This window comes from uncultured Microbacterium sp. (assembly GCF_947488465.1).
Classification (GTDB): Bacteria; Actinomycetota; Actinomycetes; order Actinomycetales; family Microbacteriaceae; genus Microbacterium.
This window is the reverse complement of sequence record NZ_CANKZA010000005.1, coordinates 115,016-172,686: the sequence shown is the minus strand read 5'-3', so window position 1 is coordinate 172,686 and position 57,671 is coordinate 115,016. Positions and strand designations below refer to the sequence as shown.

Sequence of the window (57,671 nt, the reverse complement as noted above, 5' to 3'; positions counted from 1 at the left end):
CCTCGACGTCCCCGGTGCCGGCTTGGCGCACCTCCACGTCGAGGTTGAAGAGGAAGCCGACGGACTCTTCCTTGATCTGCGCCATCATCGACTGGAACATCTGGTAGCCCTCGCGCTGATACTCGATCAGCGGGTCGCGTTGGGCCATGGCGCGCAGGCCGATGCCGTCCTTCAGATAGTCCATCTCGTACAGGTGGTCGCGCCAGCGGCGGTCGAGCACCTGCAGGATGACGCGTCGCTCCAGCTCACGTGTGGCCGGAGCGCCGAGCGTCTCCTCGCGCGCCGCGTAGGCGATCTTCGCATCCGAGAGGATCTCGCGCTTGAGGCCTTCGGGGGTGACGCGTCCCTTGTTGCCGCTCTCGGCGACGACCTCATCGATCGTGACGCCGACCGGGTAGAGCGTCTTCAGCTCGGTCCACAGTGCGTCGAAGTCCCAGCTCTCGGTGTGACCGCTGCCGGTGTGGTCGTCGATGACGGCGCCCACGGCATCCTCGATGAAGTGCTCGACACGGCCCGACAGATCGTCGCCCTCGAGCACGTGTCGCCGGTCGCCGTAGATGGCTTCACGCTGGCGGTTGAGGACGTCATCGTACTTGAGGACGTTCTTGCGGATCTCGGCGTTGCGCGACTCGACCTGCCCCTGGGCACTGCGGATCGCGCGGGAGACCATGGTCGATTCGATCGCGACGTCGTCCGGGAAATTGGTGCGCGCGAGGATCGCTTCGGCCGCGCCGGACTGGAACAGGCGCATGAGATCGTCGGTCAGCGACAGGTAGAACCGGCTCTCGCCGGGGTCACCCTGGCGCCCCGAGCGACCGCGCAGCTGGTTGTCGATACGGCGGGACTCGTGCCGCTCGGTGCCGAGGACGTAGAGGCCACCGGCATCCACCACCTTCGTCGCCTCCTCGGCAACGACATCGCGCATGCTCGTGTAGACCTCATCCCACGCGGTCTCGTACTCCTCGGGCGTCTCGACCGGGTCGAGGCCGCGGGACTTCATCTCCTGCACCGCGAGGAACTCGGCGTTGCCGCCAAGCATGATGTCGGTACCGCGACCGGCCATGTTGGTCGCAACTGTGACGGCACCGAAGCGCCCGGCGCGTGCGACGATCTCAGCCTCACGCGCGTGGTTCTTCGCGTTCAGGACTTCGTGCTTGATGCCCTTCTTCGCCAGCAAGCGGGAAAGGTACTCGCTCTTTTCCACGCTGACAGTACCGACGAGCACGGGCTGTCCCGTCTCGTGGCGACGGGCGATGTCTTCGACGACCTGGGCGAACTTCGCCTGCTCGTTCTTGTAGACGAGGTCGGCTTGGTCTTTGCGGACCATCGGCTTGTTCGTCGGGATCGGCACCACACCGAGCTGGTAGGTCGACATGAATTCGGCCGCTTCGGTCTCGGCGGTACCGGTCATGCCCGCGAGCTTGTCGTACAGGCGGAAGTAGTTCTGGAGGGTGACGGTGGCGAGAGTCTGGTTCTCGGCCTTGACCGGCACCGCTTCCTTGGCCTCGATGGCCTGGTGGATGCCTTCGTTGTACCGGCGACCGACCAGGATGCGACCGGTGTGCTCATCGACGATCATGACCTCGTCGTTCATCACGACGTAGTCGGTGTCGCGCTTGAACAGGGCGAGTGCCTTGATCGAGTTGTTGAGGAAGGAGATGAGCGGCGTGTTCACCGACTCGTAGAGATTGTCGATCCCGAGGTAGTCCTCGACCTTTTCGATTCCGGGCTCGAGCACACCGATCGTGCGCTTCTTCTCATCGACCTCGTAGTCGACGCCCGGCTCGAGCGTCTTCGCGATCTTCGCGAACTCGACGAACCAGCGGTTGGCCTCGCCCGAGGACGGTCCGGAGATGATGAGCGGGGTGCGCGCCTCGTCGATGAGGATCGAGTCGACCTCGTCGACGATCGCGAAGAAGTGACCGCGCTGGACGAGGTCGTCACGGCGCCACGCCATGTTGTCGCGGAGGTAGTCGAAGCCGAACTCGTTGTTCGTGCCGTACGTGATGTCGGCGTTGTACTGCTCACGACGCACCTCGGGCGTCTGCCCCGACACGATCGTGCCGGTCGTCATTCCCAGGGCGCGGTACACACGACCCATCAGCTCGGACTGGTAGGACGCGAGGAAGTCGTTGACCGTGATGACGTGGACGCCCTTCCCGGCGATCGCGTTCAGATACACCGCGAAGGTCGCCGTCAGGGTCTTGCCTTCACCGGTCTTCATCTCGGCGATGTTGCCCAGGTGGAGGGCTGCTCCGCCCATGACCTGCACGTCGTAGGGGCGCTGACCGAGCGTGCGCTGAGCGGCTTCGCGCACGGCGGCGAACGCCTCGGGCATGAGCGCATCGAGAGTTTCACCGGCTTCGTAGCGCGCCCGCAGCTCGGCCGTCTCGCCGCGGAGCTCGTCATCGGTGAGCTTCGAGTATTCCTCTTCGAGGGCGCCGACCGCCTTCGCGACCTGCTGGAGGCGCCGGAGGATGCGGCCTTCTCCGGCGCGAAGCAGTTTCTCGAGGGGATTGGCCACGGAGGATCTCCATACGTTCGGGCTTTCCGGCGGGTCGCCGATACCGAGCACGGCATCGGGCGCCTTGCGGGCATACCCACTCATGTTATCGGTCCGTGACCTTGGAGCGCCCTGAGTCGCCGGGAGAAGTCGGTGGACGCTTCCGGGTACGACTCCGATGTCGTCGCTCGACCATAGGATCGTTACTATGGCCGGAATCTGGGGCACCCGTAAGAAAGAACGTGCGCAGCTTGCCGCGCAAGACGCCGAACTCGGCCGACAGGCCGACGCCGCCCTCGTCGCGACGGACGAGCGCCTGCGCAGTACGGCCGATGAGCTGATGTTCGCCGAGATCGAACTCGGGCGCGAGGCGACGGCCGATCTCCGGACGGCCCTGACCGCCGTCCGCCAGCATCTCGGTGAGGCCTTCCACCTCAACCAGCTCAATCACGATGAGATCCCCGACACCCCGGAAGAGCTGCGCACCCGGAACGCCCGGATCCTTCAGCTCTGCGAATGGGCGGGTGAGCTTCTCGACGATCGGACGGAAGCCCTCGCCGCACCGATCGAGCGCGCCCGGCGAGCGCCGGAGATCATCGCGGGCATCCGCAAGGACCTCGTCACGCTGCGTGACCGCCTGCCGGCAGCGGAAGCGACCGTCGCCCGGCTCGCCGGACGCTACTCGGCGGAGGCTCTCCGCAAGATCTCCGGAAACCCGACCGAAGCAACCCAATTGATCGACTTCGCGGCGCACGGCTCGGACATCTCCGAGGCGCGTCGACAGTCCGGCCAGCGCGAGCAGGCGAACCTGGCACTGGAGACGGCGATGGAGGCGGTACGGCGCGCGACGACCCTTCTGGATGCCGTCGACGCGTACGAGGTCGAGGCGCTCCGCGCGGCCTCCACCCTCGCCGCGATCGTCGACGACTCGCGGGAGGACATCGTCACGGCCCGCGATCTCCGACACGTCCCCGAGGTCGCCGCCGCGAGCGTTGCGCTCGAGAAGGCGCTCAGCACGCTCGCCCCCGCCGGGACGCCGACCGATCCGTTCCTGGAGCTCACCTCCCTGCGGGAAGCGAACGGCACTCTCGACGCCGCCGTCGCCAAGGCCCGCCAGCGGGCCGCGCATCCGGCGCCGCCAGAAGCCCATGTGCGTCATGCGATCGACGACGCCGACCGCCAACTCGGTGTCGCCCGCAGCGTCATCTCCGGCCATCGCGGGTGGATCGGCGCCGACGCGCGCACCCGCCTGGCTGAGGCGGAGCGCATCCGACACGACCTCTCCGCTGTCGCCGGCGGCGGCGCGATCGATGAGGATGACCGCGAGAAGGCACTGGCCGACGCGCGCCGCTGCGGCCAGCTGGCGTCGGAGGCACTGCAGCTCGCCCAGCGCGACATCGACTCCTCCCGCCCGAACGACGGCGGGTGGGGTCCGCAGGGCGGCGGGCGCCGCGGCAACGGTGGCGGCGACATGATGGGCGGCATCCTCGGTGGCCTCGTGATCGGCAGCCTGCTGGACGGCATGTTCGACTGACACATCCCCGAGCCGCTCAGGGTGATCCCCCAATCATCCTTGAGACGGATACGCCGGACGGTTTCCACCTCCTAGGTTCGAGGTAGTTCACTCGCACCACGGAGGTTGTCCCATGCTCGTCTGGCGTCGCTGGATCTTTCCGCTCTTTCTCCTTCTGGTCTGCGCGGCCATCGCCGCCGCGCTCGTCAAGCTGGCCTTCTTCCCCAACCGTGTCGATGCCGCTGCGCTGAATCCCGGCGGCGAAGTGACGACGCCCACCGTGACGGTCGAACGCGGCAGCATCGTCGACGAGCTCTCCGTCGATGCGACGATCGCGCGCGACGACGACGTGATCGTGCGCGCGCAGGTCGAGGGAACCATCACGGCGGTCGCCGTCGCGTCGGGGCAAACCGTCGCCGCGGGCCAGGTGCTCGTGACGGTGAAGCAGACGTATCCCGTGAAGAGCATCGACATCGTGGCGCCCGAGGCGGGCGAGATCACCTCGTTCGAGCTGGTCAAGGGCCAGCCGGTCTCCCTCGGTGGCGAGGTGGCGAAGCTCACTCCCGCCCGGTATCACCTCGTGGGGACCGTTGACCCCGTGTTGCTCTATCGACTCGTCGGTGCACCCACCGATGCCGAAGTGACGATCCAAGGCGGGCCCGCCCCGTTCACGTGCACGGGGCTCGCCGTGCAGGTGGGAGAGGACGGATCCACGAGCGTCGCGTGCGCCGTGCCGACCGACCAGCAGGTGTTCGCGGGCCTGAAGGCGACGCTCGCCGTGCAGGCGGGCGCGGCCGACGACGCTCTCGTCATCCCTACGACGGCGGTGCGAGGAGGAGCCGGCACCGGCGTCGTCTGGGTCGACGCGGAGGGCACGCCCGAAGAGCGCACAATCGCGCTCGGCGTCACCGACGGCACGCAGGTCCAGGTCACGGAGGGGCTCGTCGAGGGCGACACGATCCGGCAGTTCGCACCGGGATCGACCGCGGGCGACGAGCCGGTCTGCTACGACGATGGCGCGGGCGGCCAGTACTGCGAAGATCCCGGGATGAGCTGGTGAGCCTCGTCGAACTGCGCGGGGTCACGCGGCACGTGCTTCTGCCGGACGACTCCCGGCTCGACATCCTGCACGGCGTCGACCTCTCGGTCGCCGCCGGGGATCACGTCGCGATCGTCGGGCGCAGCGGCTCGGGGAAGTCGACTCTCCTCAACATCCTCGGCATGCTCGACCTGCCGTCATCGGGTGAGGTTTCGTTCCGGGAGCAACCGGTCTTCCGCGACACCGGAAAACGTCTGCGCCGCAGCGCGCTGGACCGGATGCGGGGGCGCGAAGTGGGCTTCGTCTTCCAGCAGTTCAATCTGCTCCCGGGGCGGACTGCCACGGACAATGTCGCGATGCCCCTCGGATACGCCCGCGGAAAGCAGTTCTGGCGCCGACGGGAACTCGCGCGAGAGATGCTCGACCGTGTGGGGCTCGGCCATCGCCTCGACTCCGTGCCCGAGCGCCTCTCCGGCGGTGAGCAGCAGAGGGTCGCGATCGCGCGGGCGCTCGTCCGCCGCCCGGCGCTGATCCTCGCCGACGAGCCGACGGGCGCCCTCGATGTCGGGACCGGTGCATCCATCATGGCTCTTCTGGATGACGTGGCCTCCGAAACCGAGGCGGCACTGGTGACCATCACCCACGACCTGCACGTCGCTGCCCGCGCACGCCGGCACTACCGGCTGGAAGCGGGGGTCCTCACGGGCGTCGACCTCGACGCGGCGTCGCGCGAGACCGCGCTCGGCGCACTCTCGCCGACACCGATGACGCGACGATCGGCGATCACCGCATGAGCGGGTTCGTCGGTGCACTCAATGAGGCCTGGGCAGAGCTCCGCCATCACAAGTTGCGCGTGCTCCTGAGCCTCATCGGCATCGCCGTGTCGGTCGCCGCGATCGCCGCCGTCCTCGCCCTCGGCGACTACATGCGGCAGCAGACGATCGAGCAATCCGATCGCTACGGCGGCCGGGAAGCGACGATCGCCATCAGTGCGTACCGCACAGACGGCGGCGCGATGGACTGGGAGGGCCTCGATGCGGATCTGCGCACCGCGGCCGACCGGTTCGATCTCGCGCACGTCACGCGCCGTGCCGACTCGATCTCCACACCCGTCTCGGTGCAGATGTCGGACTACCTGCGCCCCGTGCAGACTCGCCTCGCCGACCCTGATTACGCCGTGATCCACCGGACCACGCTCTCCGCGGGCCGCTGGTTCGACGCGGGCGATGCGGAGTGGATGGCTCCCCCGGTGGTCGTTTCCTACGCCCTCTGGCAAGCTCTCGGGTCGCCGAACCTGGGGACGTCGCCGTCGCTGGATATTGGTGGGATCCTGGCCGGCACCTACCGGATCGTCGGAGTGAACACGGCGGAGTACCTCGGAGACACGCAGAAATTCATCACGCTCCTGCCGGACACCTACTTCGCCCGTGCGGAAGTCCTGTCCGACAGCGACGCGCTCTCCTGGGAGGTCTGGGTCGGGCCCGATCGGGTGAACGAGATCGGACCCGAGCTGGCCGCTCAGTTGCGGGCGGCGGCGGGACCGGACGTCGAGGTCACCCTCAGCCGCGCGGACTGGGGATCCCGCCCCGAGAATCAGGCGCAGGTGCAGATCTTCGAACTGACCACAGGGGTCATCGCCGGTCTTGTTCTCCTGCTCGGCGGCTTAGGCCTCGTCAACATCCAGCTCGTCGCGATGCGTCAGCGCATCCGCGAGATCGGTGTGCGGCGAAGCTTCGGCGCGACCGGCGGGCGCATCTTCACGACGGTGCTCCTCGAGAACGTCGTGGCGACCGCTGTCGCGGGCGTCGTGGGGATCATCGTGGCGATCATCGTTCAGCGGGCGCTCTTCACGTTCGGGGTGCTCACCCCGCTCCAGGACAACCCGCCGTTCCCGATGCACGCCGCTCTGGTCGCCCTCGCGGCGGCCGTCGGGATCGGGGCGATCGCGGGATTCCTCCCCGCGCTCGTGGCCGTCCGCGTGAAGGTGATCGACGCGCTCCGGTTCTGACCTTTTCACGGGGCACGAACGAAAGGAAGGGCGGATGCCGCAGCATCCGCCCTTCTGTCATTCTCAGCCGGTTACGAAGCGAGTTCCTCCGTGCCGGGTGCCGCGGTGGTCGTGAGCCCGATGACGCCGTAGTCCCAGCCCTTACGGCGGTACACGACACTCGGGTGGTCCGAACGTGCGTCGATGAACAGGAAGAAGTCGTGTCCGACGAGCTCCATCCGGTCGACCGCTTCCTCGACGGTCATCCACTCGGCATCGAAGCTCTTGGTGCGGATGACGACGGGGGTGTACTCCTCGTCATCTTCACCGGAGGCGACGATGGGGACTTCCCCGGTCGCGACGGCGCGGAGCGCCTCGACGGATGCGGGCTCGACATCGATGCCCCGCAGCGATCCGCTCTCCTTGTCGAGCTTCGCGCCGCGCGGGTGGTTGCGGGCGTCCACCCGCTTGTCCTTTGCACGCCGGAGCTGCTCGGCGAGCTTATCGACCGCGAGGTCGAGGGCGACGAACTTGTCGCCGTCGGTCGCTTCCGCGCGCACGACGGGGCCCTTCCCGGTGACAGTGAGCTCGACCGTTTCTTCTTCGCGATTGCCGTTGTGATAGGCCCGATGGGTGACTTTCACGTCGAGCTTCTGCGCGCGCGGCGCGAGATTTTCGATGCGGGCGGACTTCTCTTCGGTCACGGTCCGGAAGCGATCTGTGATGCTCACTCCCACGCCGACGATGCTGGTTTCCATCCTTGACCTCCTTGTATCCGGGTCGCCCGGTCAAGGGCGGACCCTCGTTCGCCTTGTCCTGTCCACGCTATCCATCCGGACCGCTCCTGTCACGCACGAGTGCCGTGCGGAGCGTCGTGGCGATCGTCGCCGCGCCCAGAACCCGTGCGCCACCGCGCTCGAGTGCCCGCGCCGCTTCCCGCAGCGTCGCGCCGGTCGTCACGACGTCGTCGACGATAACGACGTCCAGGCCCGCGACCGCGTGCGCGCGCATCGTCCCGGCGACGTTGCGTTCACGATCTCCCCGTCCGAGTCCGCGCTGATCGGCGGGGGTGCCCCCGCTCGACAGCAGCCGCACCGGGCGCAACCCGCCGCGACGCGCGAGAAGCTCCGCGATCGGGTATCCGCGTCGACGCATCGCCGCCGCGGACGACGGCACCGGGACGACCACGGCCTCACCGATCTCCCCCGCGGCGGTCGCCAGCAGCGGGCCGAGCGTACCGGCGAGGGGTGTGCGACCGTCCTCCTTGAACGCACGGATCGTGCGGGCAGCGACGCCGTCGAACGGGACGGCGCTGACCACCGGCATCCGGTCGAGTCCTCGCTTCAGCCCGCGATAGGTCATCTGGCCGCGACACAGGTCGCACAGCGCCACATCTGGCACATCGCAGCCTGCGCACCAGGTCGGGAAGACGAGACCGAGTGCGTCGACGAACGCCCGATGTACGCGAGGAGAGAACACCATCTGCCGAGTGTGCGACAGACGCGCCCGGCGTGGCCGGCGGGAACCGGCATCCGTGGAGAACCTGCGCCTCTCCCCCGCTGGGGAGGAGAAGTCAGCGCGGCGACCCCTGCTGCGTCGCGAGCACCTGCACACCCGACGCGAGATGCTGCCAGTTCACGCCGCTCTGCACGTAGAGATCACCCGCGACGTCGCGCAATCGGGCTGCTCCCGACTGGTTTCCGCCGGCGACCGCGGTGACCCCGTCCGGCGTGCGGACGAACGAGCCGAAGCCGCCGAGGGGCTGGTCCCACAGGTAGGTGGCGCCGTCCAATGCGTAGAGGACAGAGACTGTTCCGGCATCCGACCACGCCACCTGCACGCCGGTCCCCGGGACAACCGCCATCGCCTCCGAAACGCCGAGCGCCGTCGGGACCCCGTTCCGATCACGAAGGATGCCGGCCACCCACAGGGCGTCGCGGGTGCCGTCGCGAACCACCGCCGCCACCCGGGTGCCGTCGCGCGATACCCGCATCGACATGATGCGCACCGCACCGGACCACGCGGCGGCGATCTCGTACACCGTGCCGTCGGGCGCGGCGGCCGAGACCGCGGTCGGCGCATCTGCCGGGACCGACCAGACGAAGCCGAGCGGGTCGATAGAAGGGGCGAGCACCCCCGGACGCTCATCCACCACGAGTTCGGTGCCGTCGCTGCGCACTTCGACGATCGCACCGTCGGCGGCCAGAACCGCCGCGGCGGTGCGCTCGGCATTGACGTCGATGTGGACGGCATCCATCGCCGTCAGCGCCGCGGAGAGCCCGTCGATCTCCTCGATCGCGGCGCCCGAGAGAAAGCCGAACGCATCGGCGGTCTGCACCAAGGGACGCGTGTCGACCCGGGTGGAGCGGGCGGGCGCCGGCACCGCAGCCACCATCTGGTCGTCGACGAACATGTCGACCCCGGTGATCCCGGCGGTCAGCAAACTCGCCTCGAGCTGGGCCTGCATGCGACTGAGCACCGTGGGCTCCAGCGACCGCGCCCCCTCTTCGAGAGAGACTTCGGCAACCCGCCCTGACCGCACCGGCACCGCAGGTTGCGCCAGCCGCGCTCCGTCGACGAACGACGTGGCGACGGCGCCGTCGAGCCACGGGCTGGGCGAGCCGCCGACGAGAGCCTGGGCGATACTGGTCGCGGCGTAGGTCTTCGGGAACCATCGCTCGTCGGGGACGAGATAGGTCCACGTGGGGTCGAAGAACATCAGCGCGTAGCTGCCGAAGACCGCGCGGAAGCGGTTCTGATCGAGCACGATCCCATCGGCGGCCTCCGTGATCCGCCACTGGCCGTCGGGCTGCATCGCCAACGTGAAGGCCAGCGGGATCTCGCCGTCGTCTCCGACGGTCGACAACGCACCGGTGTCATCGACCGTGGCGACGGGTGTCACCGAAAGGACGAACTCGTCCTCGGTCACCTCGGTGAGCGAGCGTTCCCCGGGCCGGTACACCGTGACGCCGGCCTGCGGCTTCCAGACCGTCCGGAAGTCCTCCGCGAGGAACTCCCGCGCGGTGTCCCAGTTGCCGCGGGGACCGGAGCCGGCGGCGATGAACCCCTCCACGATCTGCTGGGGGGTGGCGTTCGGGGCGGGTCCGTCCGGGATGAAGACGAAGTCGCCATCCGTCTCGGCATCGGTCACCGCCTGGCCCGCATTGACAGGCCCAGCCGTCGGTAGCCCCGCGCAGGCCGTCAACAGGACCGTGAGCAGGATGCCGAGGCCCACGAGGGTGGGGGTGGAACGTGTACGCATCATGACCGAGCTCCGTTTCCGGGCACCGTGGTGATGGGCTGGGTGAGGCCGAGGTCCTCGAGCGGGGCGTCATCGTCGCCCGGATCCAGCGGAACAGGCGACGATCCCTCGGCGAACTGGCCGTCGCGCGGCAGAGTGAGCACGAAGTTCGTTCCTCGCCCGGCCTCTGACCAGACGGCGAGCGTTCCGCCGTGCAGGCGGGCATCGCCGAGGGCGATCGACAGGCCGAGCCCGGTGCCACCGATCGTGCGCTTGCGCGAAGGATCGGCACGCCAGAATCGGTCGAACACACGCTCGGCATCGGCCGAGCTCATCCCGAGGCCGAAATCGCGCACGCCCAGCGCGACGGCGCGTTGATTGCTGTCGACGGTGACGACGATGGGCCTGCCCTCACCGTGTTCGATCGCGTTGCCGAGGAGGTTGCGCACGACGCGGCGCACGCGACGCGGGTCCATCTCGACGGGCGAATACCCGCCGGGGGCGACCAAGCGCACATCGGTGCCGTGCTGATCAGCCAGGTGCTGCATCGACGCGATGACGTCTTCGGCCAGGTGGGCAAGGCTCGTCGGCTCGTTCTCCAGCTGCACCGAGCCCGCGTCGTACCTGCTGATCTCGAGGAGGTCGGTCAGGAGAATCTCGAATCGCTGCACCTGGGCGTGCAGCAGCTCGGCGGCGCGCGCCATCGTCGGGTCGAAACTGTCGCGCTGGTCGTTGAGCATGTCGCTGGCCAGCCGGATCGTCGTCAGGGGAGTGCGAAGCTCGTGCGACACGTCGGACACGAACCGCTGCTGCACGAGCGACAACTCCGCGAGTTCCTTGATCTGCGATTCGATGCTGTCCGCCATCGCGTTGAACGACCGACCCAGCGTCGCGAACTCGTCCTCGCCGTGCACGGGCAGGCGCACACCGAGATCGCCGGCGGCAAGGATCGCGCTCGTCTCAGCGGCCTGCGCGATCGGCACGGTGACCGACCGCAGCACGAGCCAGGAGATCACCCCGATCAAGATGACCAGCCCGAACCCGACGAGCCACAGCGTGACCTGGACGAAGCGGAGCGTCTCCGCTTCCGAGGCCAGGTCGTAGGCGAAGTAGAACTCGTACGCGCCGACCTCGGGGAAGACCAGCTGCTGCCCGATGACGATTCCGGGGACCGCCCCGCCGTCGGCATCCGGGAGCGCGATGGACTGCCACCACTGCTGCTCGGCGTCACGCTGGACGGCCTCCCGGAGCCCCTCGGTGAGGAGTTCGGGCTCCATCCCCCCGCGCGTGAAGTCCTGCGGGGCGATCAGTGACGGGTCGGACGATACCCGGAACGCGGCGACCATATCGGTGCCGGCCTGGCGCGACGTGGCGGTCGTCGCGTTCTCCATGAGCACGCGGAGCGCATCGGAGTCGCCCTCCGGCTGGGCGACATCCAGCGATCGCTGTGCGGACTGCGTCGCCCGCTCCACCGACTGCTGCACTTGCTGGACGCGCGATTCGAACAGGTCGTTCTGGATCGCGAGGGCCATCGTCACGAAAGCGACGAGGATCGTCAGCGCCGTCAGCCCCAACGTCACCGCGAGCGTGCGGAATCTCAGCGACCGCTGCCAGGCCGACGCGATGCGCCGCGGCGCCGAGCGCCAGTCGCGCCAGAACCGCCAGTCGCCCGGCAACGTGACGCTGGTGGTCGTGGTGGCCATCGGTGGGCGGGCGTTCAGACGACCGCGCCCGCGCGGTAGCCGACGCCGCGGACCGTCGTGACGATCTTCGGATTGTCGGGGTCGATCTCGACCTTGGCACGCAGACGCTGGACGTGGACGTTCACCAGGCGGGTATCGGCCTTGTAGTGGTAGCCCCACACCTGCTCGAGCAGCATCTCACGCGAGAACACCTGCTGGGGTTTGGAGGCGAGCGCCACGAGCAGCTCGAACTCCAGCGGAGTGAGCGCGATCACCGTGTCGCCGCGCCGCACTTCGTGCGCGGCCACGTCGACGCTCACGTCGCCGATGCGCACGGTCTCCGTCTCGAGGGTGGATGCCGGCCGCAAACGCGTGCGGATGCGTGCGACGAGTTCCTTCGGGTTGAACGGTTTGACGATGTAGTCGTCGGCGCCCGACTCGAGCCCGCGGACGACGTCGGCCGTGTCCGTGCGAGCGGTCAGCATGATGATCGGGACGCCCGACTCGGCACGGATGCGTGTGCAGATCTCGATCCCATCCATCCCGGGAAGCATGAGGTCCAGGAGCACCAGTTCCGGACGCTCCGTGCGCCAGATCTCCAGCGCGGCAGCACCGTCGGCACAGAAGACGGGCTCGAATCCTTCGGTGCGCAACACGATGCCGATCATCTCTGCCAGAGCGGTGTCGTCGTCGACAACCAGAATCCGAGAAGTCATAGGCCTTCGTTCGTCTTTCGCCGGTGCGGCCGGTGCCAAGGGGCACCGCGCAATGTTGGTGCTCTCCCACAGTAGCGGACCGCCCTGGACACGGGCCGAGCACACCGCGCTCGACATTCCCCGACGCAATCCGCACATATCCCCCACCCGAACACGCTCGAGCGGCAGAATCAGCCTCAGGTCTTCCCTTCACGAAAGGACCTCTCATGAGCACGGATCCCATTCCCGACGCGCCGGTCACCCCGACCGCGCTCGATCACACCCCGGCGCCCGGCGGACCGTCCACCGGCCAGAAGCTCCTGGCCGAGGCCGCCGGTACCTTTCTCCTCGTCTTCGGGTCGATCAGCGCGGCACTGTTCGCCGCGGACTTCGGCGGGAGCGAGAACGGCACCTCACTCGGTATCGGCTTCGTCGGGGTCGCGCTCGCGTTCGGTCTGACCGTCGTCGCGGGCGCGTATGCCTGGGGCCCGATCTCGGGCGGCCACTTCAATCCTGCCGTGACCCTCGGGCTCGCCGCCGCCGGACGCTTCCCGTGGAAGGACTCGGTCGGCTACATCATCGCGCAGGTCGCCGGCGGCGCCGTCGGCACGAGCGTCATCGTCCTCATCGGTTTGTTCGGCCCCGAGGGGTGGCTGGCTGCCGCACAGAGCGGCGGATTCGCCAGCAACGGCTTCGGCGATCACTCCCCCGGCGGCTTCGGGCTGGGCGCGGCGATCACGACCGAGATCGTCTTCACCGCCATCTTCGTGCTCGTCATCCTCGGCGTGACACACGCCACGCGCGGCACCCCGGCGATGGCGGGACTCGTCATCGGCCTGACGCTGACCCTCATCCACCTCGCCACGATCCCGATCGACAACACGTCGGTCAACCCGGCGCGCTCGATCGCCACCGCGATCTACGGCGGCGGCGACGCGCTCGCTCAGCTCTGGGTCTTCCTGGTGTTCCCGATCGTCGGCGCGCTGATCGCCGGCTTCGCGCACCGCGCGCTGTTCGACCGCACGTCGACGGACTGACCCCGCGGCTCTCCGACGAAGGCCCGCTCCGAGATCCTGTGATCTCGAAGCGGGCCTTCTGTCTCAGCGGGCTCAGGCGTGCAGGTCGAAGCGGTCGAGCTCGGTGACCCGGCCCCACGCGGCGACGAAGTCCCGCACGAACTTCTCGTGCGCGTCATCGGATGCGTAGACCTCGGCGACGGCGCGCAGCTCCGAGTTCGAGCCGAACAGCAGATCGACGCGGGTACCGACGCCCACCTTCTCGCCGGAGCCATCCTTCGCACCGGCGAAGGCGTGCTTACCCGGGTCGAGCGGCGTCCATGTCGTCCCGAGATCCAGCAGGTTCACGAAGAAGTCGTTCGTGAGCACGCCGGGGCGATCGGTGAAGACGCCGTACGGCGAGCCGTCCCAGTTCGCGCCGAGGACCCGCAGTCCACCGACCAGCACCGTCATCTCCGGCGCTGTGAGGGTCAGGAGATTCGCCTTGTCGATGAGCAGATGCTCCGCGGGGAGTCCGGCGGCCGTCGCCTGCGGTCCCTGGTAGTTGCGGAACCCGTCGGCGGCCGGCTCGAGGTAGCCGAACGAATCGACGTCGGTCTGCTCCTGCGACGCGTCAGTCCGCCCCGGGTGGAAGACGACTTCGGCGGCGACACCGGCATCCGCCGCGGCCTTCTCGACCGCGGCGTTGCCCGCGAGGACGATGAGGTCGGCGAGCGAGACGGTGCGTCCGGTCGCGTCGAAGTCGGCCTTGATCCCGCCGAGGACGCCCAGCACCCTGTGGAGCTGGGTGGGATTGTTGACGGCCCAGTCCTTTTGCGGAGCGAGACGGATGCGGGCACCGTTCACGCCGCCGCGCTTGTCGCTGCCGCGGAACGTGGATGCCGCTGCCCACGCCGTGGAAACGAGCTCCGAGATCGACAGGCCGGAGTCGAGGACCTTCGCCTTGAGCGCTGCCGCATCCTCCGCGCCGATGAGCTCGTGATCGACGGCCGGTACGCGGTCCTGCCAGATGAGCTCTTCGGCGGGAACCTCGGGTCCGACGTAGCGCTCGATCGGACCCATGTCGCGGTGCGTCAACTTGAACCAGGCACGGGCGAACGCGTCGGCGAAGGCTTGCGGGTCGTCCTTGAACCGGCGCGAGATCTTGTCGTAGGCGGGGTCCATCCGCAACGCCACGTCGCTCGTGAGCATGCGCGGCTCGCGGCGGCCGGAGGAATGCGCCATGGGCACCATGTCGGCGCCGCCACCGTTGATCGGCCGCCACTGCTGCGCGCCCGCGGGGCTCGTGAACAGCTCCCACTCGTAGGCGTACAGAATGTGGAAGAACTCGTTGTCCCAGCGGGTGGGGTGATAGGTCCAGGTGACCTCGAGACCGGAGGTGATCTGGTCGTCGCCCTTGCCGGTGCCGTTGTTGTTCTTCCAGCCGAGGCCCTGCATCTCTACGCCCGCGGCCTCGGGGTTGTCCTCGAGGTTCGAGTCGGGCGCCGCGCCGTGCGTCTTGCCGAAGGTGTGCCCACCGGCGATCAGCGCGACGGTCTCCTCGTCGTTCATCGCCATCCGGGCGAACGTCTCACGGATGTCACGCGCCGAGCCGAGCGGATCCGGGTTGGCGTTCGGGCCCTCGGGGTTGACGTAAATGAGCCCCATCTGCACCGCCGCCAGCGGCTTCTCGAGGTCGCGCTCACCCGTGTAGCGCTCGTCACCGAGCCAGGTGGTCTCGGGACCCCAGTAGACGTCGTCGTCCGGCTCCCACACATCGGGGCGTCCGCCGGCATAGCCGAAGGTCGAGAAGCCCATGTTCTCGAGCGCGACGTTGCCGGCGAGGATCATGAGGTCGGCCCACGAGATCGACTGGCCGTACTTCTTCTTCACGGGCCAGAGCAGGCGCCGCGCCTTGTCGAGACCGACGTTGTCCGGCCAGCTGTTCAGCGGGGCGAAACGCTGCTGTCCAGCGCCACCACCTCCGCGTCCGTCCATGACGCGGTAGGTGCCGGCGGAGTGCCAGGCCATCCGGATCATCAGCGGACCATAGTTGCCGAAGTCGGCCGGCCACCAGTCCTGCGACGTGGTGAGCAGCTCGTTGATCTCGCTCTTGACAGCGGCGAGGTCGAGGGCCGCGAAGGCCGCGCGGTAGTCGAAGTCGCCACCGAGCGGATTCGCCTCGGCGGGGTTCTTCTTCAGGATTCGCAGGTTCAGCTGGTTGGGCCACCACACGTTGTTGGCCGAGCCCGAGGTCGGGTGCGGCTGCGCGTGGATCACCGGGCACGTGGCTGCTTCTTCGGCGTAGGCCTCGTCGGTGTCGGTGACGGTGATCGACTGGTCGATGTCCGTCGGGTTCTCGCCGATCGGAGCGACGCTGTCATCGCGTTCGGTCATGGTGTTCCTTCCTCGGGGATTCTGATGGGTCAAGACTCTGCGACCGCGCACGCGGGACAGACGCCCCAGAACGTGATTTCGGCGGACTGGAGGGTGAATCCGTGCGACTCGCCGGGCTGGAGGCACGGCGCGTGGCCAACGACGCAATCGACATCTTCGACGGCGCCGCAGACGCTGCACACGAGATGGTGGTGGTTGTCGTCGACGCGGAGTTCGAACAGCATCGACCGGCCCGCCGGCTCAATGCGGCGGACGAGTCCGGCCTCGGCGAAGTCGCCGAGCGCGTTGTACACGGATTGGATACTGGTACTCGGCAAGCCCTCCGCGATCGCGGCGAACACCGCATCCGCGCTGGCGTGCGGGCTGCGGCGCAGCGCGTCGTACACGGCCACCCGCGGCTCGGTCACCCGCAGCCCCGCGGCACGGAGCACATCGGCCGCCGGGGCGTGCACGTCGGGAGCTGTCATGCATCCACTCTAGCGCTAGTTTTGATTGATTTAAAGGAGCGGCCGCATCCCGCCGCCTCCCGGCGCCTCCTGGCGGTTGCCCTCGGGGTTTCGGGTCCCGTGTGGTCGCCGAGCAGCCTCCGCACCGACCACACCGGGCCCCGAAGATAGGGCGCCGCGGCAACAGGCGACCCCGAACCTGGATGCCGGTCAGCCCCGTGGATGGCGCTCGAGCGCGGCGCGCACGAGGTGTGGAGCTTGCGGACTGGATCCACGGATATGCCGGGACGTCAGCCGCACGACCTCCCACCCAGCAGCGGCGAGCGCCGCGTATTTGTCGAGGTCGCGGTTCCACTGCCGGTCGCTCGTACGGTGATGGCTCCCCTCGACCTCGACGGCGACGCGCTGCCGGCGATAGACGGCATCGCAGATCCCGATGAAGCGCCCGTCGGCAGCGCGCATTTCCACATCCAAGTCAGGTTCGGGAAGACCCGCGCGGGTCAGCACCAGGCGGCACTCGGTCTCCAGCGGCGACATGCTGCCGACACGGATCAACTCGAGCGCCGCCAAAAGCCGTTCCCGACCACGGCGCCAGGGAACGCCCGCGGCCTGCCGCAGCTCGTCGAGCGTCGCGCGCCGGCGCTCGGGATGCGGGCGACCCCGTTCATCCCGCGGGACACACACGAGCGCATCGCCGAGGACGACGAGCTGATCGCAGGACAGCCACGACCCGCAGAGGGCCCACGCCGTGACAGCGTCCGCGACGCGCAGCCCATCCACCTCACAGACCGACACCATCCGGGGCGATATCTTGACGCCGCGCACGCCGCGACCGCGCGGGGCATGCGCGGGCGGGTGCACGGCGACGGAGAGCGGCCGGCCGGTCCATTCGCTCCGCATCGGCAGACCGTGCGCGGCCAGCGCTGCGGCGCCGACGAAGAAGGATCCGGCCGGCGCGACGGACGCGTAGGCGTGGGCCGTACGCAGGAGCGCCCGGCGGATGCGGCCATCCAGCGCCAGCGGTTCTGCCGCGGCATCCCCGTCGCCTGCGGGCTCCTCCCGGCGGAGGCGTGCACCACGGAACGGCGCTTCGAGGTCAGCCGCGCGAAGGCGGCGCCGGGTGACATCCCGGGCGATCGCCTCGACGCACGTGAAGCTCTCGCCGAGACCTTCTGGCAGCGGACGTGCGCGGCTGGTCATCGCTCCACGGTGCAGGACAGCCACCGCGCGCGGACGCCATCACCCGCATATGTGGACAATCACCCTTCCCCTGGCAGCTGGGGAGGAAGACTGCTCACCCCAGTTTCGGGTTCCGTGTGGTCGGTGACGTCGAGCCCACGCGACCACACGGAACCCCGAACACCGGGTCCACCGACATCACGCGACCCCAAAGGCACTCGCGCGTGCCCGCGGCATCAGTAGCGGTAGTGATCCAGCTTGTAGGGGCCGTCGACCGGAACGCCGATGTAGGCCGCCTGCTCGTCGGTCAGCTCCGTGAGCTCGACGCCCAGCGCGGCCAGGTGCAGACGCGCGACCTTCTCGTCGAGCAGCTTCGGCAGCACGTACACGCCCACGGGATACTCCTCCGGCTTCGTGTACAGCTCGATCTGGGCGAGCACCTGGTTGGTGAAGGACGCGCTCATCACGAACGACGGATGGCCGGTCGCGTTGCCGAGGTTCAGCAGGCGCCCTTCCGACAGCACGAGGATGCTGCGGCCGCTCGGCAGCCGGTACTCGTGCACCTGAGGCTTGATCTCGATCTTCTCGACGCCCGGCACCGCCTCGAGGCCCGCCATGTCGATCTCGTCATCGAAGTGGCCGACGTTGCCGACGATCGCGAGGTGCTTGAGGCTCTGGAGGTGCTCGGTCGTGACGACCCGGGTGTTGCCCGTACCGGTGATCAGAATGTCGATGTCAGAGATGACCGACTCGAGCTTCGCGACCTGGAAACCGTCCATCGCGGCCTGCAGCGCGCAGATCGGGTCGACTTCGCCGATGATGACGCGCGCACCCTGGCCACGCAGGGCCTCGGCCGCACCCTTGCCCACGTCGCCGTAGCCGACGATGAAGGCGACTTTGCCACCGACGAGGACGTCCGTCGCGCGGTTGATCCCGTCGGGCAGTGAGTGGCGGATGCCGTACTTGTTGTCGAACTTCGACTTGGTGACCGAGTCGTTGACGTTGATCCCGGGGAACAGCAACTGTCCGGCCGCGTGAAGTTCGTACAGGCGGTGGACGCCGGTGGTGGTCTCCTCCGTGACGCCGATGAGACCCTCAGCCATCCGCGTGAAGCGCTGCGGGTCACGCGCGAGAGAGGCGCGCAGGGTCTGGAGCACGATCCGATACTCGGCGGAGTCACCCTCGGATGCCTCCGGAACAGTGCCGGCCTTCTCGAACTCCACACCCTTGTGCACGAGGAGGGTCGCGTCGCCGCCGTCGTCGAGGATGAGGTTCGGGCCGTCGAATCCCTCGGCCGACCAGTCGAAGATGCGGTCGGCGAGCGCCCAGTACTCCTCGAGCGTTTCGCCCTTGAAAGCGAACACCGGGATCCCTGCCGGACTTTCGACGGTCCCGTTCGGGCCGACGGCGACGGCGGCCGCGGCCTCATCCTGCGTGGAGAAGATGTTGCAGCTCGCCCAGCGCACCTGCGCGCCGAGCGCGACGAGGGTCTCGATCAACACGGCCGTCTGCACGGTCATGTGCAGCGATCCGGCAATGCGGGCGCCCGCGAGGGGCTGCGTGGGACCGAACTCTTCGCGGAGGGCCATGAGTCCGGGCATCTCGTTCTCGGCGAGGCGCAACTGGTGTCGGCCTGCCTCCGCGAGGGACAGATCGGCGACGACGAAGTCCGTAGCCTGGTCGAGACGCGGAGCGGAGACGGTGGGAGTGGCCATCCGACTATTCTCCCACCCGTGAGTGGCTCAGACGCGCAGCGTCTCGTGCCGGACGACGGTCCAGCCCTGGGGCATCGACATCCGGTCGGTGTGGATCGCGCAGAGATCGTGCGCGTGCGGGTCGTTCGCGCCGCCGAGCGGACCGACGACGGCCATCTTGTCGCCGTAGTCGTAGGTCAGCGTCGTCACGGCCTCGCGGGCACAGGTCACCTTGGAGCAAAGTCTCTCGCGCATTGCGCCCACGGTACCGGTGGCCTCGTTGCCCCGACGCATGCCGCGCCGCGGAACTAGGATGGCGTCATGGTGCGAGGGAACACGGCGACGCCGAAGCGACGGGTGCACCCCGTTCTCTCGGGGCTGGACTGTTCTCTCCCCACCGGAGCGGCGGGACGCTCGTGAGGCGGCGTGCGGCGCAGCCCGCGCGGCGCCCGACACGGCACGGCCGCCACGGGCGCGATGATCGCAGCCCCGTCGTGCGCCCCCCGCTCCCCCCGCTGGAGACGCGCGCCGAGCGCTTCGACCTCTCGGTCGGCACCGCCGCGGAGTTCCTCCGCAGCGCCTGGCCGGAGCTGCGCGACGTCCGCTTCGAAGTGGGAGCCATGCCGCCCGCTTCCGATGATTCCGGCATCCCCCGGTGGACCGTGCTGCCCGATGAGCGCCGCATCATCCTCTACCGATTGCCGATCGAACGCCTCAGCCACCTGCACCGCAACGACGAGTTGCACCGGCGCATGATGGTCGAAGGATGCGTGTTCCGCGCGGCGGCGGAGTATCTGGGCCGCGACCCGTGGGACCTGGGGCCCGACCGGTTCCATTTCTGAGGGCGCTCGCGCTCAGCGCGGGAACACCTCGATCGATGCCGCCTCGACATCACTGGCGGGGACCGGGTAGCCCGCCAGCTGGCCCGTACCCGCGTAACTGACGGCTGCGCGCAGGCCCGCGCCACCGGGAACGATCCGGTACACCGCGTTCTCCTCGATCGAAACGGTCACCGTACGTCCCGCCGGCACCGTCACCTCCTGCGTCGTGCCCTCACCGGCATCCGCGATGAGCTGCACCTGCTGATCGGCGTCGGAAGACGATGTCAGCGTCACGCGCGGTGACGGACCCGCCGGGGCGGCGACGAGCGCCGGGGTGGTGAGCGCGTCAGCGGCGGTGAACCACGCGAAGTCCGATCCCTCGCCGAACCCGGTGGTGCTCCATACCGCACCGGTCAGCGGGGCGACCGACGCGACGCGGACCGCATAGGTTCCGACCGCCAAGCCCGTCAGGTCGAGTTCGAGCGGCACGCCGGCCGTGAGATCTACCGACTGCGCGTCGCCCACCTGTCCGCCCGTACCCCACACGGTGACCGTCGCGGTGGCCGTGGCCGCCGGGGACAGCAACCGCAGGACAGCGGGGACTTCGCTCGCATCGGCCGCCCCCGGCGCCTGGGCGATCTCGACGCCCGGGATGACGAGATCCGGCTCGGGCGCCACCGACGGGGCGATCTGGTCGACCCCGCCGGGCAAGAGCACGCGAGTGATGCTGGCCTGCAACGAGGCACGCACGGGCGCTTCGGCGGCCGTCACCTGGATGACGGGGCTCGCTTCGCCGAGCGCCAACGCCGCAAGCGGGATCACCCGCTGCGCACCCGGTGCGATCCGAAGATCCTCGCCCGCGGTCGGGGTCTCGGCACCCTCGGCGCCGTACACCGTCAGGGTCACGCGCGCGGCGACGTCGCCGGGGTTGGCGAGAACGACGAGATCCGCGGCCCCGGTCGCGGCCGAGCCGCCGACGAGCCACGATTCCATCGATGCGCGCGTGCACGCGGAGGCCGCGTACCCGCGCAGGTCGCTCTCGGCGACGTGCGCGGAGCCGGCGGCAGCCACATCCGTGCGCACCCCGGCGACGGGTTCCGCGGTCACGGAGAGCGGTCCCACCCCGCCGCTGACGTTCACCGCACTCAGGGGGGTGGATGCCGGGATCACACCGTCCGATGCTCCGGACACGACGCTCTGCGCGGCGGCATCGGTCACCGTGGCGGCCGCGGCAGATTCACGGCCGGCGGCGAGCAGTGGCCCGCCGCAGGTGGCGACCGACGCTGCCGCGGGCGGTGCCGCGGTGATCGGCAGCGGCTCCCGGGAGAATTCCGGCCAGGGGGCGACGAGCACGCCGATCCCCGCGACGGCAACGGCGGCCGCGACGACGGCGCCGACGATCACCCGCGTCCGCGGGGTGCGCGCGAGCTGCGTGTTCGTCATCGGCGGCGTCCTCCGCCGATTCCCACGACGCGCGGCCACCGCCGGGCATCGGCGATCGATCGACGGGTGGGAACGGCCAGCAGCAGGGCGATCGCGATGATCCCGAGCTGAACGGCCGCTGTGCGCGCCGCCTCGGCCTGCGCCGTGGACGACACTGTGCGATCGGTGATCGGCGCGGCGACCCGCCAGAGCATGCCTTTCGTGGTTTCACCGACCTTCTCGAGGTCATCGCGCTGGTCGAGCGAGGTGACGGCCTGGATGCGGAGCTCTCGGGCGGCGTCGGAGTCCGGCGATCCGTCGGATCCGAGCATGACGAATGCGACGCCGTGCGCTGCCAGACGGGTGACCGCGTCGCCGCCGGGGTCGGAGATCAGAGCCGCAGCGAGCTGCGCCGCGTCGGCATCGCCGGCATCCGTCTCGGTACGGGCGGAGCGGAGTGTCGACTGCCCGCCGAGAGCGGAGGTCTCGCCCCACACGACGTCGACGACCGTGCCCGCCGGGGTGGGGGTCATCACGAACGTCGCCTGGTCCATGCCATCGCGCCCCTCGGCGGCGACATAGGCCGGCAGCGTGCTGGCCGTGCCTTCCGTGAGCGCGGCGGCACCGCGCAGCGGCGCGGTCACCGCGGGCGCCGCAACGACGACGAGAAGGAGGAGGAGGACCGCCGCGAGAGGCCCCCGCACGCGGGCGAACACGCGCCAGACGTCGAGTGTCGTCAGCGCCGCGCCCCACACGCCGATCCAATAGAGGCTGAGTGCGGCGCCGGGCCAGATCCCGACGACACCGGTCCCGTTCGCGCTCAGCACGACACCGATCGCGAGGGTTGCCGTCGTGAGGCCGGCGAGCGCGGCCAGAAGCAGCACGGATGCCGGGATCAGACGACCGGCGACCGGTGCGAGAAGTGCCAACAGGAGGAGGTGTGCCACCAGGAGCGCGACCCAGAGGGCGGAGGAGCCCGTGATGGCGGCCCAGCCGCCGGCATCCGTTCCGGGGAATCCGGCGGCAAGGAACAGGCGACGAACGAGATCGACACCGGCCTCCGGCGCGAGCGGGACGCCCGGGTCGGCCAGCAGCGACCACGGGTCGCCCGCACGGGCGCGCACCCAGATGAGCGGCGCGAACACGACCGCCGTGGGAATGACGAGCCAGATCACGCGGCCGAGTCCCACACCGCGGCGGAGGGTGGCGGTGAGCACGATCGCGATGATCCAGAGGAGGGCGAGGGCCGGCGCGAGCGAGGGGGCACAGGCGACGACGGCGACGAGGATCACCGAGGAGAGACCGGCCGCGCTCCAGGAGCGGTGGGCGATCGACGCGGTGAAGACCAACCAGGGCAGCAGGAGGTGGACGATCACACCGGTGGGGCGGCCCTCCATGAGCGCGGCGAGGAACATCGGTGCCAGCGCCCACGCCACCGCACCCACCGCTCGCACGCTGCTGCGTTCGCTGACGCGGGTCGTGGCGAACCACCCGCCGAGGGCCGCCACCGGCAACGCCAGGAACCACAGGACCACGAGGGCGCGTGACGGCGCCGCGGGCCACAGGGATCCGAGAAGGGCGATTACAGCGGCGAACGGGTCGGCTGGTCCCGAGGTCGCCCAGCCGAGGGCTCGCGGCCCGCTCGCGGCATCCGCCCACAGCTGCCCGATCGTCGCGCGCAGCGGCGCGAGGGCCCCGCCGCCGAGCACGGGCCACGCCAGCAGTGAGGTGAACGCGACCGCCGACACGACGAGGAACGCCAGGACGATCCAGGCTCCGCCGCCGCTGAAGAAGCGCAGCTCCGTGCGTCCGGGCCCGGCCGTGCGTGACAGGTCGGGGTCGAATCGCTGACGGAGCTCGGCCGACGTGACCCGCAACGGCGCGAGCGCCGGCCAGCCCGACCGTCGGGTGCGGCGGATGCCGGAGCGCGCCCGCGCGACGGATCCGACCCGGACGGCCGTGGTCGCCGCGGCGGCCCACTCCGGGCCGATCTGTCCGGGCCGCTTGGCCAAGAGGTGCCCGAGCGTGCGGACGAAGGCAAGCGGCAGGAGGCTCAGCCAGTGCAGCGGGGCCGCGGCCGCCGGCGCGTAGACGAGGCGGCGGTGCAGTTGCGCGGTGCGGGGTGCATAGGCACGCCGCGCCCAGCTTCCGACGGCGGACGGCATGCCGGCCACACCGTCGCCCGCGACCGCGATCACTGCGCCGGGGACGAGCACGACACGATCGCCGCGCAGGCGCGCCCGCACACCCAGGTCGAGGCCTTCGTCCGCCCCGGCCAGTGCCCGGTCGATGCCGCCGAGCTCGCGCCACGCGGCCGCACGGACGAGGAGACCACGGATGTCGGCGCCCATGACGTCTTCACGCGCGTCGTGCTGCCCCTGGTCGAGTTCGCCGTCGGCGAGGGCGACCGTGCGACCGAGCGAGGTCATCGAGATGCCGAGCGAGACGATCTGACCGGCATCGTCCCAGCGGACGAGCTTCGGCGCCGCGATCGCCACCGACGGGGCCGTCTCGAGCGCTCCAGCCAGACGCATCAAGGCATCGGGAGCAGGAGCGCAGTCTTGCGCCAGGAGCCAGACCGCATCGCCGTCGATGCGCCGACTCGCCATCGCGACGGCCTCGGCGAACGACGTGTGCCGGTCGGCGGTGATGACGGCCTCGGCGCCGGAGTCGGCCGCGAGACGCGAGAGGGCGTCGTCCGTGCCGCACAGTACAAGGGTCAGCGCATCGAGCGGGCGCGACTGCTCTTTCAGGGCAGTGAGCGTCCGCTGCAGATGAAGATCGGCCGGCACACGCCCGTCCGGGCGCACGACCAGCAGCGCGTGAACTCTGGCGGGCATGACCAGGTCAGCCTAGGCGCGGGGTGCGAACAGGGCCGACCATCCCCCGCGAGTCCTGAGATCGATGTCCGAGATCAGGCGCGGCGCTTGAGCTTGCGACGCTCGCGCTCGCTGAGCCCGCCCCAGATGCCGAAACGCTCGTCGTTGTTGAGGGCGTACTCCAGGCACTCTCCGCGGACATCACAGGTCGTGCAGACGCGCTTGGCGTCACGCGTGGAGCCACCCTTCTCCGGGAAGAAGGCCTCGGGGTCCGTCTGCGCGCACAGCGCATCGGACTGCCACGACAGCGTGGTGTCGAGTTCACCCTCAACCGGTCGCCGTACCCCGGGGACACCGAGGTTGACCGGGTCGACGAACCAATTGTCGGGAACGCCGGAACGGTAACCCGTCATATCGCTCTCCCCACCTTTTCCCCTCACGCTGTTGCGCGTGTTGGGATAATTACACCCTTGTCATTCGCCTGGGTCAAGTCGCAGATCGTAAAGCCTCAAGGCAAGATTGAAGCTTTACCGCGTTTTTGCGGCGTGTCGCGGCAGATTCGGACGAATCAGCGCCGGCCGGGCTGGGCGATGAACACCTCACCGGCCCCGGTGACGACGGCCTCCGGCTCGTCGGAGGAGAGGAACACCGCGCGCCCGGGGACGAGCGCAACCGCTCCGTCCCGTCCGGCGACCTGAACCTCGCCGCGCACGGCGAGCGCGATGGCGGGTCCGGCGAGCGCGAGCCGCACGGGGTCTCCGTCGACGACAACCCGCGCCAGGGCGAAGTCGGGCACATCGACCTCGAACGCCTCCACTCCGGGAGAAACCATGCGGGCGGGTACCAACGCAACGGCACCGGGGGTCGTGTCGACGATGTCCAGCAGCTCCGCGACGTCGATGTGCTTCGGTGTGAGTCCGCCACGGAGGACGTTGTCGCTCGCCGCCATGAGTTCGACGCCGAGTCCGTCCTGATAGGCGTGGAGCACACCGGCCGGGGCGAACATCGCTTCCCCCCGCCGAAGGACGACGAGGTTCATCAGGAGCGCGACGAGGAGACCGGCATCGCCCGGAAAGTCGGCGGCAATCGTGCGATAGAGGGCGAGCTCCGCCGCAAACTCGGCCGATTCGGCCCCCGCGAGTGCCTCCGCGATGTCCGCGACGGGCGCCTGCCCCGACAGCGCCCAGGCGATCGTGTCGCGCAGGACCACCGATTCGTCGGCACCGTTCAGGCGATCGCTGAGTGCCCGGATGCCGTCTGAATCGCCCAGCGCGGCGACGAGCCGACCCGTCTCGGCCAGGGGCCGGAGGCCCACGAGAGCCCGGAAGGTGTCGCTGACGGCGACGATGATCTCGGGCTTGTGGTTGTCGTCGCGGTAGGTGCGATCCCCGGCATCCCGAGCGATTCCGCGCGCCTCCTCACGCGCGAAACCCAGGGCCGCCTGCGCCTTCGTCGGGTGCACTTGGATCGACAGGGAGGATGCCGCGGCCAACAGCTTCATCAGATAGGGCAGCGGCGCCTCCCCCGTGTCGGCGAGTGCGACGTCGAGCGTCCGCCCCGTCCCGTCGTCCACGATGGCCGGTGATCCGGCGTAGTCGCCGTACCAGGACTCGGCTTCGGGCGCACCCGACGGGGTCCGGCCCTCCAACTCGGCGATCAGGGAGGTCGACCCCCAGGCGTAGGCGCGCGGTGTGTTCGAGATCGGCAGGAGCATGGTCTTCAGCCTAGAGCCGCGCGAACACCGGTCAGGGGGCTGCCTCGCGGTAGCCTGATCTGACCATGGCCGTCCACACGATGCATCCGATCTCGGCCCCTCCCGCGGCGCCGATCCGGGAGAAGACCGGGCACCTGCTGGTGCGCGGATGGTGCATCTTCGTCCTGGCCGGTGCGCTGGCCGGGACGTCGTGGCTGATGGCGTTCGGCGTCGTCGGCACCGCGGCCGTCGCCTACGGCACGGGGATCGTCTCGGTGATCCTGTGGATCGCGCTCCGGCCCGAGGTCCAGTGGCGCCGTCTGCCCTGGTTCGCGGCGGGCTACGTCGCGTGGGCCGCGTTCTCACTGCTGTGGAGCGCCTACCCGGCGGCCACCCTCCCGACGCTGCTCCTGCTGCTCAGCACGACCGTGCAGGCGATGTTCATCGGCTCGGTCCTCACCTGGCGGGAGCTGGTGCGCTCGATCGCCTCGGCGCTGAAATGGATCCTCGGCCTGTCGATCCTGTTCGAGCTGTGGGTGTCACTCGTCTGGGGAGGGCCGATCATGCCCGGCTTCGCGCGCCCGGAACCGGGTGTCGATCCGATCGAGATGTGGAGCCGCGACAACCTGTTCGACGGCGGACGCATCCAGGGCCTGTTCGGCAATGCGAACGCGCTCGCCTACGTCGCCCTCCTCGGGATCATCGTCTTCTCTCTCCGCATCGCCTCTCGAGCGCCCCGGCGCGGCTTCCTCTACGCCTGGATCGCGCTGTCGGTGTTTCTCTTCATTCGGGCCGGCTCGGCGACCGCATCCCTCGCCGCGGCTGGCGTCGCGGTCGTGTTGGCCACGGCGCTGCTCATCCGCACGAGCCGCCGACCCGGCGGCCGCACCCGCTACTACCTCGCCTACGCCGTCATCGCGGTCGGGGGGCTCTCGGCACTGTGGGTCGGGCGGGAACAGTTGTTCACCCTCCTCGGACGCTCGTCCGACCTCACCGGCCGTGAGCGCATTTGGGAAGCCGTCTGGGAGCGCGCTGCCGAGCGCCCCTTCCTCGGCTGGGGGTTCTCGACCCCGTGGGTGCCGACCGACCCGGCCTTCGACGGCTGGATCGTCGACCACGGCGTCACCGTCATGCAGGCACACAACATGTGGCTCGACGTCTTCCTGCAGCTCGGGATCGTCGGCGTCATCCTCATCGTCCTCACGATCCTCGCGTTCGTCTGGCGCTCCTGGTTCTTCGCCGTCGATCGGCCGCGGTGGGACCTCGTCGCCGATCGCCCCTACTCGGCCGTCACTCTCCTACCCACCCTCGTCGCCGCGGTGCTGCTCGTGCAGGGTCTCGCCGAATCCGGCCCGCTCCTCAGCTGGGGGTGGATGCTGCTGGTCGTCCTGGCGTTCAAGATCAAACAAGCACCTCTTCTCGGCCGCGGCCCGTCGGAACAGCGCCTGATCGGCGAACAGGGCGAGCGGCTGACGGAGTGATGGCAACGTCCGACGCGTCTGCCCCCGCCCGTGCGGCGGAGCTCCTGCGGTCTGCCGATTTCGCGCGCGCCTACACGCTCACCGTGTTCGCCGCGATGTTCGGCGGGCACCTCGTCGAACGCCTGGCCGGGCGGGTCACCCTCATCACGATCGTGGCCGGGCTGTGCGTGCTCGGCGTCGGCATTCTGGTCGCGCGGCGCGACGAGATCTCTTTTTTGCGGCTCGTTCCCTCCACGCTCGTCCTCCTGTGTGCGTGGGCGTTCGCGAGCATCTTCTGGAGCACGGATGCCGGGACCAGCTTCGTCCGGTGGCTCGCCATGATCGGCGTCGCCGTCCTCGCGGTCACGATCGGGCATATCCGCGACACTCTGCAAACCGTGCGTGCGCTCGGCGACGTCCTCCGCGTCGCGCTCATCCTCTCTCTCGCCCTCGAGATCCTTTCCGGCATCCTCCTCGACCTGCCGCTTCGGTTCCTCGGCATCCAGGGGAACCTCGCCGACCTCGGCCCGATCCAGGGGATCTTCGGCACACGCAACGCGCTCGGCATCGTCGCGGTCATCGCGCTCATCACCTTCGCCGTCGAACTGCGCACGCAGTCCGTGCGCCCGGTGGTCGGCACGGGGTCGATCGTGCTCGCCGCCGCCTTGGCGCTCCTGTCGGCCTCCCCCACCGTGCTCGTCCTCACCACCGGTGTCGGGGTCGCCACCGGCGCCCTCGCGCTCGTGCGCGCGGCCCCCGCGGCGCGGCGTCGCGGGTTGCAATGGACGCTCGCCGGGCTCGTGACGGCATCCGGGATCGCGCTCTACACACAGCGCGGAGCCGTCATCGCCGCGACCGGCGCGGCCGATGACCTGCAGTTGCGCACCGACCTCTGGACACTCGCGCAGTACTACATCCGACTCAAGCCGGTCCAAGGCTGGGGGTGGTTCGGCGCGTGGCCGCCCGCCGAACCGCCGTTCGCGACGATCAACATCCTGCTCGGTGAATCGCACCGCAGCGCGTTGAACGCGTACGTCGATGTGCTCCTCCAACTCGGGTGGGCCGGCGTCCTCCTCCTCTGCGCCGTCGGCGGTGTCGCGCTCGTGCGCTCATGGCTCGATGCGAGCCAGCGTCGCTCGACCGTGTACGCCTGGACACCGCTCGTGCTCATCGCCCTCGCGATCACCTCCGGCTTCGAGTCGTATGTCCTCACCGGTGCGGGATGGTTGCTGCTGTCCCTCGCTGCCGTCCGCGCGGGGCAGTCCCGATCGTGGCGCCGGCGACTGGATGCCGGGAGCGCGGCCGACACCGGGCTCGGACACGCGCCGGGATAGACTTCCAGGGCTATGAGTTCCTCCCCTGACGCCCCGATCGCCTTCGCTCCCGAGAGCGCGACGATCGCGATCGTGACGTTCAATCGCGCGCACCTGCTCACCCGTCTGCTCGAATCGATCACGGCGATGGACCCCCAGCCCGGGCATGTCGTCATCGTCGACAACGCGTCCACGGATGACACCGGCGATGTCGTCGAGTCGTTCCGCGACCGGATCGGCTCGGAGATCGTCTATCGCCGCCTCGACACCAACACGGGCGGATCCGGCGGGTTCAGCGAGGGCATGCGCATCGCGTACGAGCTCGGCTCCACGTGGATCTGGCTCATGGACGACGACGTCGAGGTCCTCCCCGACGGACTCGCGCGCATGGGCGCCTGGGCGCCGCGCTTCAAGTCCATCCAGGGACGGCGCTACGACTACGACGGCAGCGAGTTCTACTGGCAGTACCGCGTCGCCGAGCGGATGGGCATCCCCATCCCTTTCGCCCCGTCAGGTTTCGACGCATCCGGCTACAAGGAGATGAACTCGGGCTGCTTCGAGGGCATGTTCATCCACCGGGACATCGTCGAGCAGATCGGCCTGCCCGATCCGCGGTTCTTCATCTACTGGGACGACCAGACCTACGGGTGGCTGGCCTCCCGCATCACGACCTCCGTCATCGTCGACGAGTTCGTGCTCCGCCGCACGCGCGAGATCAAGCAGTGGGACATGGGCATCCGCCACATGAACGCATCATCCGATGCGTACCGCTACTACATCATGCGCAACCGCGCGCACATCAAGCGCTACCACCGGTCGCTCGGCGTCTACAACCCGGTTCTGTTCGGCGCCGGCACCGCGCTCACGTTCGGCAAGGAGATCATCCGCCTGCTGTTCGTCGAGCGGAAGGTGAAGGGGACGTCGAACCTCTTCCGCGGGTTGAGGGACGGCCGGAAGATCGCGCGCGACCCGCAGTGGCGGCCGATGCCGGCGCTGACGGCGCAGACTGCCGCCTGAGCACCACCCCGCTCTCTGCTAGATACAGCGGGTCGAGGCCGATCGCTGAGACCGGATCTGACGCTGGGGAGCGGTTATCGATGGTGCGCACATGGGGCCAACGGGGCGCTGACCGACGCAGGCATCATGCCGACGTCGAGCGACCGCTCCTGGCTGAAGTCACGCCTGCACCCGTCCTCCTTCCACTCGGCGAGCGACTGGATACACTTCAACCAGGCGGACCAGAGCGCGATCGCACGATTCCTCGCCCGATTCATCCAAGAGGGAGCGACGCGCACCCAGCAGCGAGCGCTCTTCAACGCGGAAGCCGCATTCCAGGTCGACGTCCACGGATCGACGATCACGGTGCGCGGGTGGGCCTTCGACCGCAGCGACCTCTACGACCGAATTCCCGTCGGCATCACGATCGACGATCAGTGGATGCTCGCCACTTTCGCCGATGCCCCCTCCCCCGAACTGGCGCGGTACGGGGTTCCCGGCGGGCATGGATTCCGATGGTCCAAGACTCTCGCGGACGGTGGGTCGTACAAGATCTGTATCGTCGGCGTGGGCATCGGCGCCGGGGCCAACGCCTATCCGTCCTGCACAACGGTCACGTTGCCCACGCTGTTGCCGCAGGGGGACATGTCGCTCATCGACGTGGGCGGAGGAACGATGGCGATCGTCGGCTGGGGCTTCGACCACGCCGATCTGTACGCTCCGATTCCCGTCGGCATCATCGTCGACGGCCGCTGGCACGCCGGCCTCACCGCGTCGCTGCCCAGTCCCTACCTGCGACCGTACGGCGTGCCCGGCAATCATGCATTCTTCCAAGGTGCTCACGTCGGTAGCGGCTCGCACTCGGTCTGCGCGGTCGGCGTCTCCGCGGGCCGACCTGAGAAGCCGACGCGAGCGCACGACCTCCGTGCGGCGACCGTCGGGCTTTCGGCCCGACATCCAGGGCCTGCGCGCGTTGGCCGTGACGCTCGTGCTCGTCTACCACCTGTGGCCCGACGTCCTGCCCGGCGGGTACATCGGCGTCGATGTCTTCTTCGTCATCTCGGGCTTCCTCATCTCGCAGCATCTCTTCCGCGAGCTCTCCGAGACCGGCCGCGTCGCCGTTCCTGCCTTCTGGGCCCGGAGGATCAGAAGGCTCCTGCCCGCCTCCCTCCTCGTCTTGGTCGCCACGCTCGCAGGTACGGCGATCTGGATGCCGGCGAGCGAGCGGATTCGCGCCTTCACCGACATCGGCGCCAGTGCTCTCTACGCCGTGAACTGGGTGTTCGCGCGCGAGTCGGTCGACTATCTCGCCCAGGATGATGCCCCCTCTGTCGTCCAGCACTACTGGTCGCTCGCCGTCGAGGAGTAGCTCTATGTGATCTGGCCGATCCTCATCGTCGGGATCACCATGGTCGTCACTGCCCTGCTCCGTCGACGCGCGGGCACCCTGCCCTGGGGCACGGCGCGACGTGCACTCGCGATCGCGCTCGGTCTGGTCTTCGCGACATCACTCATCTTCTCGGCGACCCTGACAGTCACGTCGCCCGGTGAGGCTTATTTCAACACGTTCGTCCGCGCGTGGGAGTTCGCCGGCGGCGCGCTCCTCGCGCTGCTTGTCTCCCGGTTTCCCGCGATGCAGGCGTCGGGCTCCGGAAGCCGCGCGGCGCTCGCGAGCCTCCTCGCCTGGGCGGGCGTCGCCGTCATCCTCGTCGCGAGCGTCACATACACCGATGCGTCGCCGTTCCCGGGAACGATGGCCCTCGTCCTCGTGGCGGGCGCTCTCGTCGTTCTCCTGGCCGGGGCGCAGCGCGGACGTGTCACGGTGAGCGGCGTCTCGGAGTTGCGACCCATCGCGAGCATCGGTACGTGGTCGTACTCCATCTATCTGTGGCACTGGCCGCTCATCGTTCTGGCGCCGTTCGCCTTGCAGCGTGCGATCGGAGACCTCGACAAATGGGTGATCGTCGGCCTGGCGGTGCTTCTCGGTGCCTTGTCCAGCCGATTCGTCGAGGATCCGGCCCGTTCGCGCAGATGGGGACGCCGCCCCTGGCGCGAGTTCTCCTTCGCCGTGGTCGTGCCACTCGTGATCGTTCTCGTTGCCGCACTTCAGGTCGCCGCCGTCCACGCCTCGATCGCTGAGGCGGCGGAGCGGGCCGAAGCCGCGCGGGCCGCCGCGGAGAGCGCGGCAGCAGAGAGCGCGGAAGATGCCTCCGAAGGCGAGCCGCGGGTGTGCTATGGCGTGACAGCGGCGCTCGAGCCCGAGTTGTGCATCGACCCGTTCACCGCACGTTCCGCGATCGATACGGCCTACGCGGCGACAGATCTCGACCCGAACTGGCGCTTGACGCAGCTCCACGAAGAGTGGCGTACGTGCACCTACGGTGATCCCATGGGACCCGCCGGAACACTCGCACTGGTCGGCGACTCCCACGCAGCCGCCACGATCCCCGCGTTCCACGAGTATTTCGCGAAAGCGGGATGGCGGGTGGACACCTTTACGAGGTTTGCGTGCTCCGCGGTGCACTCGGAGGCCGACAAGGTCTCGCACTGGGAAGAGAGCTTCCGGGAGGGATGCGCGACCTGGGGCGCTCGCGTCCAACAGGAACTGCGCGAGCGCACCGACATCAGCGTGGTGGTGTACCACGTGTTCGACAGTCGCGTGTTCATCCCGGGCGATGCCGCGCTGCAAGCGCAGCAGCGAGATGCGATGCGCGAAGTCTGGTCATCGATCGAGGCCACAGGCAAGCAGGTCCTCCTGTTGCGGGACATCCCCGTGACCGCTGACACCGACATCCCTACCTGTCTCTCGCAGATCACCGTTCCCGCGACAGCTCCCTGCTCCCAACCGGAGGACGCCGCCGTTCTCACGGACCCCATCACCGAAGCTGCGGGAGTGGACGTGCCGATGATCGACATCACTGACCTCTTCTGCGCAGACGGCACCTGCATGTCCTATATCGGCGGGGTGGTGGCCTACGCCGACAGCAACCACATCAGCGGAACCTACGCGCGCAGCCTCGCACCGATCCTCGGCGACCGCCTGCTGGCAGCACTGGAGTGATCCGCCGTCACCCCGCGTTGTAGTCCGCGTTGTAGCGGTTCAACACGTCGGCGATCGGAGCATCCATCGCCAAGACGCCTTTGTCGAGGTAGAGACCACGGGTGCAGAACCGGCGCAGATCCTTCTCGTTGTGACTGACGAAGAAGAGCGTGCGTCCCTCCGCGAGGAGCTCGTCGATGCGCTTGTAACACTTCTCCCGAAAGGCTTTATCCCCCACCGCGAGCACTTCGTCGACGAGCAGGATCGGCTCTTCCAGCTGCGAGACGACCGCGAACGCAAGACGGACCTTCATGCCGTTCGAGAGATGCTTGTACGGGGTGTCAATCGACTCACGGAGCTCAGCGAAATCGATGATCCCGTCGAATCGACGCGACACTTCGGCGCGCGACATGCCGTGCAGTCCCGCCGTCAGGCGCACGTTCTCGCGCACTGTCAGGTCGCCGACAAAGCCCCCCGTGATCTCGATGAGGGGCGCCACGCCTCCGCTCACCGTGACGTGTCCCTCATCGGGGAGCAAGACACCGGCGACGAGTTTGAGCAGCGTCGATTTACCTTGACCGTTGCGCCCGACGACGCCGATCGACTCGCCGGGCTGCACCGTGAACGAGACGCCCCGCAGCGCCCAGAACTCCCCCGGCTTGGACCGGCGGGATGAATCGGCGAACAGGTCCTTGAAGCTGCGCCGTCCCCGCCGGTTGCGACGGAAACGAACACCGAGATCGCGAACATCGATGGCGGTGCCCAGCATCACAGCTCCTTCAGCACGGGGCGCTCAAGGCGACGGAAGACGAAGATACCGAGCAGGAGGAAGGCGACGCTCATTCCTGCACCCACGACGACGCTGAGCGTGTCCCATTGGTCGGGGAAGAACCCGACCCGATAGAGAGTGAAGATCCCTGCGAGCGGATTGAACGCGGCGATCTGCGGGAACGGCGCCGGCAGATCGGCGACGCCGTAGATGATCGGCGACGCGTAGAACAATGCCCGGAGGATCAGCTTCGTCGTGCGTTCGAGGTCGGCGTACAGCACGCACAGCGGAGCCACGAGCAACCCCAGACCGACGAGCAGCGCCAGCTGCAGGAGAACAGCCACAGGGAACCACAGGATCCCCCAACCCACACTCGCGCCGGCGAAGACGGCGAAGAGCACGAGCACGGGGAGTGAGAAGAGAAACTCGATGCCCTTGCTCAACACGATGCGGTTCACCCAGATCGACCGCGGAATCGCGGTCGATCGCACGAGACGAGCGTCCTTGTTGAACGCGCGAGTGAAGTCCGACACGGCACTGTTGAACCACACCCACGGGAGCAGCGCCGTGATCAAGAACACGATGTACGGCTGCTCCCCCACTGTCCGGTCGAACACCTGGGTGAACACGAACCAGTAGATGAGGCTCATCACGAGCGGATCCAGTACGGACCAGAGGTACCCCAGGGCGCTCGTAGCGTAGCGCACGCGAAGGTCGCGCGCCGTCAGAAGCCACAGTGCGTGCAGGTAGCGGCGCGGAGATCCCGGGGCTCCGACGGCGGCTGTAGTCACACTGACGAGTCTATGGCGGCGAGCACGATTCGACGCTCAGACCCCGCTGAGCCGCGCATGTCTACCAATAGCAGGGATCGTTCGTGAACGGCAGGGTGAGAGTGACCGAGCCGTCCGGGTTGGTCACCCAGTCGGTCCCGTCGCCGGAGAGCATCACGTACCCCGCGGCGGCCGACGCGGTCACGGTGACCTGCTGGGCGCCGCCCGGGTAATACTCGTAGAACCACTCGCCTTCGAAGTACGTCAGGTTTCCCTGAGGGCTGTAGACGATACCCGGGCTGGCCAAGAGGATGAGTGAGTCCCACTCCGTGCCGCAGTCCTCGAAGTACCAGCCCGTCGGCCACACCTCGTCGGGTTCATCCGAGCTGCCGAGGAAGTAGCCGGCGACGTCGGCGATCAGGTGGACCGATCCCGGGGAGTTGTTCACAAGGTTGACCTTCCCGTTGAGGCCCACCTTCACGATCACGAGGTTGGGGATGCTCTCGCCGGCGGCGAAGTTCAGGTTCGAGGCGGTCGGCTGGCCCACGCCGTTCGGATGAACCGTGACGAACCCCCACGTCTGGGGGGCCGTCGCCGTCACGTTCATGACCACGGCAGCCGCATCGACCGCCGGGATGAACCCTCGGTCCGCGACCTGCGCTTCGAGCCACCCGCCGCCGCGAACAGCCACCTGCGCCGCACCGGTGCCCTCCCGGGTGTCCAGAATGCGCGCCGGAGCCAGGCTGGCAAACGCACCGGGGACGGTCGGCGTGCCGGCGAGATAGTAGCCGGCCACGTCGGCGATGAGGTGCACCGTCCCCGCAGAGCTGTTGCGAAGAGTGATCTTCCCGTCACCACCGACCCTCACCGTGACCAGATTGGGAATGCTCTGCGCCGCGGTGAAGTTCAGGTTCGACGCGTTGGGCGGTGTGTTGCCCGACGGATACACCGTGACGAACCCCCCGGCCGCCGGACCGGTCACGGTCACGTTCACGACCACCGCCGACACCCCCGAGGCGGGAATGCCGCCTCGACCGGTGGCCTGCACGGTGACCGTACCGTTCGCTGCGACCGCCGCTTGCGCAGCGCCGTTGCCGAAGCGCGTGTCCAGGACTCGAGCCGGATCCAGGCTCACGAACGCTCCGGCCACGGTCGGGGTCCCGGCGAGGTAGTAGCCGGCCACATCTGCGAGAAGCTGCACCCCGCCCGCCGAGTTGTTGGCGAGAGTGATCGTGCCCTGTGCACTCACTTTCACCGTGACGAGGTTGGGGATCGTCTGTCCCGGTGTGAAGTTGAGGTTCGACGCGGTGGGCTGCGCGCCTCCCGTCGGATAGACCGTGATGAACCCCGCCGCTGCAGGACCGGTCACCGTGACGTTGACGACCACCGCGGCAACGCCGGTGCTCGGAACCCCGCCACGCCCCGTGACCTGCAACACCACCGCCCCGTTCGGCGGCACCGCCGCTTGAGGAGCGCCGTTGCCCACACGCGTGTCCAGAAGCCGCGCAGGATCGAGACTCACGAATGTCCCGGGGTGGCTGGGCGCGGCGGCCTGGGCAGCGCCGGCCGCCGTCACGCTCAGTGAGGCCGCCAAGGCGACGGCAGCGAGAGCGACGAGGGATCGACGGATACGCAAGCGGGTGCGGTGACGCATCATGTGTTCCCCGGTGAATCATGGTCGGACAGGGCCTGCGACGCGACAGAGCCTGACGTCAGGATGCGTGCGCTACGCCAGTATGGAGCACGTCTGCGCGCCGCGCCACGGTGACACTCCCCCGACCGTCCGCGTGGTCGAGGGCTACTTCGCCTCGGTGCCCTTGAGGACCATCACCAGATCTCCGTCGACGGGCTTGCCGTTCTCGGTCGTCGGGAAACGGTCTTGATCGGGGTTGACCTGCACGTAGAGCGGTTCACCTTCGGACTGTGCTCCCGTGAGACGCACCGTGTATGTCTCACCGGCCTCCAACACGAGACCATCCGCGCGGAACGAGGCCAGGCCGACGCCGACGGCGTTCGCTGGGGTGGACCCGGCGAACACAGAGTCTCCGGTCGCGTCGACGATGCTCACGTTGATGATCGCCGAGTTGATCCACGTCACGGCCGAGGCGTCCATCCCGATCTGCACCTGGGTGACGTTCAGCGTCGTGTCGAACTCGACCTCCTCCGCGACGACGGAGTCCGGCGCGAGGACGTCGACCTCGGTGAGACCGGGGGCGGGGCTCACCGACGAATACACGGTGGGCGTGGCCGGGATCAGGTACATCCCGAACAGCAGGCCGCAGAATCCGAACAGCGCCGCCACACGGATCCAGACGACGCTGCGCTTGATCGTCTGCGCGTTCGGCATGCCCTCGATGAACGCCGGTCGCGGGTAGTTGATGATCAGGACGGCCAGCACGCACGCGATCATGAAGCCGACCATGAAGATGACGTTGTTGCCGCCGAGCCCGAGCCCGCGCAGGATGTCCCCGGGTGTGGCAAAGCGCTGCGGGTCTGCCGGCGGAATGAACTGGCCGAACAGCAGGTCCGTGAAGATTCCCGCGTTGTACATCGAGAAGCCCACCAGCATGTAGATGACGAACAGCGTCGTGCCGATCGCCACCTCCAACAGCGAGTTCAGTGTGAGGTAACGGGGGTTCGCGAAGATGATCAGGATCGAGAACGGTGCGACCAGGTTGATCCAGTACGGGTTCAGCGGCACGATCGCGCAGAACACCAGGAACGCAGCGAGCGACAGGTAGATGGCGAAAGCCTGAAGCTCACGCGTGCTCGAGGTGCGCTTTGCGTAGGCGAAAATGGCGAGTCCTACGATGAAGACCACGAACAGCGGCACCGGGATGCTCGATTGCCAGGTGAAGCCCGAGGTGCGCAGGCGATCGAGCATGAGGTCCGTGAAGCCGCCGGTGGACGCCTCGAACGCCAGATCGCCGCGGTACATCAACCGGCACAGCACGAGCCCGAGCACGCCGACGGCGAGCTGGCCGGCTGCGCGGAGCAGCCGCTTCTCGCGGAGCAGGACCAGCGGGATGAAGATGAACAGCGCGAAGAGCTTGAAGGTGATCGCAAGCAAGAACCACAGGAGGAACGACCGTGTTCTGCCCTTCATGTAGGCGAGAAGGCCAGCCAACATGAGCGTGATCGAGATGATGTCGTACTGCACGATCACCAGGACCGGGACGAACAGTGCCATCGACGACAGGAAGTAGAAACCCACCCACTTCGCGCGTTGCGCGCTCACACCGATCGTCTTCGCGATCGCCATCACGAGACGAGTCGCGACGAGCGTGAAGACGACCATCATCAGCTTCAGCCACAGGTGCGCGGGCGTGGAGTTCAGGTAGTCGAAGTCGCCGAAACGGTACATGACGTAGGTCGGCAGGTTCCAGAGGCCGAAGACCGCGTAGATCGGAACGTCATAGACGGCCGGATGACCGAACGTCGAGTTCTCGATCGCGATCTGGTAGAAGTCCTGCGGCCGTCCGGCGAAGACAGCATCGAGGAAGTTGAACGAATGCTCGAAGGTCGCCTTCACATCGCCGTAGAGGAAAGTGACGAAAGCGAGCGCGCTGATCGCTCCGAGAAGGGCCCAGTCGGCAGCATTGGGCTGCTCCACACCCTTGAACCAGCGTCCGACGGTGCTGTCGCGGACGCTGTCGCTCATCGAGATCCAGGCGCGATCCACGCGCTCCCACCCGCGATCGAGGGCACGCCCCAGGCGACCACCCTCGGACGTGGTCTCCTCGGCTCCGAGCTCGTGCTGCGTCATGACGTGATACCGCCTGTTTCCGGTGATCCACTCTCATCATCCCGAACCGCGGCCGGGCGCGCGCCGCGTGAGCGCTCGATGAGAAGTTTGCGGGAGATGAAGTTGTAGACCAAGACGACAGCCGTCGCGATGAGCTTGCCGACGAGCGGGTCGATGCCCAACCCGTCCACCGTCGCGAACAGGATGAGCTGGTTGAGTCCGAGAGCGATGATGTTCAGCCCGATGTAGATGGCGAACTCCGCCACGACATTGCGATCCGGCTTGGCTTCGAAGACGAATTTCAGTGTGAGGAAGTAATTCAACACGAGCGACAGCGAGAAGGAGATCGTGCTGGCGACGATGTACTGCACACCGAAGTACTGGAACAGGATGAAGAACAGCCCGTAGTCGAAGGCGAACGACACCAGTCCGACGACGAGGAACCGGGCGAACTGCCAGAACAGTCGACGCAGGCGTCCCTCGCCGGAGATCGTACTGTCGGCGCGCGCCGTCATTGGTGCTTCTCGAGCGGGTCATCCTTCGACGCCTCGACGACGACGTCCCGCTCTTCGAGGAGAACGGGCGATGCCGGCGCGGGCGTGCCGAAGTTCACGCGCTCGCCGACCACAACCCGGGGCTTGGCGGTAACCCTGCTGTTGATGCTCAGGATGTACTCGCCCAAGACACCGATGAAGAACAGCTGCACGGCGCCGAGGAAGAAGATGCCCACGGTCGTCGATGCTTCGCCGGCCTGATAGCTGTTCCAATCGACGAGCTTGTTGATGAGCACGAAGACGGCGAGCCCGAGGCAGATGAACGCGATCACGGCAGCGATGAACGTCGCCAGGCGCATGAGCAGCTTCGTCGACGAGGTGATGCCCTGCATCGCGAAGTCGTAATTGCGGAGGAAGTTGAAGTTCGACTTGCCCCGCGCACTCTTGCCCTGGTCGTACTGGATGATCTCGACGTTCAGCCCGTACTCGGCGACGACGGCCTTGAAGAAGGGCTGGATGTCATCGATGCTCTCGAGCACACGCACGAATTCGCGGTCGTACAGGCCGTAGCCGGTGAAGCGCGGAATCTGAGTGGTGTCGGAGAACCAACGGATCACGGCGTAGTACAGATGCCGCAGCCCGGTCATGACGAACCCCTCGTCACTACTGCGACGCTGTCCGATCACGACCTGCTTGCCCGACTCCCATGCCCGCACGAACTCCGGGAGGTTCTCGGGCGGGTCCTGGAGGTCGCCGAACAGCATAAAGGTCGCGTCACCGCTGCCGTATGTGAGCGCGGAGAAGACGTTGCGGTGGAAGCCGAAGTTGCGGGCATTGAAGACGGCCTTGACGCGTGCGTCTTCCGCGGCGATGCGGCGGATTTCGGCGCGGGTGCCATCGGTGGAGTAGTCGTCGACGAAGATGATCTCGTAGTCGTACTGCGGGAGATCGTTGCGGAAGACCGCGCTGAGCCGGTCGACCATCTCCTGAACGCTGCGCTCTTCGTTGTAGCTGGGGATGACGACGCTGATGGTCCGTCTTGACAAGCGAGTACTCCTCGGTGATTCGGGCGTCTTCTCGCGCCCGATGAAGTCTACCCGACCCGCGTCCGGGCCTCCGGGAGCACCCTCAAGCCAACCGGTTGTTCCACATCGACAGCGCCGATCCGATCGCCATATGCATGTCGAGGTACTGATAGGTGCCGAGTCGTCCCCCGAAGTAGACGCCCTCCTCGCCCCGTGCGCGTTCGCGATAGGCGAGGAGACCCGCGCGGTCCGCGGGGGTGTTCACCGGATAGTAAGGCTCATCCTGCGGGGTGGCGAACCGAGAGAATTCCCGCACGATCACCGTCTTGTCGGTGGGGTACCGGTCGGCTCGCTCGGGATGGAAGTGCCGAAACTCGAGCACTCGCGTGTGACGGGCGTCAGCATCGGCGTAGTTCATGACCGATGTTCCCTGGAAGTCGCCGACGGGAACGACTTCACGCTCAAAGTCGAGCGTGCGCCACGAGAGCGCGCCCTCAACGTCATCGAAGTAGCGGTCGACGGGGCCTGTGTAGACGATCGGCACCTGGCCGACCGTCGCTGCTTTGTGAAGCGGCTGGGACTCGTCGAAGAAGTCGGTGCCGAGTCGGACGTCGATGTTGGGATGATCGGCCATCCGCTCCAGCCACGCGGTGTACCCGTCTGTGGGCAGCCCTTCCCACGTGTCATTGAAGTAGCGGTTGTCGTAGGTGTACCGCACCGGCAGTCGGGAGATGATCTCCGCGGGGAGTTCGCGCGGATCCGTCTGCCATTGCTTCGCGGTGTAGTCGCGGATGAACGCCTCATACAGTGGACGACCGATGAGGGCGATCGCCTTCTCTTCGAGGTTCCCGGCATCCCGCGACTCGAACTCACCCGCCTGCTGGTGGATCAACGCTCGTGCCTCAGCCGGCGAGAAGGCCGATTGGAAGAACTGGTTGATCGTGCCCAGGTTGATCGGCAGCGGGTACACCACGTCACGATGCGTCGTGTACACGCGGTGCACGTAGTCCGTGAACGTCGTGAAGCGGTTGACGTACTCCCACACGGCCGGGTTCGACGTGTGGAAGAGGTGCGCACCGTAGCGATGCACCTCGATGCCCGTTTCGGGATCCGCCTCACTGTAGGCGTTGCCGCCGATATGGGAGCGGCGGTCGATGAGGGTCACTTTGCGACCCGATGCCGCAGCACGCTCGGCGATCGTGAGACCGAAGAGTCCCGACCCGACGATGAGAAGATCCATCAGCATCCTCCGCGTGTAGCCATCACAGAAATCCTAGGCGCTCGGTCGCGCCTCATGCGCGACGGTGGATCGTGCGGTTGTAGACCTGCACCTCGAGGAACCGCAGTCCGTGCAGTACCGCACACCGGAGGCGCTGCCACGGGGAGAGCGACGAGAGGAGCTCGGTAACGTAGCGGCGGTCCTCGTCGTACATCTCCTGATCCGCCGTCGAGCGGATGCTGCGCTTCTCGAACGCGATCGCACGAAGACCGAAGTACGCACGAGCCGGGAGAATGCCGTCCTCACGGGCGAGCTCGAAGCAACGTCCGTGCGCGCGGACGATGTCGTGGTAGTACCGCGTCGAGCGAAGGTTGTGGGAGACGCTGTCCGGGCGCTGGAGCCAGTAGTAGAGCCTGTCGTCGCAGGACGCGACGAGGTTCATCCGCCGGTAGAGGTCCATCGCCACGGCGACGTCCTGCGCATAGCGGCCCTCCGGGAAGCGGATGCCGTCGAAGAGCGAACGACGGTAGAGCTTGCCCCAGTTGGCTTCACTGAAGTAGTACAGCTCGCGCCGCAGGAGCGTGCGCAGGAACACGCTGAAGACGACTTGGTAGTACGTGCCCGGCTGTCCGAACGAGGTATAGCTGCCCGGCTGCTCCCCCACGTGCGAGTCGCGAACGGATGCTGCGACACTCGCGCCCACGTTGTGCCACCGGCAACAACTCATGTCGGCGTTCGTGGCTTCGAGGATCTCGACGAGGCGCCCGATCATGCGTGAGCTCATGAGATCGTCGTTATCGCAGAACGTGACGAACTCGCCGGTCGCCGCGTCGAGACCGCTGTTCTGGGCCGCGGCGATGCCCCCGTTGTCGCGGTGGACGACGATCACTCGATCGTCGGCGGCGGCGAAGCCGTCGCAGAGCGCGCCCGAGGCGTCGGTCGAACCGTCGTCCACCAGGATGACCTCGATGTCGCGATAGTCCTGCTCGAGGATCGACGCCACACAGGCGCCCAGATATCGCTCCGCGTTGTAGACCGGGACGATGATCGAGACCGTCGGAGCGATGGGGTGAGCGGTCACAGCGTGCCGTTCACGACGCGACGATGGAGGCAGCGACGGTGCCCAAGTTGCGGCTGTTGCCCTTCATCGTGAAGCGCGCGCCCTGCATGAGGACGTGCGTGTCGATGTCGATGACCTCCGACACATTGGCGTTGACGAAATACTGGCCGGCGCCGAAGTTCGCAGACTCGATGATGAAGTCCATCGACGAGTCGCCGACGGGGATCGCGGGGAGTTCGATGCCGAGACGCTCCGTGTTCGAGGCGAGGACCATCTGACCCATCGGTGTGTCGATGCTGAATCCCGTCGCCCAGGTCGGCATGGCCTGCTTCGCCCGCACGTGCACCCTGATGCACATGCGCGCACCGACCTGAACGTTCTTGATGCGCTTGCCGTCTTCGCCCAGCACCTCGATCCGGGTGACCTCGATCGGCTTCACCGGTTCGGGCGGAGGCTTCTCGCCGACGCGACGTCCTTCGAGCACATCTCGCAGCGCCGACACAGCCTCGTTCACGTCGCCGTCGAACACCATCTTGCCGTCCTTGAGGACGATGCCGCGATCGCACAGTTCCTGCACCTGAGCGGCGGAGTGCGACACCAGGATGATCGTGCGACCCTCCTTTCGGAAGCGCGCGATCCGTTCCATGCACTTGCGCTGGAACGCCTCATCGCCCACGGCCAAGACTTCGTCAACCAGCAAGACGTCGGGGTCGGTATGGACCGCCACGGCGAAAGCGAGACGAACGAACATCCCCGATGAGTAGAACTTGACCTGGGTGTCGATGAAGTCGCCGATCCCGCTGAACTCGAGAATCTCCTCGAAACGCGCGGTTGTCTCGGATCGCGTCATTCCCATGATCGAGGCATTGAGATACACGTTCTCGCGCCCGCTCAGGTCGGGGTGGAAGCCGGCGCCGAGCTCGAGCAGGGCGGCCATGCGCCCGCGGGTGAGGATCTGCCCCTCGGTGGGAGAGACGATGCCTCCGATGAGCTTGAGAAGCGTACTCTTCCCCGAACCGTTGGGCCCGAGGAGTCCGACGGTCGTTCCCGCGTGGATCTCGAGGTCGACTCCATCGACGGCGACGTACTCCTGCTTGTGGCTACGCCCGCGTCGTCCGGCGTGCACGATCCGCTCTTTGAGGGTGTTGTCCTTTCGGACGGTGAACTGCTTCGTCACGCCGTCAGCGCGCACGACGACGGGACCTGGCTGGGGTGAAACGACCATCACATCTCCTGCGCGAAGTTGCCCTGCAGGCGAGTGAACACACGATGCGAGATGAACAGCAAAACGAGACCGATGATGCCGGCGATCAGCATCCGCAGGAGGAGGTCATCGGGGTAGTCGGCGCCGGTTCCCGCTCCCCAGAAAGCCTTCCGGAAGCCAAGGACACCGAGGGTGATCGGATTGTTCGTGTACACCTCGAGTGCCCACGCGGGCAGTCCGAGAGTACGGAACGCGTCGCTGACCATCGTCCAGGCATACACGATGGGCGACCCCCACATCGCGAGCATCATGACCACGTCGGTCACGTACTGGACGTCGCGGAGGTAGACGTTGAGTGCCGAGAGGAGGATGCCGAAGGCCAAGCCGTAGACGAGGATCAGCAGCACCGCCGGGAAGAACCACAGCATGTCCACCGGAGCAGGCAGCGCTCGGAAGATGATCGCGCCCCCGAGCAGGACCACGCACTGCACCAGGAACATGAATCCCGCCGCGCCGACACTGGCCAGCGGAAAGATCTCACGCGGGAGATAGATCTTCTTCACGAGGCCCGCGTTCGCGAGGATCGACGACGTCGACCCCTGCACCGCCTCCGCGAAGAAGCTGTAGATCGTGAGCCCCGCGAAGAGGAAGATCGCGAACTGCGGAACCCCTTCGGCTGCGCGCAAGAACTGGCCCAGGACGAGGTAGTACATGAGGAACTGGACGATCGGGCGGATCAGCGTCCAGAAGAAGCCCAGCACACTGTCGCGGTAGCGCGCTTGAAGATCTCGACGAACGAGAAGGCCGAGGAGATCACGTCGGTCCCAGATCTCGCGGACTTTGCCCCCTCGGACCGGAAGGTCCAGACCCCGCGCGTTCGTCGTGATGAACGGGGTCTCGGCAAGTCGGGCGAACCGCTCCGTCGTATCCAAATGCTCCACCTACGTTCAGCCAACTGGAACACTATACCGGGTCGACCCTGGGCGAATTCGGCGCGGGGGGCAAGGCTCGGTACCCTCGGTGAAGCAACCCTTGCAGTCGGTGACCGCCCGATCTCGGAGCCATTCGTGCGACTGCATGCGAAAGGAACATCGCGATGTCCACTGTCGTCGTCACGGGAGCCGCCGGATACCTCGGCCCCCACGTCGTGAGCGCGCTGCTTGACCGAGGCCACGACGTCGTCGCGGCGGTGCGTCCCGGTCGCGGTGAAGGCCTGGACCCTCGAGCCGTCGTGTCGGAGGCCGACATCCTCGCTCCCGACTTCGATCCCGCAGTGTGGGGCGCTCTCCCCGATGCCGTGGTGCATCTGGCGTGGAAGGACGGGTTCCGTCACAACTCGGCCGCCCACATGTCGCAGCTGTCGGCTCACTTCACTCTGCTCACCGGACTCGCAGAGCGGGGGGTCCCGCGGATCGTTGCTCTCGGCACCATGCACGAGGTCGGGTACTGGGAGGGCGCCATCGAGGCCAGCACCCCCACAGCCCCCCTGTCGCAGTACGGCATCGCCAAGGAGGCCCTGCGACGCTCGCTGGCACTTGCGGTCTCTGAGACGACCTCACTCGCGTGGGCCCGCGCCTATTACATCTACGGTGATGACCGGAGAAGCGAATCCATCTTCCGCAAGCTCCTGGATGCCGCCGACGCCGGACGCACCGAGTTTCCCTTCACGACGGGAAAGAACCTCTACGACTTCATCCGCGTCGAGGAGTTGGGCCGTCAGCTCGCCGCACTGACCGATGCCGCAGACATCACCGGCACGCTCAATTGCAGCTCCGGTACGCCGATGTCCCTCGCGCAGAAGGTCGAGGAGTTCATCGCCGAGAACGCCCTCGGACTCACTCTTCAGTACGGCGCGTTCCCTGATCGGGCCTACGACTCCCCCGGCGTCTGGGGTGACGCCACGATCATCCGCGAGGTCATGGCACGCGATGCCGCGGAGCCTGCGGCTCAGTAGCCGGCCGTCACGCCCGGCGCGGGCGCGTTGACCAGGTGCCGTTCGGCGAGCTGGATGATGACGACATCCGGGTCATACTGCTCCACGAGCGAACGATAGTTCGGCGGGTTGGACCAGTCGTCGTAGCGGTGCTGGATCTGCCAGGTCTTCGAATACTGCTGCGTCCACAGGCCCGACAGAGCGTTGCCCATCGAGTCGCGCAGAATGAGCGCGCTCTGATCACTCCACGCGCCGTCAGTCACGGTCGAGGCGGGGAGGCGCGAAAGATCGACCGGCTGTCCCCCGTCGGCGGTGAGGGTGTTCGACGCCCCATCGGTCACCTGCACGGGCGACATCTCGTCAGCGAACACCGGCACAGTCCACTCCGGAGCAGCATCCGCGACACCGAACGCGGCGTACTCGTTGAAGATGCCCTCGCTGTCCACGCCGTCGACCGCGGGAACGACGACAGCGGGCGCATCCGGGTACATCGCCGCATGGCAGCGCGCATAGGACTGCCACCCGACGTACCCACCCCAATCGGTCCAGTGGCTGTTGACCGGGGTGAACACCGCATTGTCGACAGCAGCCTCGCGCAGGTCCGCGCGGAAGTCGACGATCGGGAGCTCTGGCGCGGCGATCAGCAGCTGATCGAGGGTCGTCGAGCCGCGCAACGGCATCGCCCACTCCGGGAGCTGCTCGGGGTACACGCTGGCGGCCGAGGGAGTGACCTGGATCGTCAGCTCGATACCCTGCTCGCCCAGCGCCGCCGACAATGGCGCGAAGTAGTCGTGCCACGCCGTGACTTCGGCTGTCGTCAGCAGGCGTCTCCCGACGGCTTGGGAGAAGTTCTCCTCCACCTGGTCGTTGTAGAAGGCCCAGCCGTCCTGGCCCAGCACAACCTGACCGGAAAGGTCATCGGCATGGTCCGCCCACGTCTGCTCCGCGGCGGAGGCGTCGTCGATCCACGGTTCGCCCGCGCCACCCGCCACCGGAGGACGGCAGGCATCGGCTCCGGCCCCCGCGGTGGCCGACGGGCCGGGCGTGACGGGGGCGACCGCGGCCGCCGCGCGGTCAAGATTTGCCTGGACGGTCCAGCCGACCACGGCGGCGATGACGGAGAGGATCGCCAGAACGATCAGGGGAGCGTCGCGGAACGGACGCCACCAGGGAGGTGTGGGAACACCCGCACCATGGACGATGTCGCCGCCGCCGGAGCCGCTCATGACGGCGCTCCCGTCGTCTGGGGTGTGCGGCGGGCGAGCCGAGCCGGATAACTCGGATCGACCGCGCTGATCACGCGGACACGGGCCGGCGCCGTCTTAGCGAGCACGCGTTCGAGCCATCGCGGCGTCCAGTCCTTCAACTGGAGCGCCGGCCGCTCGATCAGATGCCAGCTCAGGTAGGCGTACGCGTGGCATCCGGCGACGATGACGACGTGATAGACGAGCCATCCCGCGTCCTGCAGCTTGAAGTAGGCGGCGAACTGCATGAGGGGCCACGCGATGATGTAGATACCGTACGAGAAGTCGCCGTGCTTGTCCCAGTTCTTGAGGAACTGCGCGCGGATGGCGAACCAGATCAGTGCGTAGCAGAACGCGTACTGTCCGAAGGGGAGCCATCCGCCCTTGGCGTAGGTCCAGCCGGCGACGAAGATGCACACGATCGCGAGGCGGTTGTCAATGGGTATGCGGTCGCCGAAAAGGGCGAAGAGGATGCCGAACGCGAACGGCGCGAGCAGGAGAAGCTGACGGAAGTCGGCGAACACGATGCCGAACACGCCCAGGTTCCCGAACCCGAACCACTGCATCATCGCGAGCAGGATGATGGCCGACGCGATGATGCCACCGATCATGCGATGGGCGAGCGCACCGGCGATACCCAGAACTCCGACGAGGATGTAGGCGCCGAACTCGAACGCGAGCGTCCAGGCCGAGCCGTTCCATTCGAAGCCACCGTGGATCTGGAAGAACGGCAGGCTCTCGCCCATTCCGGCGATGTTGTGCTGCACGAGCGGAAGCCACATGTTGTTGGAGAAGTAGGTGAACGGGGACTCGCTCGTCGCGTTCCAGAACCCGTCCATGGTGCCGCTCTCGCGGTAGTAGGCAATCGGAGCCAGCGCGTAGGCCGTCACGATCAGAACGAGGAACCACCCCGGGAAGATTCGCATGATGCGACGCCAGAAGAACCGCGGCGTCGACGCGCGCCCCATCTTGCTCTTCGTGATGAGGAAACCCGACAAGAAGAAGAATCCCGCGACCGCGACGCCGCCCAATGATTGCTCATCACTGATCTGGGTTCCGAGGTCGTGCCCACCGTAGAACCCTGCCAACGGGCCCGCGTGCGAGAAGATGACCATGAAGGCCATGAGCCACCGAAGGAACCCGATGCTGTTATTGCGCGGGTCGAAGCTCTCCTTCAGCGATATCACCCTCCACCTCCTCTGGGTTGTTCCGCTTCCACGACTCGGGGTGACGGAGCTTCCAGAGTTGATGATGGGCGAAGCGCGCAGGCCGGTCGAGCGGGCCGAGGAGTTTCGCCACTCTCGGGTGGTTGAGCTTCAGGTACACCCGCGTGAGCGCGACGATTCCGCCATGACCCAGCCATCCCGCGCGATGCAGGAACTGAATCTGGTCGATCGCGTAGCCGGGCATGGTCGCGCCCATCTGATCGAGCTTGAACTCGAGCGCTGTATGGCTGATGCTGGCGTGCTCGGCCGATGAGATCGTCCGAACGTGGTAGCCGAGTTCGGCCGCCGCGTAGCCGACGATGCGCTCTTGCACGTGAGCGAGGCTGCCGTCGAAGTGCTTGTTCGGAGCGGCGTACTCGTTGTACTTCCACTCCCGCTCCACCATGAGTCGCAACGCCTCCGGGCGGGCGATCCACATGCACCCGTACGGTGCGAGCGGAGAGATGTCGTCGAACGGAACGCGGATCCCCAGCTCTTTGGCGAGCGCCTCGGCGGGGGCCTTGTTCGCGTACCAGCCGCGCCCCATGGTCGGGAACCCGATGTGGATCATCGGCGGGAACACCAGGCCGAGGCCTGGTTCCTTCTGGAACAGTGCGAGGGCGTTGGCCGCGTATCCGGGCGAGTTCAGCACGTTGTCCAACTGCTGAAGCTTGAAGTACCGCCCCGAGTTGAACGACCCCTGCACCGTCTGCTTCGAGTGGATCTTGACGACGAGGTCGTAGCGACCGGGTTCGAGGACGTCACGGCACGCGATGAAGAACGCGCTGAGATCGCGTCCACGGTTCGACGGAAGGATCCGGATGTCGACGTTCGAGAAGTTGCGGTCCCCACGCCGCTCCAGGACCGACCGGATCGCGTCGGCTTTCTCGGCGCTCGTCGTCGTGATGAAGAGGTCCATCGGCACCGGCAGCATGACCAGCCGGTCCATCAGCTCGTCGGTCATCTCTTCGTAGTAGATGTGGACGATTGCCGCGAGCGTCGGCGGGTTCTCCGCGTCGAAGGCGACATCGACGTCGGGGAGGATCTCGTGCATCGCCGCGTCGGTGTACAACGCGCGGGGCTGGGCATTGCGGACGATGTTCTGGTAGATCATCCGCACGGGGTAGCCGTAATGCTCGGCGCGCTCGATCGTCCAGCGTCCGATCACCGCGTGCTGGTCGAGATACGGCGGGTAGTGGAAGAACCCGCGGCGTTTCAACACCGGGCAGCCATCGTCGAGCAGCAGGTCCGCGTTGATGAGCGCGGGGTGTTCGGCGGGATAGTCGGCCTCTGAGAAGGCGACGGCCGAGCTGAATCCACGCTCCTCGAAGTGATGCGTGAACTTCGACTCGTGCTTGAGGATCGAGTCGGTGTAGGTCTCGATCATCGGCATCGTCGACCAGTACTCGCGCCATGCGGCGCTCGAGAACATCGGCTTGCGGACGGCGATCCAGTGCGACTGCAGGTGCCGGTGCAGCACCCCTTCCTTGGTGAAGGGGTTGGGCACGATCTCCGCGTGATCGGTCATGCCCCAGAAGTCGACGGGTTCGACATTCATGCGATCGAAGAGGTCCGCGAATGGCCGCACGGGACCGAACCACGTGTAGTTCATCAGGATGACTTCATCGAACTCCGCGAGGCGTTCCGCTCCGAAGTGCTCCATGGCGGTCTTATAGCCCCACACGTCGAACCCGACGTTCTCGCGGACCCACACCGTGTCGGCGACGCCGTCGAGTCGCTCTCGACCTGCGTCGGTCAGATCGCCGTTGACGACCACGAAGATGTGGTCGACGAAGGGTCGCAGCTCGGCGAGCTTGTAGACGATGTAGTCGTCGACCTCGCCACGGCTGTCGTGAAGCAGGTAGAAGACGATTCGTCGCCCGTCGACAGGATGGGATGCTGGCGCGACGGCATGTGGGCGTTGATCGGTCTGCAAGAACTCACTCCTCTTTCGTCGGCTGAGCGCTCGCTCACGATCCGACCCGCTGCGGCGGCGGGCCGCAGACCATACGGATTCTACCTGGCCTACGCGTCGCGTCCCTGTGCGAGGATCGCGAGCAGGTAAGCGCCGTACCCACTCTTGACGAGGGGCTCAGCGCGCACGCGCAACTCGTCGTCGGTGAGGAACCCGAGCCGCCACGCGACCTCCTCGGGGCTTCCGATCGACAGGCCTTGGCGCTTCTGCACGGTGCGGATGAACTCGGTGGCCTCGCTCAGCGAATCGAACGTCCCCGTGTCGAGCCAGGCGGTGCCGCGAGGCAGCACTTCGACCTGCAGTTCGCCGCGCTCCAGGTAGACGCGGTTCAGGTCGGTGATCTCCAGCTCGCCGCGGGCGGAGGGCTTGAGGTCCTTCGCGATCTCGACGACGTTGTTGTCATAGAAGTAGAGCCCGGGGATCGCGAAGTGGCTGCGGGGGTTCGCGGGCTTCTCCTCGAGCGTGAGCGCTCGTCCGGTGCCGTCGAACTCGACCACCCCATACGCGGTGGGGTCAGCGACCCAGTATCCGAAGACCGCCGCGCCCGTGAGGGACTCGTAGCGGCGCAACCGCGTTCCCATGCCGGGTCCGTAGAAGATGTTATCGCCGAGGACGAGCCCGGCCGTGTCAGAGCCGATGTGCTCTTCACCGATCACGAATGCCTGTGCCAGGCCGTCCGGCGACGGCTGCTGCGCGTACGTGAGCGAGATCCCGAACTGCGATCCGTCTCCGAGGAGACGCTCGAACTGTTCGGCATCGTGCGGTGTCGTGATCACGAGGATGTCGCGGATACCCGCCAGCATCAAGGTCGACAACGGGTAGTAGATCATCGGCTTGTCGTACACCGGTACGAGTTGCTTAGAGATCCCGAGCGTGATCGGGTGCAACCGGGATCCCGTGCCACCTGCCAGAACAATGCCGCGCATGTGTCCAGTTTCTCACACGCCGCCGACCGGTAAACTCCCCCTCATGGATAAACTCCTCGTCACCGGCGGCGCCGGCTTCATCGGCTCCGATTTCGTGCACTACATTCTCGAGAACACCGACAAGTCGGTCACCGTGCTCGACAAGCTCACGTACGCGGGCTCCCTCGCCTCGCTGAAGGACTTGCCGGCGGATCGCTTCCGGTTCGTCGAAGGAGACATCTGCGACGCGGATCTGGTGACGGGTCTGTTCGCCGAGCACGATGCCGTCGTTCACTATGCGGCGGAGTCCCACAACGACAACTCGCTGAGCGGGCCGGCGCCTTTCGTCCAGACGAACCTCGTGGGCACCTTCACGTTGCTTGAGGCCGCGCGTGCCACCGGTGTGCGCTACCACCACATCTCGACGGACGAGGTATACGGCGATCTCGAACTCGATGACCCGGAGCGGTTCACCGAGCAGACGCCCTACAACCCTTCCAGCCCGTACTCGTCGACGAAGGCCGGTTCGGATCTCCTCGTCCGAGCATGGGTGCGGTCGTTCGGCGTCGCCGCAACGATCAGCAACTGCTCCAACAACTACGGTCCTCGACAGCACGTCGAGAAGTTCATTCCGCGCCAGATCACGAACCTCATCGACGGGGTACGCCCCCGCCTCTACGGCGACGGACGCAACGTGCGGGACTGGATCCACGCCGACGACCACTCCTCGGCCGTCCTGCGCATTCTCGAGCGTGGTCGCATCGGTGAGACCTACCTCATCGGCGCCGACGGCGAGAAATCCAACCGCGACGTCGTGGAGATCATCCTGCAGACCATGGGTCGCCCGGCCGATGACTACGACCTCGTCACCGATCGGCCCGGTCACGACCTGCGCTACGCGATCGACTGGTCGAAGCTCCGCACTGAGCTGGGCTGGGAGCCGACATACCGTGACTTCAGCGCGGGCATCGCGGCGACGGTGGCCTGGTACCAGGACAACGAGGAGTGGTGGCGCCCCCAGAAGGCCGAAGCCGAGGCCAAGTACGCGACCGTGGGGCAGTGACCGCCGTGGAGTATGGCAAAGCGCTCGCAGCACACGACACGTCGATCCCCGGCTTGACCCTCTTCGACATCCCCGTGCACGGCGACAACCGGGGCTGGTTCAAGGAGAACTGGCAGCGGGAGAAGATGATGGCTCTGGGCCTGCCCGACCTCGGACCCGTCCAGAACAACATCTCGTTCAACCGCAACGCGGGAACCACCCGCGGCATTCACGCGGAACCCTGGGACAAGTTCATCTCGGTCGCGACCGGCAGTGTGTTCGGCGCCTGGGTCGACCTGCGCGCCGGTGAAGGCTTCGGGCGCCTGTTCACCGCGACGATCGATCCATCGATGGCGATCTTCGTCCCCCGAGGCGTCGGCAACGCATTCCAAACCCTCGAAGCGGACACCGCCTACACCTACCTGGTCAACGACCACTGGACGCCGCAAGCCGAGTACACCTTCTTGAACCTGGCCGACGAGACCACCGCCGTGCCGTGGCCGATCTCACTCGACCAGGCCGACGTGTCGGAGAAGGATCGCAATCACCCCCGCCTCGGCGCGGTGACACCGATCACTGTCTGACACTCACCCTCCATCCACGCCACAGGAGTTCCTGCATGCCCGAAAATGTGCTCATCACCGGCGGCGCCGGCTTCATCGGATCGGCTCTGACACGGCGCCTCGTCGACGCCGGGCACCGCGTCACCATCCTCGACTCGCTGGTCGCGCAAGTGCATGGAGACGCACCGCATGAGACCTCCGCGCTTCTGAGGTCGGTCGCGGACATCGCGGACGTCCGTGTGGGCACAGTGACATCCGAGGACGATCTTCGCGCCGCCCTCGTCGACGCGACCGTCGTCGTCCATCTGGCCGCCGAAACCGGCACCGGCCAGTCGATGTACGAGATTTCTCGCTACGTCGAGACCAACGTCGGCGGCACCGGCAAGCTGCTCGATCTCCTGGCGAACGAACCCCACTCCGTGCGGCGCGTCGTGATCGCATCGTCGCGATCGGTATATGGCGAGGGCGCCTACGAGACGGAGGACGGAACGACCGTCTTTCCCCCGCACCGTTCTTCAGACGCGATGGCGTCGGGTGATTTCGACGTCCACGTCACGGCGGGCGATGCGCTCACTCTCATCCCGACCCCGGAGACCGCGCTCCTGCATCCGTCTTCGGTCTACGGGATCACGAAGCAGTCGCAGGAAGCGCTCATCATGACCGCCGCGCCGACACTCGGGGTGGAGTCCGTCGCGTTGCGCTACCAGAACGTGTACGGGCCTGGCCAGTCGCTGAAGAACCCGTATACCGGGATCCTCTCGATCTTCTCGACCCTCATCCGCCAGGGAAAGGCCATCAACATCTTCGAGGACGGCCTCGAGAGCCGCGACTTCGTCTATGTCGACGATGTGGTGGAGGCAACCTTCCTGGCGTGCGTCGACCCCCGGGCCGCCGGACACACGTTCAACGTCGGCTCCGGCGTGCAGACCACGGTGCGCGAGGTCGTCGACGCGCTCATCCTCGCATTCGGGACCGAGGTTCCCGTCTCGGTCTCGGGGAACTTCCGACTCGGAGACATCCGGCACAATGTCGCCGATACGACGCGCATCCGGCAGACCCTCGGGTTCACGGCCGCCGTGCCGTTCGAGGTCGGCATCCGCCGTTTCGCGGAGTGGGTACTCACTCAGCCTCTCGAGACGGACGGGTACGAGCGTTCCCTGGCGGAGATGGCAGAGCGCAAGCTTCTGAAGTAGTCCCGCCCGGTCTTCCGCCCGCGTTCAGGTCACCTCAGCGCGGCCGCCGGCACGACCCACACCTTCGCGGCAACCCCGTAGGTTGCAGAGATCCAGGCGCGTGACGCGCTGTCCCCCGCGTTCATGAGGCCACCCGACGCCAAGTAGACCGGGTCGCCGGGCTGTTCGCGGATGAAGTGCGGGCGGAGCTCTGCGCCGGCCGCTGGGACGCCTTCCGAGCCCCGCGAACCGATGGCAGTGAAGGACAGCGGCGCGTAGTCGGACCTGTTCACGGCGAGCCATCCTTCACCCGTGAGGATGAAGGTGCCCGATCCGGTGTCGATCCGGGTCGGAAGGTCACCCTCAGTCCCGATCAGATCCACGGATGCCGGCGAGATCTTCCAGGCACCCGCTGTCACCGTGCCGATGCGCGACGCCGCAGGCACGGCGAACGTGCGTCCCGCTCCCGTGATGACGCGGACGTCTCCCGCGCGATCGTCGTACATGCCCACGCCGACGACGGGGGCGGCGAGGCGGATCTGATTGAGCACGTTCGCGGACACCGGTGTCGCCGCGGTTCCGATCCCATAGGCGGCGAGCACCCGGGGGTCGGGGACTTCGCGCTTCGTGCCGCTCTGGATGAGCCAGGAGTAGCCGTCGGGCGAGCGGAGGAGCCCCGCGAGTGCACCGCCGTCGCGGGTGGTCGACAGCTGGGCCGCCGTGATGACGCGCAGTGACGCACAGTCCTTGCCGAAGTCCGCCGCAGCGGCGCATCCGGACGTGCGGTAGCGCGTGTTGCCGTCCATGAGGAAGACCTCACCACTGTCACTCTTGACCATCAGGTCGTAGGAGATCGTGACCCCGGAAAGAGCTCCCGCAACGAGCACCCACACTTTCGGCGGCACGCCGTACCGCGCCGTGATAGCGGCCCGCTCCGCGGCTCCACTGACGACCTGAGCTGCTCCACTCGAGACCAGGAACTCCTGCCCACTGGCGGCATCGCGCACGAAGTGCGGCCGCGGCTCGTTCGCCGCGATCGGAATGCCGACGTAGGCGCGCGAGGACAGCGCCGTGAACGCCGCGTCACCGCCGTAGGTCGCCGACGGCACCTCCAGCCATCCTTCCTGCGTCAGCACGAAGGAACGCGCGTCACTGCGCATACGCGACGCAAGCGGTGCCGTGACCGACAGCATGCCGAAGCTCTGGGGGGTCAGCTTGCGCACGGCGCTCGCGACGACACCGGTGGCTTGATCAACGGTCAACGAATACTGTCCGCTCGACGTCACGAGGGTGCGAGCGGCGCCGCCGTCGGAGTAGACACCCGCGGCCAAAACGGGCACGCCGACCGGCAGGCGGGCTGCCGTCGCGGACGATACCGCGCTCGTCGTCGCTGGGATTCCGTAGATCGAGAGAATCGCAGGGTCCAGCACTTGCCGCATCTGCCCGCTCTGCGGAAGCCAGACCGTGCCCGCGGGCGTGCGGACCAGGTACGAGAGCGTGCCGACGATCGCATACTGCGCGAGCTCCACAGGCGTGATCGTCCGCGACGTGGTGCACTCCCCGCCCCAATCCGCGACCTGCGTGCAGTCGCGCAGTCGATAGGCGCGCGAACCGTCCAGCAGGTAATTCACGCCGGCAGCGGTGCGCACGACACCCTCGGCGGAGGTCGCATCTCCGATGGCGCCGTCGAGCACCGGCCACACGCGTGAGCTCACGCCGTACGTGCGCGTGACCCAGGCCTGATCCGCCGCAGAGACGGCCTGGAGGGTGCCCCACGACACGAGATACGTCTGACTGTCCGAGCGTTCGCGGACGAAATGCGGACCGTTCACCTGGCCCGCGGTCGGGAGCCCCGCGGCCGCCCCCGCGGGCAGTGTCGTGAACGGCAACGTCGCGGGATAGTCGGCTGCGTTCACCTCGAGCCAGCCGCCGTCCACCATGACGTACGAGCGGCCACCCGACGTCATCCGAATCGGCATCGTCGAGGACGAGGTCAGCATCGCGAACGACTCCGCCGTGAGTTCCCGTGCACTGCGAGCGATCGCGGTTCCGCTCGCGGCGTCCGGCACTCCGTAGACGCCGGCATCGGTCTGCATCCGGTACGGGTTCGTTGCATCGCGATACACGCCGACTGCGGTGACCGGCGCCGTCGCGGCGTAGTCGGCGATCATCGCTGCGGAGACCCGCGATACCGTCGCGGGGATACCGAACCGTGGCAGCAGATTCACATCGACGACCTCGCGCCGCGATCCGCTCTGGATGAGCCACGTGGGCCCTCCGGATGTGATGACGCGCGCAAGGTAGCCGGCATCCGGATAGCGCTCGACTTGCGAGTCATCCGCAACCGGGAGGGAGCTGTAGTCCCATCCGAGGTCGCCCACTTGGGCGATATCGTGCACCCGCAGACGCTGGCCACTGTCAAGGAGGTACGCAATGCCGGCGCGCGTCTTGATGCCTCGCTTGGCGTCACCCTTGTCGGTGTAGGCACTCAGCTCAGACGCAGCGACCTGGCGAGGGCTCGCGATCCAGGTGAACTGGGCGGCGATCTCCGCGGTCGCCAGTCGCCAGCGCGAGCCACCGCTGACGATGTACCGGTCAGAAGTGCCCGTCACGTGCAGGATCTGCAGCACGTCGCCCTGCGTCGAGCCGAACCACTGGGTGTAGTAGTTGTAGAAGTTGCGGTTGCCGTAGGCGGAGCATGCGTTGCCGAGCCCAAAGCCGGCCGCGAGCGCTGCCGCGTTCGGCTGATACGGCGTGTAGGTGTACAGCGCCGCCGTGGCGTAGTTCTGGATGTTCAGGTTCGTGCCACCGCACGCCGAGTTGGGGCTGTAGCCGATGAAGTTGACGCCGGGTTGCTTGCCGAATCGCGCAGCCTTGTACGTCATGAGCTGCTGGGTGCCCTTGAGGATCTGCGGGCCCACTCCGGCGAACGCCGGGTCGCAGGGCGCGGTGTCGGGGCACGATGCCCCCATCGCGGCCGAGAGGTTCCAGTCCGACGGGGCCTTGCTGGTCGTCAGCCCCTGCTCTTTCTGGAGCGTGACGAGGATGACCTTGGCCGAGATCCCGCAGGCGACCTGCACGCGGTAGATCAGTTCGGACACCTTCATGGTGCCCCCCTGGATCGCCGAGCAGATGAGGTTTCCGGTGGACTGTGACCTCACCTCTCCCCGCGACGAGATCCCCGCGTTGAGAACGTTGAGGCATTTTCCGTTGTTGCAGGTGCCGATCTTGGCGTCGAGGAAGGCCTGGATCTCCGCGGCAGTCATGGCCGCGTTGTCATAGAACAGCGCGTCGGAGATGATGTTCTCCGCGTTGAAGCCGACCACCGCGGCGGTCTTGACGATCCCCGAATCGACCGCCTGCGACGCGGGCTGAACCGCCTGCTCGATGTCGGCGCCGACGGCGGCATGCGCTGGGCTCGCGACGAGCAGAGATCCGACGAGCGCGATCATCGCGATCACCGCGCCAGCCAGGCTGGGCACCGGGCGGGCGCGGCCGGATGAGCGAATGATGATTCGGGGGATCATGTGACCATTGTTACTGAAGTCAACGCCTGATACCACCAAAGATCGAACGACACGCCCGAGACACGCCGCTCAAAGCATCCTCAGAGGTCGGCGTGCAGCTGCCACACACGCTCGGCCGCGCCGGTCCAGGAGAAGGCACGACCGCGGTCTCCCGAGAGAACCGCGAGGCGCTCGACGGCATCGCTCGAGGCAAGCGCCGTCGCCAGAGCCGCGCTCATCCCCCCCTCGTCGGCGAGCAGACCGCCGTCGAGGATGACCTCGCTGTGCACCGCACTGTCCGCCGCGACGATCGGCACCCCGAGAGCCAGCGCCTCGATCACGCGCCACGGGTAGGTGCTGTCGGTCCGCGGCGCGAGCAGCGCGACGGCATCCGCCAGGATGGCTGCGCGATCGGCGGCATCCAGCGCGCGTCGAACGGTGACCCGACCCGGCTGCAGACTCGCAGCCGTCGCGAGGTCATCCACCGCAGGCTCGTCGCCGTCGGGCACATCGAGCACAACCACGGGCAGGTCAGACCCGGCCTCGGCGATCGCGGCGAAGGCCGCATCCAGCCGCGCGGACGGGGCGGACCCGCCGGAAACGACCAGGCATCCGCTCGGCACATCCAGGGCGCGCCGACGTCCGACCTCGTCGGTCGGCACGGAGAAACCCACCGGCGCGGCGCCCGGGATGACCCGGATGCGCTCACCCAGTCGCGCGATCTCGCCGAGCCGATCCGCGAGCGCGTGGGTCGGGACGACCACCGCATCGGCGTGCTTCGCCGCGCGCTTGAGCATGCCCCGATGCCACGCGACCGCCATCTTCGAGAGTTCTTCCGGGTGCTCCCATGCGGCGAGATCCCACAGGGTGACCACGGTCTGATCGTGATCGTGGATGCGGTCGTG

General features: G+C 67.4%; 45 protein-coding genes and 1 pseudogene (2 of these 46 running past the window's edge). 15 read left to right on the top strand and 31 right to left on the bottom strand.

The features are described from left to right. Positions 1 to 2,524, bottom strand: the 5' portion of a protein-coding gene (secA, locus tag Q0653_RS12000; protein ID WP_298944855.1) for a preprotein translocase subunit SecA. It extends 254 nt beyond the left edge of the window; only the first 2,524 of its 2,778 coding nucleotides appear in the window; its start codon is at positions 2,522 to 2,524; its stop codon lies beyond the left edge, outside the window. A 187-nt stretch (positions 2,525 to 2,711) separates the two neighbouring features. On the opposite strand from secA, the gene Q0653_RS11995 reads away from it, so the two are divergent. The 4 genes from Q0653_RS11995 to Q0653_RS11980 all read left to right on the top strand — a co-directional run bounded on the left by Q0653_RS11995 (position 2,712) and on the right by Q0653_RS11980 (position 7,063). After that, positions 2,712 to 4,037, top strand: a complete 1,326-nt coding sequence (locus Q0653_RS11995) for a hypothetical protein (RefSeq protein ID WP_298944761.1) — start codon at positions 2,712 to 2,714, stop codon at positions 4,035 to 4,037. 112 nt (positions 4,038 to 4,149) lie between these two features. Beyond that, entirely contained in the window at positions 4,150 to 5,076 is a 927-nt protein-coding gene (locus Q0653_RS11990; RefSeq protein WP_298944760.1) for a biotin/lipoyl-binding protein, read from the top strand. Continuing rightward, positions 5,073 to 5,849 (top strand): ABC transporter ATP-binding protein, encoded by a 777-nt coding sequence (locus Q0653_RS11985; protein WP_298944759.1) that lies wholly within the window; start codon positions 5,073 to 5,075, stop codon positions 5,847 to 5,849. The genes Q0653_RS11990 and Q0653_RS11985 overlap by 4 nt, the downstream gene beginning before the upstream one ends. Continuing rightward, positions 5,846 to 7,063 carry an ABC transporter permease gene (locus Q0653_RS11980; protein WP_261607353.1) on the top strand — a complete coding sequence of 406 codons (1,218 nt, stop codon included), beginning with the start codon at positions 5,846 to 5,848 and terminating at the stop codon, positions 7,061 to 7,063. The genes Q0653_RS11985 and Q0653_RS11980 overlap by 4 nt, the downstream gene beginning before the upstream one ends. A 71-nt stretch (positions 7,064 to 7,134) precedes the next feature. On the opposite strand, the gene raiA is transcribed toward Q0653_RS11980, so the two are convergent. The 5 genes from raiA to mtrA form a co-directional block, all read right to left on the bottom strand. Continuing rightward, on the bottom strand, positions 7,135 to 7,800 hold the full coding sequence (raiA, locus tag Q0653_RS11975; RefSeq protein WP_298944758.1) for a ribosome-associated translation inhibitor RaiA: 666 nt from the start codon (positions 7,798 to 7,800) through the stop codon (positions 7,135 to 7,137). A gap of 67 nt (positions 7,801 to 7,867) precedes the next feature. Further along, the gene (locus Q0653_RS11970; protein WP_298944757.1) at positions 7,868 to 8,524 is read right to left on the bottom strand and encodes a phosphoribosyltransferase family protein; all 657 of its coding nucleotides are present in this window, start codon (positions 8,522 to 8,524) and stop codon (positions 7,868 to 7,870) included. 91 nt (positions 8,525 to 8,615) lie between these two features. Next, positions 8,616 to 10,307, bottom strand: coding sequence for an LpqB family beta-propeller domain-containing protein (locus Q0653_RS11965; protein WP_298944756.1), 1,692 nt, complete (start codon positions 10,305 to 10,307; stop codon positions 8,616 to 8,618). Continuing rightward, positions 10,304 to 11,986: an MtrAB system histidine kinase MtrB gene (gene mtrB / locus Q0653_RS11960; RefSeq protein WP_298743265.1), complete on the bottom strand. Its 1,683-nt coding sequence runs from the start codon at positions 11,984 to 11,986 to the stop codon at positions 10,304 to 10,306. Before mtrB ends, Q0653_RS11965 begins: the two co-directional genes overlap by 4 nt. A 14-nt stretch (positions 11,987 to 12,000) precedes the next feature. Continuing rightward, the gene (mtrA, locus tag Q0653_RS11955; protein ID WP_298743267.1) at positions 12,001 to 12,681 is read right to left on the bottom strand and encodes an MtrAB system response regulator MtrA; all 681 of its coding nucleotides are present in this window, start codon (positions 12,679 to 12,681) and stop codon (positions 12,001 to 12,003) included. Positions 12,682 to 12,887: 206 nt separating this feature from the next. On the opposite strand from mtrA, the gene aqpZ reads away from it, so the two are divergent. Beyond that, positions 12,888 to 13,697 (top strand): aquaporin Z, encoded by an 810-nt coding sequence (aqpZ, locus tag Q0653_RS11950; protein WP_298743269.1) that lies wholly within the window; start codon positions 12,888 to 12,890, stop codon positions 13,695 to 13,697. Positions 13,698 to 13,769: 72 nt separating this feature from the next. Here aqpZ and katG read toward each other — a convergent pair whose 3' ends face one another. From katG to Q0653_RS11925, 5 genes are all read right to left on the bottom strand, one after another. After that, positions 13,770 to 16,052: a catalase/peroxidase HPI gene (gene katG / locus Q0653_RS11945; protein WP_298944755.1), complete on the bottom strand. Its 2,283-nt coding sequence runs from the start codon at positions 16,050 to 16,052 to the stop codon at positions 13,770 to 13,772. A gap of 29 nt (positions 16,053 to 16,081) precedes the next feature. Further along, the gene (locus tag Q0653_RS11940) at positions 16,082 to 16,519 is read right to left on the bottom strand and encodes a Fur family transcriptional regulator (RefSeq protein WP_298743272.1); all 438 of its coding nucleotides are present in this window, start codon (positions 16,517 to 16,519) and stop codon (positions 16,082 to 16,084) included. 189 nt (positions 16,520 to 16,708) lie between these two features. After that, positions 16,709 to 17,698: a hypothetical protein gene (locus Q0653_RS11935; protein WP_298944754.1), complete on the bottom strand. Its 990-nt coding sequence runs from the start codon at positions 17,696 to 17,698 to the stop codon at positions 16,709 to 16,711. A gap of 215 nt (positions 17,699 to 17,913) precedes the next feature. Further along, entirely contained in the window at positions 17,914 to 19,392 is a 1,479-nt protein-coding gene (gene ahcY / locus Q0653_RS11930; protein ID WP_298944753.1) for an adenosylhomocysteinase, read from the bottom strand. Between the two features lie 27 nt (positions 19,393 to 19,419). After that, on the bottom strand, positions 19,420 to 19,626 hold the full coding sequence (locus tag Q0653_RS11925) for a DUF3499 family protein (RefSeq protein WP_298944752.1): 207 nt from the start codon (positions 19,624 to 19,626) through the stop codon (positions 19,420 to 19,422). Positions 19,627 to 19,865: 239 nt separating this feature from the next. Here Q0653_RS11925 and Q0653_RS11920 point away from each other — a divergent pair, with 239 nt between their 5' ends. Further along, entirely contained in the window at positions 19,866 to 20,213 is a 348-nt protein-coding gene (locus Q0653_RS11920) for a metallopeptidase family protein (RefSeq protein WP_298743280.1), read from the top strand. A 12-nt stretch (positions 20,214 to 20,225) separates the two neighbouring features. On the opposite strand, the gene Q0653_RS11915 is transcribed toward Q0653_RS11920, so the two are convergent. From Q0653_RS11915 to manA, 4 genes are all read right to left on the bottom strand, one after another. Beyond that, positions 20,226 to 21,635, bottom strand: a complete 1,410-nt coding sequence (locus tag Q0653_RS11915) for a DUF5719 family protein (protein WP_298944751.1) — start codon at positions 21,633 to 21,635, stop codon at positions 20,226 to 20,228. Further along, the gene (locus Q0653_RS11910; protein ID WP_298944750.1) at positions 21,632 to 24,454 is read right to left on the bottom strand and encodes a glycosyltransferase; all 2,823 of its coding nucleotides are present in this window, start codon (positions 24,452 to 24,454) and stop codon (positions 21,632 to 21,634) included. Before Q0653_RS11910 ends, Q0653_RS11915 begins: the two co-directional genes overlap by 4 nt. Before the next feature lie 74 nt (positions 24,455 to 24,528). Further along, positions 24,529 to 24,846, bottom strand: coding sequence for a WhiB family transcriptional regulator (locus tag Q0653_RS11905; RefSeq protein ID WP_298743287.1), 318 nt, complete (start codon positions 24,844 to 24,846; stop codon positions 24,529 to 24,531). Between the two features lie 155 nt (positions 24,847 to 25,001). Continuing rightward, the gene (manA, locus tag Q0653_RS11900; protein WP_298944749.1) at positions 25,002 to 26,147 is read right to left on the bottom strand and encodes a mannose-6-phosphate isomerase, class I; all 1,146 of its coding nucleotides are present in this window, start codon (positions 26,145 to 26,147) and stop codon (positions 25,002 to 25,004) included. Positions 26,148 to 26,212: 65 nt separating this feature from the next. On the opposite strand from manA, the gene Q0653_RS11895 reads away from it, so the two are divergent. The 5 genes from Q0653_RS11895 to Q0653_RS11875 all read left to right on the top strand — a co-directional run bounded on the left by Q0653_RS11895 (position 26,213) and on the right by Q0653_RS11875 (position 32,956). Continuing rightward, positions 26,213 to 27,607, top strand: coding sequence for an O-antigen ligase family protein (locus Q0653_RS11895; RefSeq protein WP_298944748.1), 1,395 nt, complete (start codon positions 26,213 to 26,215; stop codon positions 27,605 to 27,607). After that, positions 27,607 to 28,920, top strand: a complete 1,314-nt coding sequence (locus Q0653_RS11890) for an O-antigen ligase family protein (RefSeq protein WP_298944747.1) — start codon at positions 27,607 to 27,609, stop codon at positions 28,918 to 28,920. The genes Q0653_RS11895 and Q0653_RS11890 overlap by 1 nt, the downstream gene beginning before the upstream one ends. Positions 28,921 to 28,932: 12 nt before the next feature. Then, positions 28,933 to 29,916 carry a glycosyltransferase family 2 protein gene (locus Q0653_RS11885; protein WP_298944746.1) on the top strand — a complete coding sequence of 328 codons (984 nt, stop codon included), beginning with the start codon at positions 28,933 to 28,935 and terminating at the stop codon, positions 29,914 to 29,916. A gap of 904 nt (positions 29,917 to 30,820) precedes the next feature. Further along, on the top strand, positions 30,821 to 31,264 hold the full coding sequence (locus Q0653_RS11880; protein ID WP_298944745.1) for an acyltransferase: 444 nt from the start codon (positions 30,821 to 30,823) through the stop codon (positions 31,262 to 31,264). A 6-nt stretch (positions 31,265 to 31,270) separates the two neighbouring features. Next, positions 31,271 to 32,956, top strand: a complete 1,686-nt coding sequence (locus Q0653_RS11875; protein ID WP_298944744.1) for an acyltransferase family protein — start codon at positions 31,271 to 31,273, stop codon at positions 32,954 to 32,956. 7 nt (positions 32,957 to 32,963) lie between these two features. Here the strand turns inward: Q0653_RS11875 and Q0653_RS11870 are convergent, their stop codons facing one another. The 10 genes from Q0653_RS11870 to Q0653_RS11825 all read right to left on the bottom strand — a co-directional run bounded on the left by Q0653_RS11870 (position 32,964) and on the right by Q0653_RS11825 (position 44,153). Next, positions 32,964 to 33,704, bottom strand: a complete 741-nt coding sequence (locus Q0653_RS11870) for an ABC transporter ATP-binding protein (protein ID WP_298944743.1) — start codon at positions 33,702 to 33,704, stop codon at positions 32,964 to 32,966. Then, the gene (locus Q0653_RS11865; RefSeq protein ID WP_298944742.1) at positions 33,704 to 34,495 is read right to left on the bottom strand and encodes an ABC transporter permease; all 792 of its coding nucleotides are present in this window, start codon (positions 34,493 to 34,495) and stop codon (positions 33,704 to 33,706) included. Before Q0653_RS11865 ends, Q0653_RS11870 begins: the two co-directional genes overlap by 1 nt. Before the next feature lie 61 nt (positions 34,496 to 34,556). Next, positions 34,557 to 36,131: a hypothetical protein gene (locus tag Q0653_RS11860; RefSeq protein ID WP_298944741.1), complete on the bottom strand. Its 1,575-nt coding sequence runs from the start codon at positions 36,129 to 36,131 to the stop codon at positions 34,557 to 34,559. Positions 36,132 to 36,272: 141 nt separating this feature from the next. Further along, complete coding sequence (locus Q0653_RS11855) at positions 36,273 to 38,240, bottom strand: hypothetical protein (protein WP_298944740.1); 1,968 nt, start codon at positions 38,238 to 38,240, stop codon at positions 36,273 to 36,275. Further along, a complete protein-coding gene (locus Q0653_RS11850; RefSeq protein WP_298944739.1) occupies positions 38,237 to 38,734 on the bottom strand; it encodes a GtrA family protein in 498 nt (165 codons plus the stop codon). The genes Q0653_RS11855 and Q0653_RS11850 overlap by 4 nt, the downstream gene beginning before the upstream one ends. Further along, positions 38,731 to 39,759 (bottom strand): glycosyltransferase family 2 protein, encoded by a 1,029-nt coding sequence (locus Q0653_RS11845; protein WP_298944738.1) that lies wholly within the window; start codon positions 39,757 to 39,759, stop codon positions 38,731 to 38,733. Before Q0653_RS11845 ends, Q0653_RS11850 begins: the two co-directional genes overlap by 4 nt. 82 nt (positions 39,760 to 39,841) lie before the next feature. Continuing rightward, positions 39,842 to 40,978, bottom strand: a complete 1,137-nt coding sequence (gene glf / locus Q0653_RS11840; RefSeq protein WP_298944737.1) for a UDP-galactopyranose mutase — start codon at positions 40,976 to 40,978, stop codon at positions 39,842 to 39,844. A gap of 52 nt (positions 40,979 to 41,030) precedes the next feature. Beyond that, positions 41,031 to 42,038 (bottom strand): glycosyltransferase family 2 protein, encoded by a 1,008-nt coding sequence (locus Q0653_RS11835; RefSeq protein ID WP_298944736.1) that lies wholly within the window; start codon positions 42,036 to 42,038, stop codon positions 41,031 to 41,033. 10 nt (positions 42,039 to 42,048) lie between these two features. Continuing rightward, the gene (locus Q0653_RS11830; protein ID WP_298944735.1) at positions 42,049 to 43,242 is read right to left on the bottom strand and encodes an ABC transporter ATP-binding protein; all 1,194 of its coding nucleotides are present in this window, start codon (positions 43,240 to 43,242) and stop codon (positions 42,049 to 42,051) included. Then, positions 43,242 to 44,153: an ABC transporter permease gene (locus Q0653_RS11825; protein ID WP_298944734.1), complete on the bottom strand. Its 912-nt coding sequence runs from the start codon at positions 44,151 to 44,153 to the stop codon at positions 43,242 to 43,244. The genes Q0653_RS11830 and Q0653_RS11825 overlap by 1 nt, the downstream gene beginning before the upstream one ends. 164 nt (positions 44,154 to 44,317) lie before the next feature. Here Q0653_RS11825 and Q0653_RS11820 point away from each other — a divergent pair, with 164 nt between their 5' ends. Then, a complete protein-coding gene (locus Q0653_RS11820) occupies positions 44,318 to 45,175 on the top strand; it encodes an NAD(P)-dependent oxidoreductase (protein ID WP_298944733.1) in 858 nt (285 codons plus the stop codon). On the opposite strand, the gene Q0653_RS11815 is transcribed toward Q0653_RS11820, so the two are convergent. The 4 genes from Q0653_RS11815 to rfbA form a co-directional block, all read right to left on the bottom strand. After that, on the bottom strand, positions 45,169 to 46,380 hold the full coding sequence (locus Q0653_RS11815) for a hypothetical protein (RefSeq protein WP_298944732.1): 1,212 nt from the start codon (positions 46,378 to 46,380) through the stop codon (positions 45,169 to 45,171). The two genes, Q0653_RS11820 and Q0653_RS11815, sit on opposite strands and share 7 nt — an antisense overlap. Then, the gene (locus Q0653_RS11810) at positions 46,377 to 47,585 is read right to left on the bottom strand and encodes an acyltransferase (RefSeq protein WP_298944731.1); all 1,209 of its coding nucleotides are present in this window, start codon (positions 47,583 to 47,585) and stop codon (positions 46,377 to 46,379) included. The genes Q0653_RS11815 and Q0653_RS11810 overlap by 4 nt, the downstream gene beginning before the upstream one ends. After that, the gene (locus tag Q0653_RS11805) at positions 47,548 to 49,539 is read right to left on the bottom strand and encodes a rhamnan synthesis F family protein (RefSeq protein WP_298944730.1); all 1,992 of its coding nucleotides are present in this window, start codon (positions 49,537 to 49,539) and stop codon (positions 47,548 to 47,550) included. Before Q0653_RS11805 ends, Q0653_RS11810 begins: the two co-directional genes overlap by 38 nt. 89 nt (positions 49,540 to 49,628) lie before the next feature. After that, positions 49,629 to 50,504: a glucose-1-phosphate thymidylyltransferase RfbA gene (rfbA, locus tag Q0653_RS11800; RefSeq protein ID WP_298944729.1), complete on the bottom strand. Its 876-nt coding sequence runs from the start codon at positions 50,502 to 50,504 to the stop codon at positions 49,629 to 49,631. 43 nt (positions 50,505 to 50,547) lie between these two features. Here rfbA and rfbB point away from each other — a divergent pair, with 43 nt between their 5' ends. The 3 genes and pseudogenes from rfbB to Q0653_RS11785 all read left to right on the top strand — a co-directional run bounded on the left by rfbB (position 50,548) and on the right by Q0653_RS11785 (position 53,281). Further along, a complete protein-coding gene (gene rfbB / locus Q0653_RS11795) occupies positions 50,548 to 51,546 on the top strand; it encodes a dTDP-glucose 4,6-dehydratase (RefSeq protein ID WP_298944728.1) in 999 nt (332 codons plus the stop codon). Next, positions 51,543 to 52,198, top strand: a pseudogene (locus Q0653_RS11790) (dTDP-4-dehydrorhamnose 3,5-epimerase family protein); the annotation flags it as partial. The gene rfbB and the pseudogene Q0653_RS11790, both read left to right, overlap by 4 nt. Next, the gene (locus tag Q0653_RS11785; RefSeq protein WP_298944853.1) at positions 52,184 to 53,281 is read left to right on the top strand and encodes an NAD-dependent epimerase/dehydratase family protein; all 1,098 of its coding nucleotides are present in this window, start codon (positions 52,184 to 52,186) and stop codon (positions 53,279 to 53,281) included. The pseudogene Q0653_RS11790 and the gene Q0653_RS11785, both read left to right, overlap by 15 nt. A 29-nt stretch (positions 53,282 to 53,310) precedes the next feature. Here Q0653_RS11785 and Q0653_RS11780 read toward each other — a convergent pair whose 3' ends face one another. Both Q0653_RS11780 and Q0653_RS11775 read right to left on the bottom strand, forming a co-directional pair. Further along, the gene (locus tag Q0653_RS11780; RefSeq protein WP_298944727.1) at positions 53,311 to 56,787 is read right to left on the bottom strand and encodes a hypothetical protein; all 3,477 of its coding nucleotides are present in this window, start codon (positions 56,785 to 56,787) and stop codon (positions 53,311 to 53,313) included. 80 nt (positions 56,788 to 56,867) lie between these two features. Then, positions 56,868 to 57,671: the 3' portion of a glycosyltransferase gene (locus Q0653_RS11775; RefSeq protein ID WP_298944726.1), read on the bottom strand. It continues 309 nt past the right edge of the window; only the last 804 of its 1,113 coding nucleotides appear in the window; the start codon falls outside the window, past its right edge; it ends in the stop codon at positions 56,868 to 56,870.

Bases quoted from the DNA above. Each gene is read 5' to 3' on its own strand.
- Q0653_RS11995 (WP_298944761.1), top strand. From the start codon at position 2,712: ATGGCCGGAATCTGGGGCACCCGTAAGAAAGAACGTGCGCAGCTTGCC.
- Q0653_RS11990 (WP_298944760.1), top strand. From the start codon at position 4,150: ATGCTCGTCTGGCGTCGCTGGATCTTTCCGCTCTTTCTCCTTCTGGTC.
- Q0653_RS11980 (WP_261607353.1), top strand. From the start codon at position 5,846: ATGAGCGGGTTCGTCGGTGCACTCAATGAGGCCTGGGCAGAGCTCCGC.
- raiA (WP_298944758.1), bottom strand. From the start codon at position 7,800: ATGGAAACCAGCATCGTCGGCGTGGGAGTGAGCATCACAGATCGCTTC.
- Q0653_RS11970 (WP_298944757.1), bottom strand. From the start codon at position 8,524: ATGGTGTTCTCTCCTCGCGTACATCGGGCGTTCGTCGACGCACTCGGT.
- Q0653_RS11965 (WP_298944756.1), bottom strand. From the start codon at position 10,307: ATGATGCGTACACGTTCCACCCCCACCCTCGTGGGCCTCGGCATCCTG.
- mtrB (WP_298743265.1), bottom strand. From the start codon at position 11,986: ATGGCCACCACGACCACCAGCGTCACGTTGCCGGGCGACTGGCGGTTC.
- mtrA (WP_298743267.1), bottom strand. From the start codon at position 12,681: ATGACTTCTCGGATTCTGGTTGTCGACGACGACACCGCTCTGGCAGAG.
- aqpZ (WP_298743269.1), top strand. From the start codon at position 12,888: ATGAGCACGGATCCCATTCCCGACGCGCCGGTCACCCCGACCGCGCTC.
- katG (WP_298944755.1), bottom strand. From the start codon at position 16,052: ATGACCGAACGCGATGACAGCGTCGCTCCGATCGGCGAGAACCCGACG.
- Q0653_RS11940 (WP_298743272.1), bottom strand. From the start codon at position 16,519: ATGACAGCTCCCGACGTGCACGCCCCGGCGGCCGATGTGCTCCGTGCC.
- Q0653_RS11935 (WP_298944754.1), bottom strand. From the start codon at position 17,698: ATGACCAGCCGCGCACGTCCGCTGCCAGAAGGTCTCGGCGAGAGCTTC.
- ahcY (WP_298944753.1), bottom strand. From the start codon at position 19,392: ATGGCCACTCCCACCGTCTCCGCTCCGCGTCTCGACCAGGCTACGGAC.
- Q0653_RS11925 (WP_298944752.1), bottom strand. From the start codon at position 19,626: ATGCGCGAGAGACTTTGCTCCAAGGTGACCTGTGCCCGCGAGGCCGTG.
- Q0653_RS11915 (WP_298944751.1), bottom strand. From the start codon at position 21,635: ATGACGAACACGCAGCTCGCGCGCACCCCGCGGACGCGGGTGATCGTC.
- Q0653_RS11910 (WP_298944750.1), bottom strand. From the start codon at position 24,454: ATGCCCGCCAGAGTTCACGCGCTGCTGGTCGTGCGCCCGGACGGGCGT.
- Q0653_RS11905 (WP_298743287.1), bottom strand. From the start codon at position 24,846: ATGACGGGTTACCGTTCCGGCGTTCCCGACAATTGGTTCGTCGACCCG.
- manA (WP_298944749.1), bottom strand. From the start codon at position 26,147: ATGCTCCTGCCGATCTCGAACACACCGCGCGCCTACGCCTGGGGGTCG.
- Q0653_RS11895 (WP_298944748.1), top strand. From the start codon at position 26,213: ATGGCCGTCCACACGATGCATCCGATCTCGGCCCCTCCCGCGGCGCCG.
- Q0653_RS11890 (WP_298944747.1), top strand. From the start codon at position 27,607: ATGGCAACGTCCGACGCGTCTGCCCCCGCCCGTGCGGCGGAGCTCCTG.
- Q0653_RS11885 (WP_298944746.1), top strand. From the start codon at position 28,933: ATGAGTTCCTCCCCTGACGCCCCGATCGCCTTCGCTCCCGAGAGCGCG.
- Q0653_RS11870 (WP_298944743.1), bottom strand. From the start codon at position 33,704: ATGCTGGGCACCGCCATCGATGTTCGCGATCTCGGTGTTCGTTTCCGT.
- Q0653_RS11860 (WP_298944741.1), bottom strand. From the start codon at position 36,131: ATGATGCGTCACCGCACCCGCTTGCGTATCCGTCGATCCCTCGTCGCT.
- Q0653_RS11855 (WP_298944740.1), bottom strand. From the start codon at position 38,240: ATGACGCAGCACGAGCTCGGAGCCGAGGAGACCACGTCCGAGGGTGGT.
- Q0653_RS11850 (WP_298944739.1), bottom strand. From the start codon at position 38,734: ATGACGGCGCGCGCCGACAGTACGATCTCCGGCGAGGGACGCCTGCGT.
- glf (WP_298944737.1), bottom strand. From the start codon at position 40,978: ATGGATCTTCTCATCGTCGGGTCGGGACTCTTCGGTCTCACGATCGCC.
- Q0653_RS11830 (WP_298944735.1), bottom strand. From the start codon at position 43,242: ATGGTCGTTTCACCCCAGCCAGGTCCCGTCGTCGTGCGCGCTGACGGC.
- Q0653_RS11820 (WP_298944733.1), top strand. From the start codon at position 44,318: ATGTCCACTGTCGTCGTCACGGGAGCCGCCGGATACCTCGGCCCCCAC.
- Q0653_RS11815 (WP_298944732.1), bottom strand. From the start codon at position 46,380: ATGAGCGGCTCCGGCGGCGGCGACATCGTCCATGGTGCGGGTGTTCCC.
- rfbA (WP_298944729.1), bottom strand. From the start codon at position 50,504: ATGCGCGGCATTGTTCTGGCAGGTGGCACGGGATCCCGGTTGCACCCG.
- rfbB (WP_298944728.1), top strand. From the start codon at position 50,548: ATGGATAAACTCCTCGTCACCGGCGGCGCCGGCTTCATCGGCTCCGAT.
- Q0653_RS11780 (WP_298944727.1), bottom strand. From the start codon at position 56,787: ATGATCCCCCGAATCATCATTCGCTCATCCGGCCGCGCCCGCCCGGTG.